A 52,428-nucleotide genomic window follows, 5' to 3' on the forward strand; every position below is an offset into this window, starting at 1 on the left:
CATTTGACCCGGGTCGGGCCGGTGGTCGCGCATCCTGAAACAAATAAAAGAAGCGCTATCGTTGATAAAACAAGAACTTTTTTCATCTGGCACCTCACTCTATGGTTATTGTCACAAAATGACAGTGGAATAATTCAGGTTATTTTCACATTATATAACAAGATCGGCAATTGAAAACAGTCTGAAAGTCAGCAGCAAGCGATTACGGTTTAAATCGATCGTCGGTTATTTCTTTTAAACACCCAACAATAGGGCGTAGCCGCTTAAATATTGATTGTACTATATAGCCGGTGTAAACTTTCGGGCCGAGCAAAAAAACGGAAGCAAGGTGATATGTTCGAAAAAATAGCCGCCCTGCTGCGGATGATCAAATTCTCGCACACTATTTTTGCTTTTCCCTTTGCCCTGATGGGCGTCGTACTGGCAAGTCTGGCGTCGCGATCGATCCCCGAAATAAACCAGATTCTCTGGATCTGTGTTGCCATGGTCGGAGCCCGCAGTGCGGCAATGGGTCTGAACCGAATTATTGATGCCAGAATCGATGCGGCCAACCCGCGTACGGCTGCCAGGGAAATTCCGGCCGGCAAGGTTTCGATCAAAGAAGCAGTGGCTTTCGTAGTCGTTGCTCTTGCTCTTCTGCTTTTTGCCGCATGGATGTTGAACCCGCTCTGCCTGTACCTGTCACCGGTGGCGATATTCTTCCTTTTTCTTTATTCCTACTGCAAGCGATTCACCTCCCTCGCTCATCTGGTTCTCGGAATCTGCCTGGCGGCGGCACCGCTCGGAGCCTGGATTGCCCTGCGTGGAGATATCGGATGGCCGGCGGTTGTCCTGGCGCTGGCGGTCCTGCTCTGGGTCGCCGGATTCTATATCTTCTATGCGTTGCAGGATATAGAATTCGATCGGCAGCAAGGCCTGCACTCGATCCCGGTTCATCTCGGGCCCGGGAAATCGATAATTCTTGTCCGGTATCTGCATGTCGGTATGATCATCCTGTTGTTGGCTCTGGGTATGGTCGATGGATTGGGACTGATCTACCTGGTCGGTGTTGGTGTGATTTCATTGATGCTGATCTACGAACACATGCTGGTCAAGGCCGACGATCTGAGCCGTCTCGACGCTGCTTTTTTCAATATGAATGGCTACATAAGTGTTACGATTTTTCTGTTTGCCCTGCTCGATGCAGTGATCTGAACCTTTTCCGGAGAGGATGGTTGGAAAGATGAAGAAGCATATCGTTGTAGTCATCACCGGCGCTTCCGGTGCTTGTTATGGTCTGGGATTGATCCGCGAGTTGCTTGCCGCCGGCTGCCGGGTCTCATTGCTGGTGAGTGATGCCGGGCGGCAGGTGGTCGCCTATGAAACCGGCCTCGATCTCGCGACAACTCCCGGGCAGACCATTCTCCAGATCAGGAATTATCTCGGGGTTGATGGAGAACTCGAATGTTATGCCGTCAATGACTTTTTCGCCCCGGTCGCAAGCGGCACTGCGGCTCCCGATGCCGTCGTTATCGTCCCCTGCTCAATGGGCACGGCCGGACGAATCGCTTCCGGTTTGAGCGAAAACCTGATCGAGCGGGTCGCCGATGTTGCACTGAAGGAACGGCGGGAGCTGATTCTGGTGCCGCGCGAGACGCCGTTCAACCAGATCCACCTTGAAAATCTTCTCAGCTTGTCAAAAGCCGGGGCTGTGATCCTCCCGGCGATGCCGGCATTTTATCAGAACCCTGAGTCGATTGATGATATGGTCAATTTCGTGGTCGGCAAGATCCTCGATGCCCTTCGGGTTAACCACCAACTTTTCACGCGCTGGGGTTCAGAAGGGAAATCGGAGTAGTGAGAGTTGATTTCAAACAGTTGAAAGAACAGCTCGAAGCGGGACAGCGGATCAGTGCTGCTGATGCAGTGGCCCTGTTCGAGAGCAATGACCTGCTGGCTATCGGCGAGCTTGCGGCGATGGCAAATCGGCGCCAGAATGGCGAGACGGTTTATTTCAATGTCAATCGCCACATCAATTACACCAATTTATGCGTCAATCGTTGTACCTTCTGCGCGTTCAGCAAGGGGGTTGAGGATGAAGGATGCTACACGCTGGCCCTGAACGATATCCTCGAAAAAGCGGCTGAAGCGAATGCCGCCGGTGCGACCGAGATCCACATGGTCGGCGGGTTGCACCCAGACCTGCCTTTCGATTTTTACATCGAGATGCTGGCCAGCCTCAAGGCCGACAACCCGGCCCTTCATATCAAGGCGTTTACGGCGGTAGAAATTGATTACTTTGCCCGGATAACCGGTCAGTCTGTTGACCAGGTGCTGCTCGAATTGAAAGCGGCCGGACTCGAATCGATGCCTGGCGGCGGCGCCGAAATCCTCGGGAAAAGGGTTCGCGATATCATCTGTCCGGAAAAGATCAGCGGCGAGCGCTGGCTCGAGATTATCGAAAAGGTCCATCGGGCCGGTTTGAAAAGTAACGCGACCATGCTGTTCGGCCATGTCGAGAAGTATGAAGACCGGGTTGACCATCTCGCAAAGCTGCGAGATCTTCAAGATAAAACCGGCGGTTTTCAGGCCTTTATCCCCCTCGCATTTCAACCCGACAATACCCGGGTTCCGGGGGCAAAAGGGGTCAGCGGCGTTGATGCCCTCAAAACCCTTGCGATCAGCCGGATTTACCTTGATAATTTTCAGCATATCAAGGCCTACTGGGTCATGCTCGGCCTGAAGACGGCACAGGTTGCACTCGCATTCGGAGTCAACGATCTTGATGGTACGGTCATCGAGGAGAAAATCGGCCACGATGCCGGCGCCGAATCGCCACAGGCCCTGAGCAAGGATCAACTTCTTGATCTGATCAGAATTGCCGGGAAAAAACCGGTTGAACGCAACACCCTTTACGAGGAATTGCGGAGCTACGCGGTATGAATATTGCGGCCACTGAAAATTCTCCAATCACGGCTGAAGAAGCACTGCATCTGCTGTTGACGGAAGACTTGCTGGTCGTTGGCAAGACCGCAGATGCCGTGCGCCGCAAGAAACATCCTGCTAACCAGGTCAGTTTTGTCGTTGACCGGAATGTCAACTACACTAATATTTGCGAATCAAAATGCCGTTTTTGCGCTTTCTACCGCAATGCCGGAGATGCCGACGCCTACGTTCTTGACCATCGGACGATCTATGCAAAAATCGAGGAGCTGGTTGCCCGTAGCGGGACGCAACTGTTGATGCAGGGTGGTCTTCACCCTGAACTTAAGATCGACTGGTTTGAGGAGTTGTTCCGTCAGATCAAGCAGCGTTTCCCGACGGTTCAGATTCACTCACTTTCGCCGGCCGAGATCATCCATATTGCCGAAATATCGGGTCTGACTATGCCGGAGTGCCTGGCGCGGCTGCATCAGGCCGGTCTCGATTCGTTGCCCGGTGGCGGAGCTGAAATCCTCGTCGATGATGTACGGCAGGAGGTTTCGCCGAACAAGATCGGCTGGCAGGAATGGGCCGCAGTGATGATTGAAGCGCATCGACTAAGAATGCCGACAACAGCGACAATGATGTTCGGCTCGAAGGAGCGGCCCGAAGACATTATCGAACACCTGTTCCGGATCCGCGAGATTCAGCAGAGAACAGGCGGCTTTACCGCATTTATCCCCTGGACCTTCCAGCCTTACAACACCGAACTTGGTGGTGAAACAGCGAGTGGTGTCGAGTACCTCAAGGTCCTTGCACTCTCCCGGATCATTCTCGATAATATCGACAACATCCAGGCAAGCTGGGTCACCCAGGGAGACAAGATGGCGCAGATCGCACTCTTTTTCGGGGCCAATGATCTCGGCGGGACGATGCTCGAGGAGAACGTTGTTGCCGCCGCCGGGGTTTCATTCCGGTTGTCGCAGTCGCAGATCATCGATCTTGCCCGCAGCGCCGGATTTGTACCGGTTCGGCGAACGACGACATACGATACCCTTGAAATTTATGATTGATATTCGGTAGGGAGATGCCGCAAATGCGAAAAAATATTGCCAATATGACCGGGTACGTCCCCGGGTTTCAACCGCCTGACGACGAAGACTGGATCAAACTCAACACCAATGAAAATCCTTATCCACCGTCACCCCGTGTCGTCGAGGCCATTACAGCCGAACTCGATGCCGGTGAATCGTTGCGCCGCTATCCGGATCCCCCGAGCAGGAGCGGACGTCAGGCAGCGTCCGATCTTTATGGATTCGATCCCTCCTGGGTGATCATGGCTAACGGCTCGGATGAGCTGCTCAACAACCTGATCCGGGCTTACGTGAGTGAAGATGAGGAATTGGCATTTATTCAGCCCTCCTACTCCTACTATGCGACCCTCGCCAAAATCCAGGGAGCTTCGATCCGAACCTTCGCCCTTGATGAAAATTGGCAGATTGCTGATTTCCCACGGCGTTATGATGGCAAACTTTTTTTTCTGACCTCGCCGAATGCGCCGCTCGGGATCACTTTCAGCAATGAATATATTGCTGATATTGCCGACCGCTGTGACGGCATATTGGTCGTTGATGAAGCTTATGCCGACTTCGCTGATGAAAATGCCCTTGATCTGGTCAGGCAGCATGACAATATCATCGTGACCCGTACTTTCTCGAAAAGCTATGCCCTGGCCGGAATGCGGCTCGGCCTCGCCATCGCCCGCCCGGAAGTGATTGCCGCGCTCGACAAGATCCGCGATCATTACAACCTGGATCGACTCGCTCAGGTCGCGGCGGTCGCGGCATTGAAAGACCAGGATTATTTTCAGCAGACGATTACAAAAATCAGGCAGACGCGCACGTGGTTTGTGGCCGAACTCGAGAGCCTGCAATACACTGTCCTGCCATCTCAGGCCAATTATGTGTTTGCCATCCCGCCTGATCGCGACGGCAAGCGGATTTATGAGGCCCTGTTCGAAAAAAAGATCCTCGTTCGATTCTTCCCGGATGTCTTGCTGGCCCACGGTTTAAGAATCAGCATCGGAACTCCGGAGGAGATGGCGGCGACGGTCGAAGCACTGAAGGAAATTGAGTGATCCATTATTTCTGCTTTAGGAAGATCAGGGGTCGGATCCGTTATTGAATGCGGAGCTGACCCCTTTTCGTTTGCAAACCTGACGATGAATCTGCCCTTCAAAACAGAAGATGTTTCGGAACGACTGCTTGCCTGGTATACCCGGCATGGCCGTGACCTGCCGTGGCGGCAGACCCGTGACCCGTACCGGATCTGGCTCTCCGAAGTCATGCTACAGCAGACCACGGTGGCGGCGGTTATTCCATATTATGAAAAATTCCTCGCCCGGTTTCCCGATGTCGTTTCGCTGGCAGCTGCTGAACTTGAAGCAGTCCTTGAGCTCTGGTCCGGGCTCGGATATTATTCACGCGCCCGCAACCTGCACCGGGCGGCGCAAATGGTCGCCGGGGAATACAACGGGCGCTTTCCGAATGATGTCGAAGGCTTGATGGGCCTGCCCGGAATCGGTCGTTCGACAGCCGGGGCTATCTGTTCAATTGCCTACGACCGACCGGCGCCGATCCTCGACGGCAATGTTCGCCGGGTCCTGGCACGGCTGATGGCTCTGCGTGAGCCCGCGCGGGATCGGCAAGCCGAGAAAAAACTCTGGCGCTGGGCCGAAGCCTTGACACCGTTGGACCGACCGCATGATTATGCTCAGGCGATCATGGATCTTGGCGCGACCCTCTGTACGCCCCGACAGCCGGAATGTTGCCGCTGTCCCCTGGCCGAAATTTGCCAGGCGCGAAGTCAGGGGCTCGAAAACGAGCTGCCGAAGACCGGAAAAAAAGAGAAAGTCGGAGAGCGGCTGCAAGTTGTCCTGATCGTTGAGAAAGAGGGCCAGCTGTTGCTCAACCGGCGGCCGCCGAGCGGTCTGCTCGGCGGCATGTGGGAGTTTCCCTGTGCCGACCTTGAACCGGGAGAAGAACCGGCGCAGCGGGCCCGGGCACTCGCCCGGAATTATTCCATAGAGACTGAACTGCACTGTATCGGCCGGATCAGGCATGTCTACAGCCATTTCCGCCTTGAGGCGATCGTCTTCCGGACCGGAATTGCCGAACAGACCGGAATTGCCGAAACCGGTACATTCTGGCATGATGCGGAGAAATTGGCCGAAAGCCCGTTGCACGGAGCGCATCAGAAAGCCCTGAACCTGACAATGAAGGAACGGAAACCATGACTGATATTGAAATTCTGACGACCGAAGATGAGGTTGAAAAACTGGCGCATTCCCTGCGTCATGAATCCTCGGTTGCAGTCGACCTTGAAATGGATGCGATGCATAATTATCGTGAAAAAATATGCCTGGCCCAGATTTCAACAACGCAACATACGGTTCTGGCCGACCCGCTTGTCGGCGGCAACCTTGCGCCGCTGGCAGGAGTTTTTGCCGAGACCGGTATCCGCAAAATCTTTCACGCCGTCGATTATGACCTGCGCAGCCTCAAACGGGATTACGGATTTGCCGTGCACAACCTGTTCGATACCATGATTGCCGCCCAGTTCTGTGGCGAAGAGAAAATAGGGCTGGCCGACCTTCTGGGAAAATACTTCGGTGTTAAGCTCGACAAGAAGTACCAGCGTGCCGACTGGTCGCATCGCCCGCTGAAAAAGGAAATGATTGCTTACGCGGCCGAGGATACGCGTCATCTGCATCGACTGGTCGCTATCCTCGAGGAGAAGCTCCGGGAGCTCGGTCGTCTCGACTGGCTGCACGAGGAGTGCAAACTTCTCGAAGAGATTTGCTTTGATGAAAACAGCGGGCCTCTGTTCCTACGGTTCAAAGGGGCGGGAAAGCTTGAAAGACGCCAGCTGGCGCAACTCGAAGAGTTGCTGCAATGGCGTGATAAAGAGGCTGAACGCCGCAACTGTCCTCACTTCAAGGTCGTCGGCAACAAGTCTCTGTTGGCGCTCATTCTGACCCGGCCTGAGGGTGTTGATGCACTCTCCTCGCTCGAAGGGATGTCCTCCCGACAGGTTGAGCGATACGGCCAGCAGCTGCTCAACTGTCTCGATAAGGCCAATCAGATTGACGAAGAAGATCTCCCTCTATTCCCGCGGGCGCCGCGGATTAAAAGAGATCCGCAGGTCGATCAGCTGCTGGCCAAACTGAAGGTTTGGCGGACAAAAAAGGCGGCCGATCTTGCCATTGACCCCGGGGTTCTGGTCAACAACAGTCTGCTTGAGGCGGTTGCCCGGCAACGACCGAAGCGACCGGAAGACCTTCATCAGGTTCGCGGACTGAGGTCATGGCAGATCGGTGAGATCGGCGAAGATATTGTTGCGATTGTACGATAAGCCGGATTGCCTGAAGTTCGCTAGCGGCTGCCGGGGTGCCCTCTGCCGTATACGACGATGCCATGAAAAAGCTTTACACATTTGATCTCACCGAACGGGCCCTTGCCGGGATGTTTCACGAGCTGTTATTGCAAGAGGGGATTGAATGCCTGCTCCGCAATGAACAGCTTTTCTCCGGCCTCGGCGAAATTCCTTTTGTCGAATGTTATCCCGAGCTCTGGGTTGTCGATGCCGAAATGTTCCCGCGGGCGCAATCCCTGTTGCGTCAGTATATGGCCGATGCACCCGAAAAGTTGCCGGAATGGCATTGTCCCGGGTGCGGTGAACAGATCGAGGGCCATTTTAATGCCTGCTGGAACTGCGGTTGCAGTCCGTCAGACGATTAACGGGTTTTCCCCGGAATCCCCGGTTCGGTCATCGGCTGGGGATCGAGAACCCGATCAAGTTCATCCTCCGGCAAAACTTTCTTTTCGATAGCGACCGCACGGACGGTCTTGCCGCTGGCAAAAGCCTGCTTGGCAATATCGGCGGCCTGATCGTAGCCGATAACCGGGGCCAGGGCGGTGCACATTGCCAGGCTCTCTTCGACCAGCGATTCGCAGCGCTCGCGATCAGCCTCAAGACCCTTGAGGCACTGTTCGCCGAACTGTTCGATCCCCCTGGAGAGCAGGGCGATCGACTGCAGCATGTTGTGCGCCATGACCGGCATCATCACGTTCAGTTCAAAGTTTCCGGAAAGACCGCCCAGCGAAATTGTCGCATCATTGCCGATGACCTGGCTGCAGACCTGCATCAGGCTTTCGGCCATAACCGGATTGACCTTGCCCGGCATGATCGAGCTTCCCGGCTGCACCGCCGGCAGCTTCAACTCGCCAAGGCCGCACCGTGGACCGCTTCCGAGATGCCTGATGTCATTGGCGATTTTAAAGAGAGCGACCGCGGTTGTTTTCAAGGCGCCGCTGGCAGCAACAACCTGCTCCTTGCCGGCCTGGGCGGCAAAGTGGTCACTTGCTTCGCGTAACGGCAGTCCGGAAACGTTGGCCATCCGTTCAATCACCCGGCCGGCAAAATTCGGATGGGTGTTAATGCCGGTTCCGACTGCGGTTCCCCCGAGCGGCAGCTCACACAAACCTTCAAGACTTTTTTTCAGTTCGGAAATCACCAGCTCAAGTTGTTGTGAATAGCCGCCGAAAACCTGGCCGAGCCGGATCGGCGTTGCGTCCTGCAGGTGAGTGCGGCCGATCTTGATGATATCGTCGAAGGCGGTCGCCTTGTCGAGCAGAAGCTGCTGCATCTGCTGCAGAGCCGGAATCAGGGAGTCATTGATCTCGGTCGCCGCGGCGAGGTGGATTGCTGTTGGAATGACATCGTTGCTCGACTGCCCGTAATTGACATGATCGTTCGGATGTACCGACTTGCTGCCGATCTCTTCGTCGAGCAGCTGGGCCGCCCGGTTGGCGATAACCTCGTTGGCGTTCATGTTGCTGCTGGTGCCGGAGCCGGTCTGGAAGATATCGACCGGGAAATGTTCATCGAGGCGGCCCTCGACAACTTCGCCGGCCGCATCCATAATCGCCAGGGCGAGTTTACTGTCAAGCAGGCCGAGCTCCTTGTTGACAAAGGCAGCGTGTTCCTTGACCAGGCCGATGGCGCGCAAAAAAGGTCGGGGGAAGGGAATGCCTGAAATCGGAAAATTGATCAGGGCTCGCGCCGTCTGGGCTCCATAAAGCGCATCTTCCGGTACTTCCATTTCTCCCATGGAATCTTGTTCAACCCGTTTCGCCATATTTTTTCTCCTTGAAAGTGGTAATTGAAGTTTTAATTTCGCTAAAAAATGAACTCGCTAACTCTTTTGACATCAGTTAGAATGCAGCGCATGTCCGCGCTCGCCTTCACGCTTATCGTTTTCTCAGCATTCATGCACGCCCTATGGAATCTGTTGGTCAAGCGGAGCGTCCACAAAACCGTTTTCGTCTGGTGGATGTTCCTGATGTCCGGCGGCATGTTGAATATTTATATTCTGCTCCGGCCGGAAGCGGTCCCGCTACCCGGAATGAAGGTTTTGTTGTTTGCTTTCGGCGGTTCCGTCTGTTTTGTATTGTACCATCTTTTCAACGGTCGGGCCTATCGGACCGGAGATCTGTCGATCTCCTACCCGCTGTCGCAGACAGCGATGCTCTATGTTCCGATCTGGGGCGCCTGGGTCTTAAGTGAAAGCCTGACCCCGGTCGGGATTGCCGGGATCCTCCTGGTCCTGTGCGGAGCCTATGTCGTACAGCTCCCCTCGCTCAGCTCGGCCGACATCCTCAGACCGTTTCGCAACCTCTGCAATCACTCGGTCCAGTTTGCCCTGGCCGCCGGCTTTGTCTATTCAATCGGCGCCATTCTCGACAAGCTGGGGGTGATGGCTTATTCACCGCTTTATTTTACCCACTTGATGGTCTGCTTCATGTTCCTGATCATGACCGTCAACCTGCTGCGGCCGGGCTACCGCGGCAAGGTCAGGGAGGAGTGGCGGCAGAGTCGTCGCCTGATCCTGCTCTCCGGGCCGGTCATGATGTGCTCCTTCCTCGCCTTTCGCTACGGCCTGCAGCTGGCACCGGTCAGTTATGCGGTTCCGGTTCGCCAGGTCAGCCTGCTGATTGCGGTTATCATCGGTGTCTTTTTTCTCAACGAGACCTGCGGCCGCATCCGCTTTACCGCATCGATATTGATCCTGGCCGGTGTTTCGTTGATTCGCCTCGGGTGATCGGGGGGGGGCTCGATCACCTTTTACGTTATTTCCGTTCACCTCCATGGAAAACGAACTTTCCGTAATTATATTGGTTTGCAGGATGTAATCGTCCTTTCCTTATGGCATAGTAGTCAGCATCAAAACTGTTGTGAGGAGACCAATGAAGAATCTGGCCAATTTCCTGTTTGAAGTCGGCATGCTCAAACGCACCCCGAGGACCGGCTTCCAGTTTCTCGGCTCCGGCGCCGAATCGGTTGCCGAACATAGTTTCCGGACGGCGATGATCGGCTACACGCTGGCCCGCCTTGATGATGAGGCCGACGTCGGCCGGGTCGTTCAGATCTGCCTGTTTCATGATGTTCCCGAAGCCCGGATGGGCGATCTCAACTACATGAACAAAAAGTACGTCAAGGCTGATGAAGCGAAGGCGGTCGAAGATCTCGCCAGAACCCTGCCGTTCGGTGACGACTATCGTGAACTGCTCGAAGAGTATACCGTTGGCGAGTCGCGCGAAGCGGAGATTGCTCATGATGCCGATCAGCTTGAGATGATCCTGGCGCTCAAGGAATATCGTGACCTCGGCAACCGCAATGCCGACGAATGGTACCCGTTTGCCGTCCGGCGACTCAGGACCGACGCTGCGAAAAATCTGGCGGAAACGATCTGGGAAACCGATTCTTCGAAGTGGTGGTTTGATGATGACGAAGAATGGTGGGTTAAAGGTAAATAGGCTGGTGAAAAGCCATCATCTGCGGCGTTGTCCTTGATCTCGTCATTGCGACGTAGCTGCCGCTACGATTCACTCCTCAATCCGCGTCCGCCTTGTATCTAATAACTTTTGACCAGCCCTGCCATCGGAGGGTTGAAAAGAAAGGCCGGTAATCCTCCCGGCCTTTTAAAGTCCTGTCATTCCTGACCTGATCAGGAATCCATTCTGGTTCTTTCCGCCTTGGCGTCAAGACTTGTCTCTTCACCTCTCCGTTAAAAAGGTTTTTCGCCTTTCCGGGGGGGCTGATTATCCGAAGCTTCCAGTCCCCGGGCAAGAAGTTCTTCTGCCTCCTGTACACTGTCTTCGGAATTCTGCTCTTTTACAATCCCCCAGAACGGACCCGGCTGTCGCTGCAGCCTGGTATTAAACGCCTCCGAGTAACCGTTGAAGTCCCGGGCGAATGCATAGGCCGGTCCGTTCAGCAGCGGCTTTGGCTGGAAATGGACATCGATGTTGAAGACGTTGAGCGGCAGGATTTCGGCTTTGACCAGTTTGCCATTGTCGAACCAGACCCGGGCCATACCGGCGGTGACCGAGCTCTGGCTGTAGGAGCCGAAGGCGAAGTTGCCGAGGCTGTAGTAGATGACGCCTCCCTTGTAGCGTTCGGCTCCCTGCAGAACATGCGGGTGGTGGCCAATCACGACATCGGCGCCGTTATCAATTGCCAGACGGCCGAGCTCCATCTGGTAGTCTTTCGGCTCGTTCATCCGCTCGCCACCCCAGTGAAACGAGACAATTACGTGATCATAAAGCTTACGCGCCTTGCGGATGTCGGCGGCGACATCGTCGAAATAGCCCGGCGCCGTTCCCGGTTTATCTTTTTTGGCGTAGAACGATTTCGGAAAGGTGTTCGAATACGAAAGGAAGGCGATTCTGACCTGGTCGATTTCGACAACATGCGGAGCCCGGGCCGCCACGATATTGCGACCGGCTCCGGAGATGCCGAGGCCTGCCTTTTCGAGCGCGTCGAGGGTGTCGAGGATTCCCGGTTCACCATAGTCACCGATGTGGTTGTTGGCCAGGGTCATCAGGTCAAACCCGGCCGCCTTGATCGCCGCCACGGCTGCCGTCGGAACTCTGAAGGTCCAGGTTTTGTCCGGATGTTTTTCGCCCCGGGCCGTCAATGGCGCCTCAAGATTGGCCAGGGCAATATCGGCCTGCTTGATGTAGCGCTCGGTTGTTCTGAACGGGTAAGCGAAACCGCTGCGCTTGACGACAGGAGCGGCGCTGCCGCCGAGCAGCAGATCGCCGACGGCAACGACGCTGATCGGTTCGGCCGGAGCTGACTGCAGCGGGCCGATCAGGACGATAGCGAGAAAAAGAACCGTTTTTTTTCGGATCGATCGGATCAATGGAGCTCACACCGTTACGGGGTTGACGAGTATTTCACAAGGTGCTAATAATAGCGGGCTTTATTCCTTTAAGACAAGAGGTTTTGTCATGCTCGACAGCAAATTGCTGCGTGAAAATATCGATTCGGTTAGCGAACGTCTGAAAACCCGGGGCGAGGCTGTCGATCTCTCATGGTTCGGTGAAATCGATATCCGCCGGCGTGGTCTGCTCGGCGAGGGCGAATCTCTCAAGGCCGAACGGAACAAGGTTTCGGCGCTGATTGGCAAGACGAAGGACAAGAGCACGGTTCAGGATGAGATTATCCGGATGAAGGATGTATCGGCCCGCATCAAGGAGATTGACGAGGAGCTGCGGCAGCTTGAAGAGAGTCTTAGGGCGCGACTGCTGACCATCCCGAATCTGCCCGATGCGGATTGCCCGGTCGGGGTCGGCGAGGACGAGAACGTCGAGATTCGCACCTGGGGTGAGGCTCCAAAATTCGACTTCGAAGCAAAAGCCCATTGGGACATCGGCACCGATCTCGATATCATTGATTTTGAGCGGGCCGGCAAGATTGCCGGTGCCCGGTTTTCCCTGCTCAAGGGGCCCGGCGCGCGCCTCGAGCGGGCATTGATCAACTTCATGCTCGACCTGCACACAACCGAGCATAAATACGTTGAAACGCTTCCGCCGTTTATGGTAAACAGGGACTCCATGACGGGGACCGGACAGCTCCCGAAGTTTGAAGATGATCTTTTCCATACCGAAGATGTCGATTATTTCCTGATTCCGACGGCAGAAGTTCCGGTGACCAATATCTACCGGGACGAAATCCTGGCCGAAGCTGACCTGCCGATCTGCTACACCGCCTATACGCCCTGCTTCCGCAAGGAGGCCGGGTCGCACGGCAAGGATACGCGCGGGCTGATTCGCCAGCATCAGTTCAACAAGGTTGAACTGGTCAAATTTACCCGGCCGGAAGAATCGGATGCCGAACTGGAGAAACTGCTCGACAACGCCGAAGAGGTGTTGCGGCGGCTCAGGTTGCCGTACCGCGTGGTTGATCTCTGTACCGGTGATATCGGCTTTTCGGCGGCACGGACTTTCGATATAGAAGTCTGGCTGCCGGGCCAGGATACCTATCGCGAGATTTCTTCCTGCTCGAATTTCCGCGATTTTCAGGCGCGGCGGGCGGCAATCCGCTACCGGCCGGATGGAGGCGGCAAGCCGGCTTTTGTTCATACCCTGAACGGTTCCGGATTGGCGGTCGGCAGAACTCTGCTGGCAATTCTCGAGAACTACCAGCAGGAAGACGGCTCTGTGGTGATCCCGGAAGCCCTTCGCCCTTATATGGGCGGGTTGGAAAAGATTGAGAAGCAGTAACGAGTAATGGGTAACGAGTGAAGAGACTCTTTACTCCTAACTCATTACTGAGCACTGAAGTAATTAACGGAGGAGTGGCCGAGAGGCTTAAGGCGGCGGTCTTGAAAACCGTTGAACGAAAGTTCCGTGGGTTCGAATCCTACCTCCTCCGCCATTTAAATTTAATTCTACTATTGATAGTAGGATTCGAAGCGGAGCGAACGCTGACTAAATGTCAGATGAGCAGGCCGGGAGGCCTGCGGAAGTGAGCGCAGGGGAGCCGACGCAGGAGACAACGAGAGTTGTCGACGTAGTGGGCGAATCCTACCTCCTCCGCCATTTAAAATTGAGTGTTGACCTGATTGCAGGATTGACAGAATATAGTAAGTTGTACGCGGAGAGGTGACCGAGAGGCCGATGGTGGCGCCCTGCTAAGGCGTTGTGCGGGCAACCGTACCGAGGGTTCGAATCCCTCCCTCTCCGCCATTTTACATACGGTCGCGGCTATCCCTTAATGTTAGAGGATATACAAAAATGACCCGCTTCGGTTTATCCATTTTGCTGTTGCTCGTACTGTCTCTGTCTTTTGTCGGTTGTAGTCGTGAAGAAGTCGAGACGAAACCTCCGGTTGCCGACGCCGAGAATATTCTGTCCCGTGTTGTTGTTCCCAAAGGCGTCGAAGGGCAGTGGAAAGCTGTTCGCATCACTGTTCTGGACAATGAAACCAACGAAGAGGTCACTTATACGGTTGATATCGGGCAGGAGTTCACCCTCTCCAGCTCCGACGTCAGGCTCAAGGTTAATACGTTTCTTCCCTCCTTTGTTATGAAGGGTAAGAACCTGACCTCCAACTCTAATAATCCGGATAATCCGGCCGCATTGATCAGCCTGCGCGAAGGGGGCGAGGCTATCTTCAACGGCTGGTTGTTCAGCCGGTTCCCGGGGACCCATGTTTTTCAGCATCCCCGCTACAGCTTTACCCTGGTCGATTTTATTCCTGCGCCAAAAAAAGGTTGACAGGGAACCGGATATAGGCGATATACATACCCCTTTAATGCGCCGCTAGCTCAGCTGGATAGAGCGTCTGGCTACGGACCAGAAGGTCGGGAGTTCGAATCTTCCGCGGCGCGCCATTTAAAGCAAGGTCTCAGCACACTTCAGTGCTGAGACCTTTTTTGTTTTGTTCGACAAGGTGGTCCCTGCGTGTTACGGCGCTGACCACAGTCTTGAATCCCCCAACTAGCTATGGTTCTTTCGGACCACCTTGCCTCTGGTGCAACCAAAGTTTCCGAGAAACTGCAAAAGATGAAACCCTGGTTGCTCCCCGCCAATGTGTAATTTTAGTCCTGGCAATCAATTATTCTTATAAAACAGTAGGTTAAGGGTACTGTCTAAAGTTGGCGCAGAACCTGCTATTGAAGCGCTTTAAGATAATTCGATTCTTGGAATTGTTTGTTGCGAACTTCCTCCGTCCAACCAGGATGTTCGCGGGCCGCGGGGAAGTGTGACCCCCTGCGGACATTTAGAGGTTGGCTGCTGTATCTAGTTCGTGTCGAAATCTAATTACCGAACGGGTTGTTTGTTGTCATACGTTTCCTTATTTGTTCCAGATTTACTAACTTTTCAAGGTATAGAGTGGGAGGAAAGAAATGTTCGAGCATTGGAAATTCAGAACGAAACTGTTTGCCGGTAACGGTGTGGTCCTGGCCCTGATGGTGGTCCTGTCGATTCTGGTCTACACTAGTGTCAATTCCCTGTTAAACACCTTCTCTTGGGTTGACCACACACACGTCGTTCTCGAAGAAGCGGAAGAAGTATTGGCGGCTGCGGCCGATATGGAGACCGGCATGCGCGGCTTCCTGCTCGCCGGCAAGGAAGAGTTCCTCGATCCTTACAAGGGCGGGTCGCGTCTATTCGATGAAAAGATCGCCGAGCTCACGGAGACGGTCAACGACAACCCGGCCCAGGTGGCACTGCTGCGCGAAACCAAGGCAACCATCGACGAGTGGCGGCAGAATGTCACCGAGCCGATGATTGCCCTGCGGCGTCAGGTCGGTGTCAGCAAGACCATGGACGATATCGCCAACGAGGTTGGCAAGGCCAGGGGGAAAACCTATTTTGACAAGTTTCGCGGTCAGCTTGCGACCTTTGAAGACCGCGAGCGGAAGCTCATGGAGGAGCGCAAGGAGTCGATGGAATCAACCGCCGACACAGCCACCAGCGGGACGATATTCGGCACCTTGATCGCGCTGGCGTTCGGACTCGGTGTGGTGGTCTTTCTGACGCGTAGCCTGATGAAGCAGCTCGGCGGTGAGCCGGCCTACATCGCGGAAATCGCAGAAAGTGTCGCCAAGGGCGATATGAGCATCAAGATGAAGAGCGAAGGCGAGGACCAGGGCGTGTTCGCAGCGATAAAGAAGATGATGGCAGCCCTGCAGGAGAAGGAACGTCTTTCCCAGCAGATTGCCGATGGCGACCTGACTGTGGTTGTCAACCTGGCCTCCGACAAAGACCAGCTCGGCCTCGCTCTGCAACGGATGGTCGAAAAGCTCAAGGAGGTGATCGCCCAGGTCACCGGTTCGGTCGAAAATGTTGCCTCCGGATCGCAGGCGATGAGCTCATCCAGCGAAGAGATGTCGCAGGGGGCCAGCGAGCAGGCGGCGGCGGCGGAAGAGGCGTCATCGAGCATCGAACAGATGACCGCCAACATCCGGCAGAATACCGACAACGCCATGGAGACCGAAAAGATCGCGACCCAGACCTCCGATGAGGCCAGAGCCGGCGGCGAGTCGGTGGCACAGACGGTCGTCGCGATGCGCGACATCGCTGACAAAATCAACATTATCGAGGAGATCGCGCGTCAGACCAACCTGCTGGCTCTCAACGCGGCGATCGAAGCGGCCCGCGCCGGTGAACATGGCAAGGGTTTTGCGGTTGTTGCCGCCGAGGTGCGCAAGTTGGCCGAACGGAGCCAGGTGGCCGCCGCCGAGATCAGCGAACTGTCGGTGAGCAGCGTCGAGGTTGCCGAGACCGCCGGCAAGGCGCTCGAATCTATCGTGCCGAGCATCCAGAAGACGGCCGAGCTGGTGCAGGAGATTTCAGCGGCGAGCCGCGAGCAGGATGCCGGCGCCGATCAGATCAACAAGAGTATTCAGCAGCTCGATACAATCATCCAGCAGAACGCATCGAGCGCCGAGGAGATGGCGAGCACCGCCGAAGAGCTCACCAGCCAGGCCGATCAGCTCGGCGACATGATCGCCTTCTTCAAGGTCGGCAGTGACATGCGGCAGAAAAACCGGAAAATGGCAACGGCCAATTCCGCGCAGAAGTCACAACGGGTGCTGACGGCGACAACGCGTTCCGGAACCGCCGACACTCTTGATGATGAATTCGATCGGTATTGATCGAATCATCCGAAAAGGAGAAATATCATGAGTGAAGCCGCAGCTGAATTAAGCCAGCAATACCTGACCTTCGGCCTGGGCGACGAATCGTTTGCCGTCGATGTCGCCAAGGCGCGCGAAGTGCTTGACAGCAGCAATATTACCAAGGTGCCGCAGACCCCCGATTATATGCTCGGGGTGATCAACCTGCGCGGTTCGGTGGTGCCGGTGATCGACATGCGTCTGAAGTTCGGTATGGAAGCGGCCGAGCGGACGATCGACACCTGCATCATTGTTCTGGAGATCCATGCCGATGACGGCGAGCCGCTGACCATCAGCGTGCAGGCCGATTCGGTGCAGGAGGTCCTCGATATCACCGAAAGCCAGATCGAGCCGCCACCGCGTCTCGGCACCAAGCTCGACACCGACTTTATCAAGGGCATGGGGAACTGTAACGACGAGTTCGTCATCATCCTCGACATCGACAAGGTCTTTACCACCGAAGAGCTGGTGTTGCTCGAAGGCGCTTACAAAAAGGAGTCGGAAAAAGAGTAGGTTTTTCGTGCCGGTGTCAGGGGTTACCTCCCCCCAACCAGGTCCCCTGGCGCCGGTTTTTTACATCCCGGGAGGTAAGGCACTGTCGGCAGATCCTCTTTTGCCGGAACGTTTTAAACCGGGCAGGTCGTTAGAAGATGATAGTGAATATCCTCCTCCCGACTGTTTTATGCTCTTTCAGGGCGATCTCTTTGCATATCATCTTTGTTGTCCTTGAGCCGGGATTGGCCCGGCTCTAAATTCAAAGCAAATGCGGGAGAACAAGCGACGATCAGGAAGGGATTGCTATTCTGGAGCGAGACAGGATGAAAAAAACCATTGAAAAAGTCTCCCGCGATGGCATGTTTCTGGCCCTTCTCGACAAAAGCAAATGGGCGATCTACCCGGTTGACTCGGCCATTGTCTGTTCCTGGAAATCGGGGCAACAGGTCAGGGTTTCTGGAAAACAGGCCGGCAGGACCTTCAGCCATTCCATTGAAAATCTCGACTTTGCGCAAAAGGTTTATGCTTTGAAATTGTAAGCCCGTAAAATTGTTCTTCTTCAAGAGGGATGCCATGTCAGAAAATTTGCGACACAAAACAATCATTCCGGTCGCCGGCGGTAAAGGGGGCGTTGGCAAGAGCCTGTTTACGGCAAGCCTGGCCCGAGCTTTGGCCGCTTCGGGAAAAGAAACGATAGCGGTGGATCTCGACCTCGGCGGTTCGAATCTTTATTCGTACTTTGGGCTCGAAAACAGACACCTCGGAATCGGGGATTATTTGATCACCAAGGGGACCAGGCTCGATGAAATAACCGTGAAGCTGGAGCTTGACCGCCTCGGTTTTATCCCTGGTGATGGTGTTACCCCGTTTCTGGCCAACATCAATTATGGACAAAAGCAGAAACTGCTGCGCGATCTGGAGCGGCTCGATGCCGATTTTCTTCTGCTTGATCTCGGTTCCGGGACGTCGTTTAACATTCTTGATTTTTTCCGGCTTTCGAACCGTGGGGTTCTTGTCACGACCCCTGATTACCCGGCGATTATGAACATGATGGCCTTTCTGAAAAACATGATTTTTCGTGTTGTTGCAAAGGGGGTCGGTACGAACAACTTCCTGCGTGATGTCCTGGTCAAGGCTTGTCACCGGACCGGCTCGGACGAAATGATCCCGGTTAAAGACATCATCTATGAACTCTCGGCGGTGAATCCACAGAAGGCGGTTGAGATCCAGAAACAGATTCAAGCGTTTGACTTGAATATCGTCGTCAACAAGACGCGAGCGTCAGATGACCTTGGTTTTGTTGAAAAGGTCGTGAAAAGCCTGCAGGAACGACTCGGGATCGAGGTCGGCTTTCTTGCCAGCTTCCCTTTCAGTGACGCCGGCTGCTGGCGGATGGCGTCGCAACAGGGGCTGTTGCCGTTTCTTGCCGACGTGGATGGCGTGATCCCTGCACTGCACAACAGGGCATTCGGCACCGCTGCAACTTTCCCGCAGGCTGCGGCACGCACCTGCCAGACCTGGCCGGACCTCTCGTAGCAAGCTTGCTGTTGCCCCAGTCGTGCTCCTTCGGATTGTCACAGGTTTATCTTCGTTACTCCCCCATGCGATCTCGCCGGGCGTATGAAAGTCCACAGCTTGCAAAGGCTTAGTCAGGCTTTCTCCTGGAAGGTCTTGGGGAAATGAAGATTGTGGATATTGGTGTTAGCTGTTGATGCGAAATAAAAGTAAGGACTTTGGGAGATTTGGCTGATTTTCCACGGACCAGAAGGTCGGGAGTATGCTCTTCCGCGGCGCGCCATTTAAGATCAGGGAGACAGGCAACTAGTCTGGCTCCCTTTTTATTTCTGAAGTCCCGATCAGGCAATCCTGTTTAGCGGTGTGTAATTTAGAGCAAGAGGTTGCCGATGTCGGCGTGATCTTTTTTGTCTTTATGCTCTCCTGCGTTCTCAGGGCTAGCTTTACCGAAACTTTATCTGCCCATTATTCGCACTTTACAGCATTGATTTATCCTGAAAATAAGCGACACCTCAATTCGGAGGGTCCATCAAGAAAAGGAAAAAATCGATGAAAAGGAATTTAAAGGTTGCTTCGGTTGTATTGTTCCTGTTCTCGGCCGTTGCCATGACAGGCTGCGCCACCACCGGTGACAAGATGATGCACGACTCCATGTCCGATACCGGCGGCAGTATGCAGAAAGAGATGAAGAACGACGGCATGATGGACAAGGATATGAAGGGCTCGGAAATGAACGATACAATGAAATAACAAAACCCGGCTTGATAAGTCTGATTGATTCATGTCAAAAGAGGTTACGGATCCTGTCCGCAACCTCTTTTGACTTTCCCTTGGCAATGGTTGTGCGCCCCGGTTATGGTTTTCGTTCAGTGGCCGGCCTTGTCACCCCAGATCTCCTGGAGCCGCCGATCGCGGCCGCATCCCCAGCGGTAGTACTTGTAGCGGACCGGACTTTTCTTGTAAAAATCCTGGTGGTAGCTCTCATCACCCTGAATCGGGTAGAAGGTCGAGGCATCGAAGATCGGCGTCACCACTTTCTGCTTCGGGAACATCTGCTCGACTTTACGCTTTGACGCCTCGGCGCTTTTCCTTTCGGTGTCATTGGCGACGAAAATAGCGGCCAGGTAGCTGTGTCCCCGATCACAGAATTGTCCGCCATCATCGAAGGGGTCGATATTGACCCAGTAGTGGTCGAGGAGCTGTTCATAGCTCACCTGTGTCGGGTCGTAGATCACTTTGACGGCCTCGTAGTGGCCGTCATGATTGCCGTTGTAGGTCGGATTTTCAAGGGTTCCGCCGGTAAAGCCGGAGACGACTTCACTGACGCCGTCCAGTTTTTCGAAATCGGACTCCATGCACCAGAAACATCCGCCGGCAAAAATAGCTTTTGCTGTCATTGCTTTTTCTTGATCCATCATTCCGTGTTCTTTCTCCATGGTTGCCGCCGCGACAACGCCGGTGACCGCAATCAGGCTGAGGATAATGCCAATCAGGGTTTTCATCGCGAAACTCCTTTTACTTGTCGGCGATAAATTTCAGTGACGCCGAGTTAATGCAATGGCGTTTTCCGGTCGGGGCGGGGCCGTCGTCGAAGACGTGCCCGAGGTGGCCGTCGCAGCGAGAACAGAGCAGTTCGGTGCGGCGCATGAAGAAACTGTTGTCGCTTTTTGTCGCAACGTTTTCTTCGGCGACCGGTCGCGTAAAGCTCGGCCAACCGGTCCCGGAATTGAACTTGTCTTTGGACGCGTAGAGGTCGAGGCCGCATCCGGCGCACTGGTAAACGCCGTTTTTATAGTGCTTGTCGTACTGGCCGGTGAAGGCGCGCTCGGTCCCCTGTTCGCGGAGAATGTGGAACTGCTCTTGGGTCAGGAGCTGCTGCCAATCTTCGCGGGATTTCAGAACTTTTTCGCTCATCACGAATCTCCCTTCGGCTACGGAATAGATCCTGATCGATTCGGCCGCGTTAGCCACTCCTGTGCCCATGGGCGTGAGCCGCTTCGTTGTTATCAGGCCGAGGGTCGGTAACGCCACAGACGCTCCGGCCAGGCCCCAAAAAGTTTTTTTCAGAAAATTGCGTCGGTTCATTGTTTCGTCTCCTTTTTCGGTTCGTTTGGCCGCGAATGTTTCAACGTGCCGATGTAGGTGTCGGTCTTTTTCAGCCAGCTCTCGAGTTGGTCAAGCGAAACCGCTTCCGGGTCGTAGACGACCCGGTCGACCTCGCGGGCGCCGCTCCATCCACGCTGGTCCGATGCAACGCCCGGTTTGCCCTCAAGGGCGCTGGCACCGACATCGTAGCAGTGGACGGCGAAGGTGGCCCTGGCCAGCCCGGAAGGAACTTCGGCCGTGGCCATACAGACGAGCAACAGCGTGCTGGCGAGTAATGCGGTTATCAAAATAACGGTTAGCATGGCAGTGTCCTTTCGCTCGGTTCTTCGTTTGAAAGAAGCGTAGCAAAAGGATGTAAATGGGCCAGAAAGGTTGTGTAAAGATTTGGTAAAGTTTGCGCCGGGAAGGCGCCTATAGGGGGAGGGTGAAACCGATCCGGGTCGTCCCGTCGACGCTGGTGGCGTCGATTTTACCGCCATGGGCTTCGATCAACTGCCGGGTGATGGCCAGGCCGATGCCGGCGCCGCCGACATCGCGGGAACGCGAGGGGTCGGAGCGGAAGAAGCGTTCGAAGATAAACGGCAGGTCTTTTTCCGGGATGCCCGGGCCGCTGTTGACAAACTCGGCGTAGGCAGCTCCCTGGAGAAGGTTGCAGGAAATACTGACCTGCCCGCCGCGGGGAGTGTATTTCCAGCAGTTCTCCATGAGATTCCGGATCGCCTGCAAGAGCTTGTCGCGATCGGCGTACACTATCACCTGGTTGTCGAGGCGGGTGGTAACGGTGATTCCTTTCTCGGCGAAGTTCATTTTATAGAGCGTCAGGATTTCGGTCACGCACTCCTTCAGGTCGACCGGCCGGCGTTCCAGATAAGCCCGCGCGGCATCGGCCTTGGCCAGTTGACTGAGCCCTTCAACCAGGCTGACCAGCCGCAGTATCTCCTGCTGCAGCATCTGCAGGGTCTCCGGGTCGGCCGGGATAACCCCGTCGCTCAGCCCCTCGAGGTAGCCGCGCAGGTTGGTCAGCGGCGTGCGCAGCTCGTGAGCGACATCGGCGACCATGGTCTTGCGCAGCCGCTCCAGTTTGTCGAGGCTGTCGGCCATGCTGTTGAAGGCGGTACCGAGTTCACCGACTTCGTCACTCCGGACGCTGTCGACCCGCGCCGAAAAATTTCCGGCGGCGATCTGGCGGCTGGCGTCACTCATCTCGACCAGTGGCCGGAGCACCCGACGGGTCAGGATATAGCTGAGCAGGAATGCGAGCCCGAGTGCCACCAGGCAGGCCCAGAGCAGGTAGCGATGCACCGCGTCGAGAAACGCCCGGTGGGTCTCGGTCGGCGAGACCATGTACTTGTCCATCAGCACCATGAAATAATCAGCGGCGAGCTGGTCGAAGGCCAGCCAGATAATGCCGACGGTCACGGCGATGACCGGCACGGTTGTGGCAAGCATCAGTTTCCAGTGCAGGCGCATTTTCATGGTTCGTCCCGATCAGCGAAGCGATAGCCGAAGCCGCGGACGGTTTCGATGAAGCGCGGAGCGGCCGGGTCGTCGGCAAGCTTCTGCCGCAGATGTCCGATATGTACGTCGACCACCCGGTCAACCACTGTTTCACCCCGGTCGTAGATATGATTGAGAAGTTCATCCCGGGAAAAAGCCTTGCCCGGGGCGCTCATCAGCGCCAGCAGCAGTTTGTATTCGACGGATGTCAGCTCAACCGGTCTCTCCTCGAGCAAAACCCGGCGCTTTTCGAGATCGAGACACAGCCCCTTGTGCTCCATGACGGCAACCGGGTGCGGCCGCTGCCGGGTGCGGCGCAGGATCGCCTTGACCCGCTCGACCAGCTCGCGCGGGCTGAATGGCTTGATGACGTAATCATCGGCTCCGAGGGAAAGGCCGAGAACCCGGTCAATCTCCTCCTCGCGCGCCGTCAGCATCAGGATCGGAACGTCGGAGATTTTGCGCAGCTCCCGGCAGATTTCCCAGCCATCGACCTGCGGCAGCATCACATCGAGGATGACAAAGCCGGGGTTTTCCCGGCGGGCCAATTCCAGCGCCGCGCCGCCATCGTGAACCATACAGGTGGTAAATCCCTCCCTTTCAAGATAGGTGGAAATCAGGGAAGCCGTGTTGTGGTCATCTTCGATGATCAGGACCGGGGCATTTTTTTTAGTTGCGATCATTGGGAGCCTTTGTTCTCATTATCGGACGATGTAAATCGGGGTCGTGGTCAGAATATCCATCGGTCACCTTCAAAGTTTACACGGAAAAGTGCCATCTCGCCAACGTGCCAGTCACCAGTCTGCATGTCAGGCATTCTCAAGTTGCTTGTTTTTGGCAGGTTTTTTACAACTGAGACGGTGGTTTGTTGACCGGGGCGAAAAAAGGTCCTGGACTGCAAGGTTTGATTGCCGATCTGGTTGCAGGATCAAAGCTGTCAAATGTGAAGATCTGACCCCAATGGCATTGAACTCATCCCCCTGGATGACGTACTATATCATTCAGGAGCGGTGTCTGGTATTATTAATGTTTTACCTAGCCTCACAATTGAGTGCTAACGACCGGGTATGAGTGAATGGCTGAGATCTTCCCTGCTCGAGCGACTCGTTATTGTGAAATAATCGAACAGGAAGTAAAGTCGGGAAAAATGACTGAAAAAAGCGGCCCCAATTGATCCTCCGGGGTGGGATGTCATTGGCCGGAGCCTGACCGTTATGCAATGCCGATTCACAGGTGCTGCCTCCGCTTTCGATTGAAGGATACAGATTTGACCCCGCAAAGTGTGTCAAAAAGGCGCTCGACCCCGACGACAGTGTGTCATTGGCACAATGGGATTCAAGAAAACCGGCAAATAACATCAATTTTCATTGGCATCAAGTTTGCTCTGAAAATGGTGCTGTGTTATATGACCCCTGCGTTCCGGAAGGTGCAATACGTCCCTGTTTTCAGCGGCGAGGTCTGATCGAAGTTGCCGCCGAGTTGGAGTCCGCTCGCCAGCTTGTTGGTTCAAGCCTGACGAAGGTAACACCGAATGGCTGATTAACAGGAATTCTTATGGATATTTTCAGGGCAGAAAAAGCCGGTTTTTGTATGGGCGTTGAACTGGCCCTCGCTAAACTTGATACGTTGATTCGCAAGGAACCAGGCCACACAGTCTACACCCTCGGGGCAATTATTCATAACCCGCAAGTGGTCAAGATGTATGCTGACAGGGGTGTGGTCACACTGCAAACGGCAGACCAGGCCCCGTCCGGGTCGACCGTGGTGGTTCGGGCGCATGGTATCGCGAGGAAGGTCCGAGAGGATCTGTGCCGGCGCCGGATCAAAATCGTTGATGCGACCTGTCCGAAAGTGATGTCGGCCTGCCATTTGATCGAGCAGCATACAGTTGGTGAGCGCATCCTGTTGCTTTATGGCGAGGCAGCTCATCCGGAGGTTAAGAGTCTGCTGAGTTATGCGGGTGGTGAGTCGGTGGTGTTCGATGGCATGGCGCATTGTGCACAATTGAACCTCGATCCGGATAAAAAATATTGCCTGGCGGCTCAGACGACGAAGGATAAGGAACGGTTCCGGGAGATCAGCGATTATTTACAAAAGCGGCAGCAACTCGATCTGTTGATTTTGGAGACGATTTGCGATGCCACCAGGCAACGGCAGCAAGAGGCGGTCCGCATTGCCGGGCAGGTCGATTTCGTTATTGTTGCCGGTGGTTATGAGAGCAGCAATACCCGCTGCCTCGTTGCGATCGTCCGGGCCCACGGAACCAGGGCGCTGCACGTTGAAACGGCTGAAGAGCTGCCCCTTGAGAAATTGCGAAATTACCGGCGCATCGGGCTGACGGCCGGTGCCTCGACACCCAAAGAGGTGATCGATCAAATTGAAAGGGTTTTGGCCTCGATGGAGGAGATAACAGTTGAATAACTCGGCACAGCAGAGCGCTTCGTCGCTCGGTTCATTCCAGGCGGCAACAGGGGTTGACGGGTTGTCCGAACAGAACTGTCTCGAGATGTTGCGCCAGATTAAGCGGCCGCTCTATCTGGTGGCGCAGAATGGTGCTACCAGGATCATGCCCGGGATCTGCAACCCCGCCGGGGAGACCGGGGATCGCCACAACTTCAACGGACTGGTGCCGGCCTGTTCACTTGAAGCGCTGGGGGATGCCGGTTTTTGCCGCAGCCATGATATTAAATTTCCTTACGTTGGCGGCTCTATGGCCAAGGGGATCAGTTCGGTCGCGATGGTTGCGGCGCTGGCCAAGGCCGGGATGCTCGGCTTTTTCGGTGCTGCCGGACTGGCGCTGGGCGAGGTCGAGGCGGCCATTGATCAGTTGGCGCAGCTTGCTCCGGGTCTGCCGTATGGGTTCAACCTTATTCACAGTCCGAACGAGCCGGAGCTGGAAAACGCCCTGGTTGATCTTTATCTGCGGCGCGGCATCGACCTGATTGAGGCTTCGGCGTTTCTCGACCTGACCCCGGCTCTGGTCCGTTACCGGACCCATGGGCTTTACCGCGATAGTGCCGGCCGGGTTGTTGCGCCGAACCGGGTCATTGCCAAGGTTTCGCGCGAGGAAGTTGCGGCGAAATTTTTTGCACCGCCGCGGGAGCGCTTTTTGCGTGAGTTGGTTGCTTCAGGGCAGCTGACCGAAGAACAGGCGCGGTTGGCCGCCGAGATTCCAATGGCTCGGGATGTCACTGTCGAAGCTGATTCGGGCGTGCATACTGACAACCGGCCTGCCCTGGCGCTCTTCCCGACGATCCAGGCGCAGAAGAGTACTGCTCAGAAGGAATATGGTTACAGGACGCCTCTGCGGGTTGGCCTCGGTGGCGGTATCGCGACACCGGCCGCGGCGGCCGCCGCTTTTGCCCTGGGTGCAGCCTACCTGGTGACCGGAACGGTTAACCAGGCGTGTATCGAATCCGGCACCTGTGATGAGGTTCGCCAGATGCTGGCCGAGACCCGGCAGGCGGATGTCACCATGGCACCTTCCGGCGATATGTTCGAGATGGGTGTCAATGTACAGGTGATCAAGCGCGGCACCATGTTTTCAATGCGCGCGGCGAAGCTTTATGAACTCTACCGGGCGCATAGCAGCCTCGACGATCTGCCTGTTACGGAACGGCAGAAGCTCGAGAAGACGATTTTTCGCAAAGAGCTCAACCAGGTCTGGGCAGAAACACGCAGCTATTTTGCCGAGCGCGACCCGCGCCAGTTGGCGAAGGCGGAAGCCGATCCGAAATACAAGATGGCGCTGGTGTTTCGCTGGTATCTCGGCCAGTCGCCGGTCTGGGCCAATAAGGGCATGACCGACCGCAAGCTTGATTACCAGGTCTGGTGTGGTCCGGCGATGGGAGCTTTTAACGAGTGGAGCAAGGGGACGTTTCTCGAGGCAACCGGTCAGCGCAAGGTTGCCACCGTAGCAATGAATATCTTGTTTGGTGCGGCCGTGTTAATTCGTGCCAGCCAACTTAAACTGCAAGGGGTTGGCCTCGAAGACGAGGCGGCTTTGACCACCCCCCTTGAGATTGAACAGATCAAGGAGTTTCTCAGTTGAAGAACAACAACTTGGAACAAAAAGCCGTAGCAATGAAGCCACTGGCGATAGTCGGAATTGGCAGTATCTTCCCCATGGCTAATGATACGGGAACGTTCTGGAGCAACATCAAGCAGGGTGTCGATGCGATCACCGAGGTTCCGGAGACCCATTGGCGTTCTGACGATTATTTTGACGCCGACCCAAAATCGCCGGACAAGGTGTATGCCAAGTGCGGCGGCTTCCTCTCGCCGGTCGATTTCAACCCGATGGAATACGGGGTGTTGCCCAATGCGCTCGAGGCGATCGACACCTCGCAGCTGCTTGGCCTGGTTGCCGTGGAACAAGCGCTGCAGGATGCCGGCTACGCGACCGGCAAGGAATTTGATCGCGACAAGGTCAGTGTCATTCTCGGAATTACCGGTACCCTCGAGCTGGTGGTGCCGCTCGGCGCCCGACTCGGTCATCCCCGCTGGCGTGAGGCGCTCAAGGATGCCGGTATCGCCGATGCGATCGCTGAAGACGTCATGCAGCGCATCAGCGATTCTTACGTTCCCTGGCAGGAAAACTCCTTCCCCGGGCTACTGGGTAACGTGGTCGCCGGCCGGATCAGCAAGCACTTTGATTTCGGTGGGACCAACTGTGTTGTTGACGCCGCTTGTGGCAGTTCGCTGAGCGCGTTGAATCTGGCGGCGCTCGAACTCGCGGCCGGTAAGGCCGACATGGTTGTCTCGGGCGGGATCGATACCTTTAACGATATCTTTATGTACACCTGCTTCAGCAAGACGCCGGCTTTGTCACCGTCCGGCCATTCGCGGCCCTTTGCTGCTGATGGTGATGGCACGACGCTTGGCGAAGGCCTGGGGATCGTCGTTATCAAGCGCCTGGAAGATGCTGAACGCGATGGCGACAAGATCTACGCCGTGATCAAAGGTCTCGGCGCCTCGAGTGACGGGCGTGGTGCCGCAATCTACGAGCCGAGCGCCGCCGGTCAGCAAAAAGCTTTACGCCGTGCTTATGAACAGGGTGGCATTGATCCGAAGACTGTCGAATTGATTGAGGCGCACGGTACGGGCACCAAGGTCGGTGACGCGGTTGAAGTTTCGGCACTGAAAGAGGTCTTTGGCGAAGCGGCAGAGCCGTGGTGCGCGATCGGCTCTATCAAGTCACAGATCGGCCACACCAAGGCTGCGGCCGGTTCGGCAGGTTTGATCAAGGCTGCGATGGCGCTCTACAACAAAACATTGCCGCCGACAATCAAGGTCAAAAAACCGCAGGACACGGTGACTGCAAGTGGTTCGCCTTTCTACGTCAATACAGAGCTTCGTCCCTGGATTCCACGCGGCGATCATCCGCGCCGGGCAGGGGTCAGTGCACTCGGTTTCGGCGGCAGCAACTTCCACTGCCTGCTCGAGGAATACCAGTCTGCCAAGGCGACGGTTGATTGGCAGGGCGATGTCCAGCTGGCACCATTCAGCGCCGCTGATATCGCGGGGCTGGAGTCAGCTCTGCAGGCGTTTCCGGCGGATGGTTCATGGAAAGATATCCGCCTGGCCGCTGCGGAGGCCCGTGCTGTTTTTAATGCCCGGGCCGCCTGTCGTCTCGCCCTGGTCTTTGACCGGTCAAGTGACAAGAGTGCAGCTCAGGTGCAGACAGCCTTGAGTATGCTGCGCAGCAAAGGTGAAGAGTCTTTCTGGAGTACCCCCGACGGGACCTTTTTTGCCCGTGGTGAGAATGCGGGTAAACTGGCGATGCTCTTTCCCGGGCAGGGCGCACAGTATACCGGGATGCTCAAGGATCTGGCGGTCCACTTCCCACAGTTCCTCGAATCATTTCGGGCCTCTGACCAGGCCTTTATTGCCAACACCGGCGGTGAGCAAGGGCGCCTGACGGAACTGGTTTACCCGCGGCCGGTTTTTGATCAACAGGCCCACGACGAAAACGAGATGAAGCTGCGTGCTACCGAGGTGGCGCAACCGGCGCTTGGCGCTGTCAGCCTCGGGGCGCGTGATGTGCTTGCCGCATTCGGCATCAGGGGTGAAGCTTTTGCCGGGCATAGCTATGGCGAACTGACCGCACTTTGCTCCGGCGGCTTCTTCGATACGAGTGCCCTCAGTGCATTATCACGCCTGCGCGGAGAGTTGATGGCTTCCGGTGAAGGCGACCTCGGTTCGATGCTGGCGGTTTCCGCACCGCTCAACCAGGTTGAAAGCTTTCTCGAGGAATCCGGGTTGCAACTGGTTCTGGCGAATCGCAATACGCCTGAGCAGGGCGTCCTTTCCGGTGCGACCGACGAAATTGAAAAAGCGGCAAAGCTGCTTGATGAACAGGGTCTGCGTTACAAGCAGCTGTCTGTTGCAGCGGCGTTCCACAGTGAACTGGTCGCTGCTGCCAGCGGCCCCTTCGGCGAGCGGCTGAAACAGATAGATTTCAAGCAGCCGACAGCCGATGTTTACGCCAATACCACCGGTGCTGCTTATCCGGTCTCTGCCGCTGAAGCGCGGGAACTGCTGGCGACTCAGCTTGCCAGCCCTGTCGATTTTGTGGCCGAGATTGAGGCGATGTATGCTGCCGGTATGCGGACCTTTGTCGAGGTTGGTCCCGGCGCCCGCCTGGCCGGCATGGTCAAGGCGATTCTCGGTGAGCGTGAGCATCAGGCGATTGCCATCGACGCATCTAACGGCAAGCGTTCCGGAATCAATGATCTGGCGCGCGCCCTGGCACAGCTGACCGCTCTCGGTTACCCGGTTGATTTGTCTCTCTGGGATGAAGGGTATGCCGAAGCCTGTAAAGCAACCCCGAGCAAAAAAGGGATGACCGTTCAGTTGACTGGCGCCAACTATTTCCAACGACCGGCAAAGCGGCCACCAGTGCCACAACAGCCGGCAGCAGCCGCGCCGACTCCACCGCCGCAGAATGGTTCTCAATCAGCTCCTTCGACCGCTCCGGTGGCTGCCGGTGCCGGCTCTTTACAGGAGGCATTGCAGATTACCCGGCAGAGCATGCAGGCGCTACAGGGATTGCAGGAACAGACGGCACGTTTGCATCAGCAGTTTCTGGCCGGACAGGAATCGACCACCAGGACTTTCCTCAATCTGGTTGAACAGCAGAATCGATTATTGCAGGGCCAGCCGGTTGCGGCTGTCGCTGCCCCGGTTGCGGCTCCTGCTGCGGCTTCGCCTCCGGTAGAGCCTGCGCCAGTTGCCACTCCGCCGGTTGCCCCGGCCGCGGCCGTTTCCGCGGATGCTGTCGCCCGACCGGAAGCCCCGGCCATAGACAGTGGCCAGGTTTCTTCAACCCTGCTTGCCGTTATTGCCGAGAAGACCGGCTACCCGGAAGAGATGCTTGAGCTCGAGATGTCCCTTGACACCGATCTCGGGATCGATTCGATCAAGCGGGTAGAGATTCTTTCTGCATTACAGGAACAGCTTCCGGAAGCTCCGGCGGTGAAGCCGGAAGACCTCGGCACCTTGCAGACTCTTGGTCAGATCATCGACCACCTGAGCGCCGGTATGGTCCCGGCAGCAGACCCCGCCGCGATTCCTGCTGCTGCTTCCGCACCTGCGGTTGATGCCGGCCGCATTACAAATGTGTTACTGGAAGTCATCGCTGAAAAGACCGGTTATCCGCAAGAGATGCTCGAGATGGAGATGGCGCTTGATACCGATCTCGGAATCGATTCGATCAAGCGTGTGGAAATCCTCTCGGCCTTGCAGGGACAGCTGCCGGAGGCACCGGCGGTAAAGCCGGAGGACCTCGGCGTGCTGCAGACCCTTGGCCAGATCGTCGAACATTTAAGCGCCGGTATTGCCGTTGGCGCGCCTGCGGTGCAACCCGAAACTGCTGCGGGCCCGACTGTCGATAGCGACCGTGTTGCTGCAGTGCTGCTGGAAGTCATCGCCGAAAAGACCGGTTATCCGCAAGAGATGCTCGAGATGGAGATGGCGCTTGATACCGATCTCGGAATCGATTCGATCAAGCGCGTTGAAATCCTCTCGGCCTTGCAGGGACAGCTGCCGGAGGCACCGGCGGTAAAGCCGGAGGACCTCGGTGTGCTGCAGACCCTTGGCCAGATCGTTGACCACCTCGCAGTTGTCGGTAGTACGGATCCTCCGCCGGTTGTTGCTACGCCGCAGGCAGCGCCTGCTGACCGCGATCTTGTCGCGGCGACCCTGTTGACTGTGATCGCTGACAAGACCGGCTATCCGCAAGAGATGCTTGAACTGGAGATGGCACTTGACACCGACCTCGGCATCGATTCGATCAAGCGTGTGGAAATCCTTTCTGCATTGCAGGAAAAGTTGCCCGGCGCACCGGCGATCAAGCCGGAGCATCTTGGTACGCTCCAGACAGTCGGCCAGATTGTCGATTTTCTGGCGAGTGTTTCCGGCGTCGCCCAGCCGGCCGCAAAGGTTGAAGCCCCCTTTGAGCTTCCTTCCGTAGGCAGTGGTGTCGAGCGTAAGGTGCTGAAAGCCGTTCCGTTGCCGGCCGGTGGCGAGCGCATGGCTCTCAAACTGCCGCAAGGGTCGAAGGTGTGGGTCACTGACGATGGCTCGACCCTGGTTGACGCGCTTTGTGCCGAGCTCGATTCCAGGCAGCTGGTCGCTGAAAAAGTCGCGGTTGCTGCTTCGGCTGAGTTGACTGCTCCGGCTGATCTGGCGGGGGTCATTGTTGTTGCCCCGCACACCGGAGCCGATGATGCTTTTGTGCGGAACGCGTTTACCCTGATTCAGAAATCGGGTGATGTGCTTAATGCCAATGCTGCTAAAGGTGGAGCTTTTCTGACCACCGTATCCCGGCTCAACGGTCAGTTTGGCCTGGCGTCTGCAGGCCCTGTTGCCGATGCTCTTTCCGGGGGGCTGGCCGGTATCAGCAAGACCGCCAGTCATGAGTGGGCGGAAGTCTCCTGCCGGGCCTTTGACCTGGCCGAAGACCTTCCGGACGATGCACAAATCGCTGAAATGCTGGTTGCCGAAATGCTGCTTGACGGCGCGCCGGAAACAGGTCTCAGCAAAGACGGTCTGTTCACGCTCAAACTGGTCGAGGAAGTTCTTTCCGGGGAGACGATCGATGCTCCCGTCAGTTACGGTGACGTGGTCGCGATCAGCGGTGGTGCCCGTGGCGTCACGGCAGAGGTTGCCGTCTCCCTGGCGGCCGCCAGTCGTGCCACCCTGTTGCTGCTCGGTCGTAGTGAAGCGCCCCAGGCTGAACCGGCCTGGCTCGAGGGATTGAACAGCGAAGCCGAGATCAAGAAGGCCGTGATCGCCAATTCAGAGGAGCCGCTCAAGCCGAAGGATGTCGGGCGTAAATGCCAGGAGATTCTCGGCAACCGCGAGATCCGCAATACCCTGCATCGCATCAAGACCGCTGGCGGTCAGGCAATTTACCGTTCGGTCGATTTGCGTGACAGTGCTGCCGTTGCCGCGGTTGTTAATGATGTTCGTGCGGAGTATGGTCCGATCAGGGGGTTGATCCATGGTGCCGGAGTTCTGGCTGATCGTTTGATCAAGGACAAGACCGCCGAACAGTTTGAGCAGGTTTACTCGACCAAGGTTGATGGCCTGAGAAGTTTGCTTAATGCGATTGCCGAAGATGACCTTAAATTCATGGTGATGTTCTCTTCCTCAACTGGCCGCTATGGACGGACCGGGCAGGTCGATTATGCCGTAGCCAACGAGATTCTTAACAAGACGGCTCAACAGGAAGCCGCGGCGCGTCCAAGTTGTCGGGTTCTGTCCCTGAACTGGGGCCCGTGGGATGGTGGTATGGTGACACCGGAGCTGAAGAAAATCTTTGCTGCGGAAGGGGTGGCGGTAATCGACCTCAAGGCCGGTGCCGACTATCTGGTCGAGGAGATTGCGACGCCACCCGGTGGCCCGGTCGAACTGGTGATCCTGGGCGGACGCGAAGAGGCCGCAACCGAAAGGCCGGCGACCGAGAATATCTATATCTCCAGAGCCTTTGATCTCGACGTTTCGATTGAGCAATACCCGTTTTTGGCCTCACACGTTATTGACGGCAAAGCGGTTCTGCCGATGGCGGTTATGATCGAATGGATGGCGCATGCGGCAATTCATAATAACCCGGGATTGCTTTTCCATGGTTTTAATGACCTGCGTGTGCTCAAGGGAGTGACCCTTGAGCAGGGGGAGGTGCACTCGCTGCAGGTGATGACCGGCAAAGCGATCAAGAGTGCCGGAGTACACGTGGTGCCGGTCGAGTTGTCGGGTGTTGCAGCGAATGGACAGCAGTTCGTTCATTCCCGGGCCCGGATTGTCCTGGCGGCAAAACTGCCGGAAGGCAAGCGGGCTATGGAACGGGTTGAGCTCCAGCAATACAGCCGTCCGATTGAAGAGATATACAACCCGGATCGACTCTTCCATGGTCCGGATTTTCACGGTATCCGCGAAGTGATCGGTTGCTCCGGCGAAGGTATTGCGACGATGGTAAAACCGGCGCCAAAACCTGATGAGTGGATCAAGCAGCCGCTGCGGAACTCGTGGCTCTCGGATCCCCTGGCCCTGGACAGCAGCTTTCAGATGATGATCCTCTGGAGCTTCGAACGCTACAATTCGGCTTCGCTGCCGGTTTTCGCCGGGCGCTATCGCCAGTACCGGGATAACTTCCCCGGCACGGGCGTGGAGATCCGGGTTCAGGTAACCAGCCAGAGCGACAGTAAGGCGGCCGCCGATATTGATTTCGTAGATCCCGACAGCGGGGTACTGGTTGCGCGAATCGAAGGTTACGAATGTGTTATTGATGCTTCGCTGAATGCGAGCTTCCAGCGGAACAAGCTGCAGGGAGCTGCCTGAGGATGAAACACGGACAATCGGTTGCAATCGTCGGGGTCGGCGGCATTTTCCCAATGTCACCGACCCTGGACCGTTTCTGGGAAACAATCGTCGGGAATGTTGACACCTCGCGTCAGCCGCCGAAAGGGCGCTGGCTGCTCGATGTTGAAGATGCCTACGATGCCAGGGTCGGCGTCCCGGACAAGGTTTATTCGAAAAAAGCCTGCTTCCTTGACGACGAAACCGAGACAAGGTCAATCCCCGGACTCGATATCGATGCCGATTTCCTCACCAAGCTTGACCCGATGTTTCGCCTGTTACTGCGTGCCGGACATCAGGCTTTCAGTGATGGTCGGATTGATCAGCTGAATCGCGAGCGGGTCGGTGTGATTATTGGCAACCTGGCCTTGCCAAGTGAACTCTCCTCGACCATGGCCCGTGATTACCTCGGGCATGCTTTCGCAGAAAAATTGCTTGGCCCCGAGCAGGTCCCGGAACTCCCTTCAGTTGATCCCCTGAATCGCTATGTTGCCGGATTGCCCGCCGGAATCCTTGCCAAAGCGCTCAGCCTGGGCGGGACCTGCTATACGCTTGATGCCGCTTGCGCCTCATCGCTTTACGCGATAAAGCTGGCGGTTGATGAACTCGTTTCCGGACGAGCCGATGCGATGCTGACCGGCGGCCTGGCTCGCCCCGATTCGCTTTATACCCAGATGGGTTTTTCTCAGCTGCATGCGCTCTCTCCGACGGGCACCTGTTCTCCTTTTGATGCCAATGGCAACGGCCTGGTGGTCGGTGAGGGCAGCGGCATGTTTCTCCTCAAGCGGACCGAGGATGCCGTGCACGCCGGTGATCACATCTATGGGGTGATCCGCGGTATCGGCCTCTCCAATGATCTTGGCGGCAGCCTGCTGGCCCCTGCTTCCGAAGGACAGCTGAGGGCGATGCGCTCTGCTTACCAGCAGGCCGGATGGTCGCCCTCTGATATCGATATGATCGAATGCCATGCGACCGGTACTCCGGTCGGAGACGTGGTCGAATTTTCCAGCCTGAGGACTCTTTGGGGTGATGACGGCTGGCAGCCCGGTCAGTGTGTGATCGGTTCGGTCAAATCAAACATTGGCCACCTGCTAACCGCAGCCGGTTCGGCAGCCCTGATGAAAACCTTGCTGGCGCTCAAGGAACGAACCTTGCCGCCGACCGCTAATTTTTCCAACCCGGCAAAGGGGGTTGACCTCGATTCCAGCCCTTTCCGTGTACTGCAAGAGGCGAAACCCTGGAAAGCGCGCAAACAGGGGCAGCCACGCCGTGCGGCGATCAGCGCCTTTGGCTTCGGCGGTATCAACGCGCACCTGTTGATCGAGGAGTGGATTCCGAAGAAGCCCGTCAAGAGTTCGGTCACATATCTGCCAACCTCGAAGAAGAAGGCGACTCCGATTGCGATCGTTGGTATGGGGGCGCATTTTGGCCATTGGGGATCTCTGGACGAGTTGCGCAGTCGACTTTTGGGCGGAGGGCCCGATGTCGACCCGCAGCCACCGAAACACTGGTGGGGAGTGGAACAGAGTCGCTGGTTCCGGGAAAACGGTCTGCATCAGGATTCTTTCAAGGGGTTCTTTGTTTCTGAAGTTGCGGTTGCTCCGGGCGCTTTCCGGATTCCACCCAGGGAGGTGGAAGAGATGTTGCCGCGGCAGCTGTTGATGCTCAAAGTCGCTGCTGAAGCGCTAAAAGACGCCGGGCTTGAAAAAGATGACCTGCTCTTTACCGGCGTCTTTATCGGGACCGGTCTGGATCTGAATGCAACCAACTTCAGCTTCCGGTGGGGAATCGAAAAATATGCCCGAGCGTGGGCGCAGCAGTTGGGCCGGGAGCTCTCTGACCATGAGCTGCAGCAGTGGATTGCCTAATTGCGAGAATCAGCTGGCCCGGCCTTAAGCGCCAACCGGGTGATGGGGGCCCTTGGCAGCATTGTTGCCAGTCGCATCGCCAAGGAGTTCCGCGTTGGCGGCCCGAGCTTTACCCTCTCCAGTGAAGAGAATTCCGGTCTACGCGCCCTCGAAGTCGGGGTCCGCGAATTACAGGAAGGTTCAATCAACCGCGCTATTGTTGGTGCTGCCGATATGGCCGGTGATTTACGATCTGTGCTCGGCCGTCACGCTTCCCATCCGTTCTCTGCCAAGGGGGCAGCTTCACCTTTCGATCAGAATGCCGATGGTGCTCTGGTCGGTGAAGGCGCCGCGGCGGTTATCCTGAAGCGCCTCGATGATGCCCGGCAGGATGGTGATCACATCTATGCCGTGATCAAGGGCCTCGGGACCTCAACCGGTGGCCCGGTCGAAGAGAGCCATACCGATAGCGACACTTACACGCGCTCTGTTGAGAGAGCCAGCCATGAGGCGGGGGCCTCTCCCGAAACCGTCAGCTACCTGGCAGCCAATGGTAGTGGTTTGCCCGATGAAGATGAGTTGGAGGCGAAGGCGCTCAGTACGTTTTTCGGTAACCAGAAAGCCGAGAACCCTTGCTATATCGGAAGTGCCATAGCCGATATCGGGCACGCCGGTGCCGCCGCCGGACTTGCCTCTCTGGTTAAGGCTGCGACCTGCCTCGATCAGCAGATCCTTCCGCCGCTGCGCAACCTCGAATCACTGCGTTTCGATTGGGTACGTGGCATGCGCAGCTTTATCGCTCCTGACTCGGCCCGCTACTGGTTGCGCAACCGGGCTGAGGGTCGGCGGCGGGCGCTGGTAAGCGGTGTCGGCGCAGACGGCACCTGCTCACATGCCATTCTCGAAGGAGTTGACGCCAAGGCTGCCCCGGGTCATTTTGTCGATCGTCCACTGGGAGCCATGGATGAAGGGCTGTTCGCACTGGATGGTGATAATGCGAACGACCTCGTGACACGGATTTCTCAATTGCGGGATTTTGTCGCCATGGCTCCTGATGGCGATATTGAGCAGTTTGCCGCCCAATGGTTTCTTGATGCAAAGCTGAACAGCCAGCATAAGCTCTGTGTTGCCATGGTTGCGTCGAGTCGTGCAGAACTGCTGGCGCAACTGGAGCATGCCGAGCAGTCATTGAGCCGCGACCCGGAACAAGCGCTTGGCTATCATGGCAGCTCTCTTTCAACGGCCATTCGTGATCGGCTCTTCTACTCCCCCGATCCTCTGGCCCGTCAAGGCAAGGTGGCCTTTATCTTTCCCGGCTCCGGCAACCATTTTGCGGGGATGGGTGCTGAACTGTCTGCCCGCTGGCCGGCTATCTACAACGCTCAGGACGCCGACAGTAAATTTTTAGCCCGGCAGTATTTGCCCGGACACTTCTGGAAACCGGAGTTGGCAGAGGCTCTACACGAGAACCATAATGCCCTGGTTATTGCCCAGGTGGCTCTCGGTACCGCGGTGAGTGACCTGGTCCGCAGCTTCGGTGTTGAGCCCGACGTGGTCAGTGGCTACAGCCTAGGTGAGTCGGCGGGTCTGTTCTCGCTCAAGGCCTGGCGAGATCGCGACGGCATGGCGCAGAGGTTGGCAGAATCAACGCTCTTTACCGAGGATCTGGCGGGTGAATGCAAGGCTGCGCGCAAGGTCTGGGGATTAAAGAAAAATGAACAGGTTGACTGGATCCTCGGTCTCGTCGGGGCGCCGGCCGCGCAGGTCAAGAAAGCTCTCAAAGGCAAGGATAAAGCCTACCTGCTGATCATTAACACCCACAATGAGTGCGTGATCGGTGGTGATCGCAGCCAGGTTGAAGCCCTGGCCAGTGAAGTCGATGGGCATTTCTTCCCGCTGCGCGGCGTCACGACAGTTCACTGCGAGGTTGCCGAACCGGTCAGGAAGGCCTACCGTGATCTGCACCTTTTCCCGGTGACCGCTCCCGAAGGGATCTCCTTCTACAGCTGTCACCGTGGTGAACGCTACGCGGTGACGACTGACAGTGCCGCTGACGTCATCCTCGGCCAGGCTCTGCAGACGGTCGACTATACCAGGGTTGTTGAACAGGCTTATGCTGATGGCGTCCGCATCTTCCTCGAGATGGCACCGGGCAACTCCTGCAGCAGAATGATCAGCAGTATCCTGGACGGCCAGCCGCATATGTCCAGGGCGGCCTGTTATCCCGGGCAGAAACCGACTTCGTTGCTTCTGCGTCTGCTGGCAAACTGTCTTGCGGAACGTGTGCCGCTGGATCTCTCTGTGCTTTATCCGGAGAGTATCGTGGCGCCGGAAAAGAGTGCAGGTTCGCGCATTGCAACGGTGATCGGGGGCGAGGCTTTTTCCCCGGCGCCACTACCGCCGGAAATTGCGACGGCAAGCGCTGTTGACGAACAGCCGACAGACGGGCCGCAAGACACGGAACACCTCAATCAGGAGCCAGGGGCCAGTCCCCGGCCAGTCCCCGGCCAGCCCAGGGATCTCAGTCAGGATCCGCTGGTGGCGCAAATGGCTGAGACGGCGGAGATGCAGGCCCGGGCGCATGAGGGCTACCTGCAGTTTGCCAGCACCATGGAGAAGACGCTGACCGAGAACATCAATCTGCAGATGTCGATTCTGCAGAAGATGGCCGCGAACGGAGAGAGAATAGAGGCTGGAGACTGGGAACCGGGGTATGGAGATACTTCCTCGCCTCATTCGCAGATGGTGGTGAACCAACCCCCGGCTTCCAGCCCCCAGCCCCCGGTATTAGATCGTGACATGTGCATGGAGTTCGCCATCGGCTCGATCGCCAAGGTCCTCGGGCCTGAGTTCGCCGAGGTTGACACTTATCCGACCCGGGTACGCCTGCCGTATGAACCGTTGATGCTGGTTGACCGGATTATGACGATCGAAGGCGAGCCGCGCTCCATGACAGGCGGCCGCGTCGTCACCGAGCATGATGTCACGGCAGATCGCTGGTACCTCGATGGTGGCCGGATCCCGACCTGTATCGCCGTCGAAGCGGGGCAGGCTGACCTCTTCCTTTCCGGTTACCTGGGCATTGACTTTGTCGGCAAAGGAAAAGCGGTTTATCGGCTGCTCGACGCCGTGGTCACCTTTCATCGTGGCCTGCCGGTGCCCGGCGATGTGATTCGTTACGATATCAGGATTGATCATTTCTTCCGCCAGGATCAGACCTATCTGTTCCGCTTTAATTTTGAAGGCACGGTCAACGGAGAGCCTTTGCTGTCGATGCAGAATGGCTGTGCCGGTTTCTTTACCGAACAGGAACTGGCGGCCGGGCAGGGGATCGTCCATACCAGGCTCGACCTGCTGCCGCAACCGGGTATCAAGCCGGACGACTGGCGAGACCTGGTGCCGTTAAAGGTCGAATCGTACGATGCGGCAGAGGTGAATGCGATCTACGCCGGCGACCTCGGCCGGGCCTTCGGTGCGCCCTTTGAAAACCTTGCCTTGACCAAACCCTATACCCTGCCCGGTGGCTACCTGAAGTTGGTTGACCGGGTCATCGAACTTGATCCGCAGGGCGGACGCTATGGCCTCGGCCAGATTCGCGCCGAGATGGACATCCGTCCGGACGACTGGTTTCTGACCTGTCATTTCTGCGACGATAATGTCATGCCCGGCACCCTGATGTACGAGTGCTGCATGCACACCCTGCGCATCTACCTGCTGCGCATGGGCTGGATCGGGGAGGATGGCAGCACCTGGTGCGAGCCGGTGCCCGGTGTTGACAGCGGCCTGAAATGTCGCGGCCAGGTGGTCGAGACGACCAGGACCGTCACATACCAGGTCAGTATCAAGGAGCTTGGTTACGGCCCGGAACCGTTTGCCATTGGTGACGCCCTGATGTTTGCCGACGGCAAGCCGATCGTCGAGATCCCGAATATGTCGATCCGCCTGGCCGGGTTGAATCGTGCCAAGGTCGAAAGTTTGTGGGGACAGTCTCAGTCCGGTTCCCGGCCCCCGGCCCCCGCTCCGCGGGTTCTCTATGATTACGACAAGATCCTGGCGTTCTCGGCGGGTAACCCCTCGGAAGCATTTGGTGAGCCGTACCGGATCTTTGACCAGCAGCGCAAGATCGCCCGTCTGCCGCGCCCGCCGTTCCAGTTTCTCGACCGCATCGTCGGCGTCACCGGTGAACCGTTCAAGTTGGTCGAAGGAGCGACCTGCGTCGCCGAGTACGATGTGCCGGAAGATGCCTGGTACTTCGCGGCCGGGCGCCAACCGCAGATGCCGTTCAGCGTTCTGCTCGAGACCGGGCTGCAGCCGTGCGGCTGGCTGGCGGCCTATCTCGGGTCGGCCCTGACCAGCGAGACCGACCTCAAATTCCGCAACATCGATGGCGATGCCGTGCAGCACCGGGCGGTTACGCCGGAGTCAGGTCTGTTGACGACCCGGGTCAAGATCACCCGCATTGCCAGCAGCGGCGGCATGATTATCCAGAATTACGATTTTGAAATCAGTGATCAAATCGGGCCGGTCTATACCGGCACGACCGTGTTCGGCTTTTTCTCGGGCGAGTCGCTTGCACAGCAGGTTGGCGTGCGTGAAGCGCAGCTGTACACCCCGACCGCGGAAGAGCTCGCCCGTTCCGAGTCCTTTGCCTATCCGGCTACGGCCCCTTACCCCGAAAAGCAGCTGCGCATGCTCGACCGGATTGAGCTGTTTGTTGCCGATGGCGGGCCGGAACGGCTTGGCCTGATTCGCGGCAGCAAGAGGGTCGATCCTGAAGAGTGGTTCTTTAAGGCCCACTTCTATCAGGACCCGGTCTGCCCCGGGTCCCTCGGGCTCGAATCTTTGCTGCAGCTGCTCAAGGTTGCGGCGATGAAACGATGGGGCGGGCGTGAGCAAAGTCTGTTTGAGACCATGGTTCTCGGCGCCCGGCACAGCTGGAACTACCGCGGCCAGATTATCCCGAGCAACGATCAGGTTGTGGTCGATGCGGTGATTACGGCGGTCGATGACGATCAGCAAATACTGAAGGCAAACGGCTTCCTCTCGGTTGATGGCAAGGTCATCTATCAGATGACCGACTTTACGATCAAGTTGCGCGAAACGTCGGCCAGTCAGCAAGGACTTGCCTGAGCCGGCTGTGGCAGGTAGTATGGGCAAGGTTGTGTACCTACAGATATTAACAGCTGCGATGGTGGTGTGAATGAAGTACTCACGTGTCTATGTTGAATCGGTCGGTTATGAACTGGCACCGATTGTCGTAACCTCGACCGAGCTCGAAAACCGGTTGAAGCCGATGTATGAGACCTTGCATATTTCGCTCGGTCAGCTTGAAGCCTTGACCGGCATTCGCGAGCGGCGCTGGTGGCAGCCTAACGCTCTGATCTCGGAAGGGGCGATTGACGCCGCCAAAAAGGCGTTGCGTGAGCGCAATATTGCCCCGGAGGATATCGGGGCCGTTGTTTATGCCGGCGTCTGTCGTGAGCATTTCGAGCCGGCGACCGCCTGTCAGGTGGCGGCAGCGCTGGGGGTGCGGGGCGACGCCGCCATCTACGATACGTCCAATGCCTGCCTCGGAGTCCTCAACGGAGTCCTCGATATCGCCAATCGCATTGAGTTGGGCCAGATTCGGGCCGGCCTGGTCGTTGCCTGCGAGAGCTCCCGGGAGATCAACGAGATCATGATTCAGCAGATGCTCGATACCCCGACCATGGAGAACTTCACCAAATCGCTGGCGACATTGACCGGCGGCTCCGGCGCGGCGGCAGTCCTGCTTACCGACGGGTCTTTTACTCCGGCCCGGCGACCACGCCTGCTCGGCGGGGTCAACCTGGCCGAGCCGCAGCACCACGCCCTCTGCCGCTGGGGGGTCTCGTCCGACGATCCGGAAAATCATGTTCCCTATATGCAGACCGATGCGGTCGCCGTGATGAAGCATGGGGTGGAACTCGGGAAAAAGACCTGGGACGCTTTTCTCAAGGAACTCGATCTCAGCACGGAGCGGGTTGACAAGGTGATCTGTCACCAGGTCGGTGAGGCGCACCAGGCCCTGATTCTGCAGGCCATCGGGATCAGCCCGGAAAAGGATTTTTCGACCTACGGCTATCTCGGCAATATGGGCACGGTCTCCCTGCCGGTGACCGCGGCCATTGCCAAGGAGCGTGACAACCTGTTGCCGGGCGATATCGTCGGTTTCCTCGGCATCGGCAGTGGTCTGAATTGTCTGATGTTGGGTATCCAGTGGTAATGAGTAGACCCTATCCTTTTGCCAGTCATTTTCTCGACCTGAACGGTCTGCAATACCATTATCTCGATGAGGGTCAGGGTGACCCGGTGGTGATGGTGCATGGTAATCCGAGCTGGTCGTTCTATTACCGCAATCTGGTCGATGCCCTGCGACAGAAGTACCGCGTCATCGTACCTGACCATATCGGCTGCGGTCTGTCGCAGAAGCCGGCTGTTGCCGATTATGCCTATACCCTGGAACAGCGGATCGACGACCTTGAAGCGCTGCTTGCGCATCTCGGAGTCGACCAGAGGATTACCCTGGTGGTGCATGACTGGGGCGGGATGATCGGTATGGGTTACGCCACGCGGCACCCTGAGCAGATTGCCCGCCTGGTCATTCTCAATACCGCCGCATTCCACCTGCCGGCCGCTAAAAAGTTTCCGCCGGCGTTGAAAATCTGTCGCGATACCGCGCTCGGCAGATTTCTGGTCCTGCGGCTGAACATGTTTGCCGTCATGGCGGCGCGGGTCGGCTGCAAGCGCAATCCGATGCCGAAAGCTTTGCGGCAAGCCTATTGTGCGCCGTACGATACGCCGGCCAATCGCATCGCCACCCTGCAGTTTGTTCGGGATATCCCCCTGGCGCCGGCCGACCCCGGTTATGCTCTGGTCAGCACTATCGGAGCGGGCCTGGAGCGGTTCGCCGCAGTGCCGATGACGATCTGTTGGGGACTCAGGGATTTCGTGTTCGACCGGCACTTTCTCGAGGAATGGCAGCGCCGTTTTCCGCTGGCCGAAGTGCACACGTTTGCCGATTGCGGCCACTACATTCTCGAGGATGCCAAGGACGAAGTCATTCCGCTGATCGAACGGTTCCTGGAGGAACACCCATTGACCAAGAGGGCATGATGAGCCAGTCCGTTTTTGCCAATGTTGCAGCCCATCTTCCGGAGATGGCCCGTCTCCAGCCGGACTCCCCGGCGATCCATATCCCGCAGGGTTGTGACGCGCAACAGCAAACCGTCTACCGCCAATACAGTTTTTCCGAGCTCGACCGGGAAAGTAACCGGATGGCACAGGCGCTTGAGTCGATCGGCATCCGGCGCGGTGTGCGCACGGTTCTGATGGTGCCGCCCGGGTTCGAGTTCTTTGCTCTGACCTTCGCGCTGTTCAAGACCGGCGCCGTCCCGGTGCTGGTTGATCCGGGGATGGGGATCAAGAATCTGAAAACCTGTCTGGCCGAGGCTGAACCCGCCGCCTTTATCGGTATCCCCAAAGCGCACCTGGCCCGCTTGTTGTTCGGCTGGGGCCGGCCGACCGTCCGGATTCTGCTGACTGTCGGTCGGCGTTTTTGGGGAGGGACGACCCTGGAAAAGTTGCTGCAGACCGTTGCCCCCGACCAGCCCTATCAGACCGTTGAGACCGAAACCGATGATACGGCGGCAATCCTGTTCACCAGTGGCAGTACCGGTGTGCCGAAAGGGGCCCTGTACAGTCATGGCAATTTCTCGGCCCAGGTCGAAACCCTGCGCCGGGTTTACGATATCCGGCCGGGCGAAGTTGATTTGCCGACCTTTCCGCTTTTTGCCCTTTTTGCGCCGGCGCTCGGCATGACCTCGGTGGTTCCGGAGATGGATTTTACCCGCCCGGCCGACGTTGATCCGGTCCGGATCGTCGCCGCCATCGAGCGCTTTCAGATTACCACCATGTTCGGCTCTCCGGCTCTGATTAACCGGGTCGGCCGCCATGGTGCAGCGCAAAAGATCAAACTGCCAAGCCTGAAGCGGGCCATCTCGGCCGGGGCGCCGGTCCCGGCGCCGGTGCTGGAGCGGTTTGCCGGGATGCTGTCCGACGAGGCCGAGGTTTTTACTCCGTACGGTGCCACCGAGGCCCTGCCGGTCTGCTCGATCGGCAGCCGGGAAATCCTCGGGGAAACGCGCGCGGCGACCGATCGGGGACAGGGGGTCTGTGTCGGCCGGCCGGTTCCGGGCCTGGAGCTGGAAATCATTGCGATCACCGATGCACCGATTGCCGAGTGGGATGCCGCCCTCAAGCTCGGCACCGGTGAGATCGGTGAGATCATCGTCAAGGGACCGCAGGTGACGCGCAGTTATTACAACCGGGCCGAATCGACCCGTCTTGCCAAAATCGCCGACCCCGAAGATGGCGGCGTTTATCATCGAATGGGCGATCTCGGATACCGCGACGGGCAGGGCCGGATCTGGTTTTGCGGGCGCAAGGCGCACCGGGTGGTGACCGCCGACCAGACCCTGTTTACGATTCCGTGCGAAGCGATTTTCAATACCCACCAGGCCGTCTTCCGCTCGGCTCTGGTCGGTGTCGGGCCGGCGCCGCCGCAGCGCCCGGTCCTCTGCGTCGAACTCGAGAAAGAGACCGGGGCTGTCGCCTCCGAAGAGCTGCGCCAGGAGCTGCTCCGCCTCGGCGCCGGGCAGGAACTCACCCGCTCGATCAAAACCATCCTGTTTCACCCCTCATTCCCGGTCGATATTCGACACAATGCCAAGATCTTCCGCGAAAAGCTGGCGATCTGGGCGACGGAGCAGCTGTCATGAAGGCATTGGTCACCGGCGGCGGCGGATTCCTCGGCAAGGCGGTTGTCCAGCTGCTGTGCCAGCGGGGTGATGAAGTTCGCTCTTTCTCCCGCCATCAACATCCGGCCCTGACGGACCTGGGGATTGAGCATTGTCGGGGGGATTTGAATGATGCCGATGCGGTCAGTCGTGCCGTTGCCGGATGTGATATCGTTTTTCATGTGGCGGCCAAGGCGGGTGTCTGGGGGCCGTATCAGGAGTATTACCAGGCGAACGTGGTCGGCACCCGCAACGTCATTGCCGCCTGTCGCCAGCATGGCATCGAGCGTCTGGTTTACACCAGCTCACCGAGTGTCGTGTTTGATGGCAGCGATATGGAGGGGGTCGACGAATCGGTGCCTTACCCGGAACATTTCGAGGCCTTTTATCCGCAGACCAAGGCGGAAGCCGAACAACTGGTGCTGCAGGCCAACGATGCGCAGCTGGCAACGGTCGCCTTACGGCCGCATCTGATCTGGGGGCCGGACGATAATCACCTGGTCCCGCGGATTCTCGAGCGCGGGCGCAAGGGGGCTTTGCGCAAGCTCGGCCGGCGCCCTTGCCTCGCTGACACCATTTACATCGACAATGCCGCCCAGGCCCATCTGCAGGCGTCTGATCATCTCAAGATCGGCTCTGCCGTTGCCGGACAGGTTTATTTCCTGGCCCAGGGGGAGCCGCTGCCGATCTGGGACATCGTCAATCGCATTCTCGACGCCGGCGGTATCCCGCCGGTGACCCGTACGATCTCTCCCGTTTTCGCCTATGGAATCGGCGCCATCCTCGAAGTGATCTATCGCCTGTTCCGGCTGCCGGGGGAGCCGCGCATGACCCGTTTTGTCGCCCGTGAATTGTCGACCGCACACTGGTTTAATCTCGATGCGGCGCGGCGTGATTTCGGTTTCCGGCCGGCCGTCTCCTTCGATGAGGGGATCGAGCGTTTACGCCAGTGGTTGGCTGCCAACCGTTCCGGATGAGGCACTATGTCCGCTGTCACACTTTCTCCCTGGCAGACCCCGCCCGATCGGCCGGAGCTTGATCGGCGACAGGTTCATCTCTGGCGCTTTCGGCTGACCCTTGCCGGCGCCGAGCGAACCCGGCTGAAATCGTTGCTGAGTGCGGCTGAACTGGCGCGGGCCGACCGGCTCCTCGATGCGGCCAAGGCGGATCAGTTTATTGTGGCCCGTATCCGGCTGCGGCAGATCCTCGGCCGTTACCTCGATCTGCCTCCTGCGGAGATTCTGTTTGATTACGGCAAGCACGGAAAGCCCGGGTTGGCGGCCGGGATCACGGCTGAACTTGAGTTCAACCTGGCCCACGCCGGCAGTCGGGGACTGCTGGCCGTCAGTGCCGCAGCTGCTCTCGGTGTCGATATCGAATGGATCGATCCGCAGCTTGAATACGGGAAGATTGCGGCGCAGTTTTTCACTCCGGACGAAGTCGAAGCCTTGAAACTGACCGCCGCCGGCCGGCAGCGGCGCGCCTTCTATCGCACCTGGACCCGGAAAGAAGCCTGGTTGAAGGGACAGGGTGGTGGTTTTTCGTCGCCGCAGTTTCAGCAGCCGGGAGCTGGCTGGTCGATCAGGTCATTTACGGTCGGTCGGGATTACCTTGGCGCGGTGGCCTGTGCCGGTTCGCCGTCCGGAATTCTGCGTTGGGATTTCGACTGGCCGCAAACATAGGTCATGCTTCAATCAGATGGATCGGAAGTGACGATGAGTTTGCCTGAACAAGATAAAAGATTTATGAAAGAGGCCCTGGTCGAGGCGAGCAAGGCACAGGGCAAGGATGAAGTACCGATCGGTGCGGTGCTCGTGCACGCCGGCGAGATTATCGGGCGCGGGCACAACCTGCGCGAAACTTCGAATGACCCGACCACCCACGCCGAGATGGTCGCTATCCGCGAGGCGGCCGAAAGACTTGATTCCTGGCGCCTGCTCGAAACAACCCTCTACGTGACCCTCGAGCCCTGCGTGATGTGCATGGGGGCGATCATCCTGGCCCGGATTCCCCGCCTCGTTTACGCCTGCCGTGACCCGCGGGCCGGCGCCGTCGGTTCGATCTACGACTTATCGTCTGACCGACGCTTCAATCATGCGGTCGATGTCACCGAAGGGGTGCTGGCTGAAGAGTGCAGCGAAATGCTCAGCGGTTTTTTTCGTCAACTTAGGGCTGGAAAAAAATCGCAAAAAGATTTATAACAGAGACCCTTCCTGTAAAATTGTTTTGCTAGGGAGAAATCAATACACCCAGTTAGAAAGAGCGAAAATTTTTATATTGAACAAGGAAGGTGAGTGAGAGCGCGCGAGGCATAGCATGATGTCTATGTCGAGTGGGGTCGATCGAGTCTGACGCCGTGCAACATAAAAAGGTTCGCTCTCATAGATTGGGAGGGGTGTCCGAGAGGCCGAAGGTGACAGACTCGAAATCTGTTGTGGCGCAAGCCACCGGGAGTTCGAATCTCCCCCCCTCCGCCATTAAAATCAGGTGCTTACGGGGTTTTTCCGGAAGAGTTTCCTGGGAAGAGCCATCTGGAGATATCCAGGTGGCTCTTTTTTTTTGTGATTTGAACGAATATTGATTTCAACCCTCTCGGTAAAGGCTGAGGCGCTTTCCTCTTTCATCAGCCTCGTTCGGATCTAAAAACGCATTTGTTGCGGTCAGTTGTCGTTTCGCCTCTTCAAAATCTTCCCAGTCTATGCTCCGCGTGTATTTTTGTGCAAAATCCAGGGTTCGGATGAGTGGCTCGGTCAGGTTGTTATGTGTCAATGCTTTCAGGGCAGCTAAATAGTTATTCCTATAAACCGTTGGAATAATGATTTTTTGCTCGTCTGTGGCGAAAAGCTCTGCGTTCATCATGATCCGTGCTACTCGTCCATTTCCGTCTGTGAACGGGTGGACTTCACTTATCAAAAACATCATGAAAATAGATCGATAAAGAGGCGGGCCCAGGGATTGATAAATCTCAAATCCTTTTTCCAGGGTTCCTTCGACTAATTCAGGAGCTACAAACAGGCTGCTTCCGGCCTGATTGTTTTTTTCTTTGAAAGAGCCGGGGTTCTTGTCCGGGCGCAGTTCCATTAAAACAGCGTGTCTGGATCTTGTTAATTCTTTTAATTCTTTGAAGCTGTCCGGTAGTCTTGCCATTTCCGAACCATCAGAGACAATTCTAAATGTTCCTAAAACATCATGAGCGTCTTCAGGTCTGTCCATGGGGATACGACCGTTAAAAACGATCTCTACAGCTTCTTCAATTTCGAATGTTGTTCCCTCAATGAAATTTGAAAAATATGCCTCAAAGAAAGCTAAATTTGTTTTGGCTCCAGGGGAAGTTTCCCGGGCGCTCCTATGAACCGGGGCAGTTGCTCTTAAACTCTCAAAAAGGTTTAGAAATTTCTCTACTCGATCAGGGTCGTAAGGCGTTCCAGCTTTGCGTGCTTTGCCAGCATCGCTTTGTAGTTCAGCATCCCGCGTCCCTAGCAAAGAGCCAATCAGCTCGTCGAGTTGTTTGTATTCCTTTTCTGCGCCGATTTTTCCAGCCAAGTCCCTGGCTTCATCCCTAATACTATTAAGGGCATTTTCTCCACGCTGTCTTAAAAACTTCTCTAAACGCTCATCCATTTCCTTTCGAGAAAGTGTTCTTGGCACACTTCCTTTTCGTGCCCGAGAAAGATGCATGTTTTCCAGATACGCTCTTGCGAAAGATGATAAATGGCATCCTCCCAAGAATGGGCTGTCAGATTCAAGTGCACCTACACCAGGTCTGGGTTTAAATGTGATGCCGGGAAGGATGGTTTCTCTTTTTTTGGAGGAAATGATAAAAACCGATCCATCTGTTGCAGGTTTGTTTTCAATTGCCGTGCGGTCAGCAATCAATGCATCTGGGTAGTAGTCTTTCAAAAGGAAATACCAGTTTCTTCTTACGATATCTTCAGGGGGAGATGTCAGGTTTTTTGTGTAAAGGCGAGAGCCGATCTTCCTGAGCCTTCCGGCTTTAACAGCTTGATTGACCAATGCCGATATCTTGCTATTGGAGACAAAAATTTCTGGCTGATTATCTAAAAAATTGGACATAAGGACTCCTTTTAAGATCACTATATTAAACAATTGGGCCTTATGGAAGTCTTTGTTTTAATTTTTGGCGTTTAAGGTTAGCTTTGGTCGGGGTGGTTTCATCCAAAAAATGAGAGATAAGAGTCCATTTGTTTTTGTTTTTTTATATTTTTTGGGGTTTAGGGATGGAATCCTTTAAACTTTTGATTGTTAAGAGCGGTTCTGGGTCTTGTGAGTAGGGATATCCGCTCTAGTCGCAGAAATAGATGATGATAAATGGGACCACCCCGTATTTGAACATACGGGGTGGTCAAAACTATGGTGTCGTTCCGTTACGAATAGTGGTGACCATCAATCACGAGGGCGCTTCCAGTTCCAGAAATCCTCGCCGGAGTATGCCTTGATGCCCACAAGATCATTTTCCAGCCCGAATGACAAAAAGAGTGCGAAGGGGAGTGGCGAGTCGCTTGAGGTGGTGGCTCAACGTCGTCTGGGGGCATCTCAATATTCCGTTCAGCTAGCGGGGCGGGGTTTTCTGAACAGTTTATTGATTCTTGCATGGCAATAAATTCCTTTCTGTGGCATGTTTCAAAAGTGATAATATATAGTAAGGAGATTTTCACTTATGAAATCTGGGAAGTCAAATAAGAGAATCGAACGGAAGCTTTTTGACAAAGAGTCTTTTGCGGCGCGGTTTAAAAAGTTGAGGACTGATCGAAACCAAAAACAGTCAGATTATGCAGCAGCTATTAACACAAGTGTCGCGTCTGTCTCACGGATGGAGCAGGTGGTTGCTGCGCCGGATGCAGAAACTCTATTGTGGCTAAACGACAAATATGAACGAGATATTTACTGGCTGCTAACAGGCAAAAGGCAGGGTGGCCAGTCTAATGATTCTGAAAGCGAAGGGGTGGTGCGTGATCAGAATATTTACAATCTATTAAAAATACAACGTGAGGGTATTCAGCAAATCGTGGATGTCGCTTCGGAGAAAAAGGGTCGAGAGAGCAAGAGAGTCAAGTTGTTACGTGATAAGCTAGCTTACCTGGATGTCCTGCTTGAGGTCGGACATGATCCAGACAAGTGATTGCTTTTGATTTTTTGCTGAAAAACCTGTATTTTTAGCATGTTTTGCTTTTGCTTAGGGAGTGGTGATGTATTTGATTTGGGGGCCCTGTAAATCGTAATATTCCGCTGAAATCGGTCAATTCCGGTTCGGCGGTTTTTTATTTTGGACTTGATTGGGTAGATAGGAATGTCGTCAAAGAAACTAACACTGTCACAACTTGAACAATATTTGTCGAAGGCCGCTTGGATTCTCAAGGGGCCGGTCGATGCTTCCGACTTCAAGGTCTATATCTTCCCGCTACTATTCTTCAAGCGGATCTCCGATGTCTACGATGAAGAGTATCGACTTGCACTTGAGGAGTCCGGCGGTGATGTCGAATACGCTTCTCTTCCCGAAATGCATCGTTTCGAGATCCCAGAGAGGTGTCACTGGAAAGATGTGCGGGAGCAAACCGTCAACGTCGGTCAGGCGATTGAGCACGCATTGCGTGGCATTGAGCAGGCCAATCAGGAATATCTCTACGGAATCTTCGGTGACGCGCAGTGGAGCAACAAGAACAAACTCTCGGATCGGTTACTGATCGATCTGATTGAACACTTCTCGCAATACACGCTGGGTAACGAGAATGTCGACCCCGATATGCTTGGGAACGCCTACGAGTACCTCATCAAGCATTTCGCCGACTTGACCAATAAGAAGGCGGGTGAGTTCTACACACCGCGCTCGGTCGTTCACCTGCTCGGCCTGATTCTCGATCCGCATGAAGGTGAAACGATTTATGACCCGGCGTGCGGCACCGGCGGCATGCTGCTGGAGAGTGTCGACCACCTCAAGGACAACAAAGAGGACTACCGGACGCTCAAGCTGTTCGGCCAGGAGAAGAACCTGACCTCCAGCGCCATTGCCAGGATGAATATGTTCCTCCATGGCATCGAGGACTTTCAGATTGTTCGTGGCGATACCCTGCGCGACCCGGCCTTCTTTGAAGCGGACGGTCTGAAGACCTTCGATTGTGTCATTGCCAATCCGCCGTTCTCACTGAAAAACTGGGGAGCAGGTCACTGGGCGAATGATCCCTATGGTCGGAACATTGCCGGTGTGCCTCCCCAGGGGAATGGCGACATGGCCTGGGTGCAACACATGGTTAAGTCGATGAACAGTACGGGCCGGATGGCGGTCGTTTTGCCGCACGGAGCGCTGTTCCGCAAGGGAGCCGAAGGAAAGATCAGGCAAGCGCTGCTGGAGATGGATCTGCTGGAAGCAGTCATCGGTCTGGGACCGAACGTCTTCTACGGAACTCAGCTTGCCGCCTGCGTCATGGTCTTCAAGCAAAACAAGGAGCCGGAGAAGAAGCAGAAGGTTCTCTTCATCGATGCTTCAGAGCAGATCCGAGTGGGACGGGCGCAGAACTATCTCGAACCGGAGCACGTGCAGCAGATCTTCACTTGGTACCGGAACTACGCTGATGTTGAGAATTACGTCAAGGTCGCCAGCAGGGATGACCTGAAGGAGAACGACTTCAATCTCAATATCCCGCTTTACGTTGAGAAGATTATCGAGGATGACCTACCGAGTGTCGAAGATGCCATGGCTGATCTGAAGCGGGCATGGCAGGAAAGCCTAGCGGCGGAAGAGAAGTTCAAAAAAGTGCTTGAGAGGTTTATGTGATGAGCAAAAAAGATTTAACTGTATCGGCTGTAGACCGGCAGAATATTCTCAACAACCCTTACGCTCTTCAAGAAATTGAAAAAGCCGCGCATATCAAGGGAATTCCTTTTGAGGGCCGATCCGTTGTGCTCAAGGAACAGGTGGCGGAATTCTTTGAGGTTACGTCGCGTACAATCGATAATTACATCGAGAAAAATGGGGAAGAACTGCGCCAAAACGGTTATGAGGTTTTGCGCGGTAAGCGCTTGAAAGAACTGAAGTTATCCATTTCAGAACATTTTGGTGGCGAAATAGATTTCGTTACCAAAACGACTGTGCTGGGCGTATTTGATTTTAGGGCGTTTTTAAATCTGGCGATGCTGATGACGGAGAGTGAGCAGGCGCGTTTGATGCGCCAGGCAATTTTAGACATAGTCCTCGACACCATCAACCAGCGCACCGGCGGTGGAACCAAGTATATCAACCAGCGCGATGAAGAATTTCTGGTCTCCTATTTTGAAGAGGAAAACTACCGCAAGGAATTTACCGATGCCCTGCGCGACTGCGTCGATATGGGCAATTTCAAATATCCGCGCTACACGGATAAGATTTATGTAAGCATCTTCAACGAAAACGCACAGGAATATCGAAAGATACTTCGACTGCACGAAAAAGAAAAAGTACGCGATACCTTCTATTCAGAGATTCTCGATCTGGTGTCATCTTACGAATATGGATTCGGACAGGAAATTCGCGCTGCGTTCGAAAAGAAAGGTCGCAAACTGAGTTCATGGGAAGTGGATGCTTTGTTTGATGCGTTTGAGAAGCTGCCGCTTTGGAGGCCGATGGTTGAAAAAGCCCGCAATAAGATGGCCAGCCGGGACCTCGCCTTTCGGGATGCTCTGCACCATCAATTAAAGGAATATATAACCCCCGTTCAGCGAGAAGAGTTTGAACGATTCCTTGGAGAAAAGAGTAAGGAACTTGCCGAACGGCTAGAAGATGCAAAGGATGTGATGAAACGCTTGAAGGAGCGCTCGTAGTGCCTGAACTGGTTTACATTACGCTGGACCAAGCCATTGAAATCCACCGCAAAACAGTGGAGGTGAGTGGTGGCGGCGCCCTGGGTGCTTTGAATCTGGGACAACTAGAAAGCGTTTTGGAAAACATTCAAAATGACCTCTATTACCCGACCTTCGAAGACAAGCTGACGCACCTGTTTTTCAGTGCGAATAAATTTCACTGTTTTGAAGATGGAAACAAGCGTATCGCGTTATCGCTGGGCGCCCAGTTTCTGTTGCTGAACGGTTATGTGTTTGTTGCCACACGATTCATGCGCGAGATGGAAAACATCAGCTACCATGTTGCGGCGGGCCGGATCTCCAAAGAGCTACTGAGAACAATTCTGGATGAAGTGCTCAACGAGGCAGAACTAAGTGAGGCTACGAAACTCGCTATTTTCAACGCGCTCACCGCTGGAGAAGACGCGGAATGACACAACAAGAACTCGAAAAATACCTCTGGGGTGCAGCCACGGCTTTGCGCGGCACGATCGATGCCGGGGACTACAAGCAGTACATCTTCCCG

At 56.0% G+C, this 52,428-nt stretch carries 38 protein-coding genes, 4 tRNA genes and 1 pseudogene; 35 read left to right on the forward strand and 8 right to left on the reverse strand.

The genetic code is table 11. The features are described from left to right. Positions 1 to 333: 333 nt before the first annotated feature. The 8 genes from C0623_02745 (at position 334) to C0623_02780 (ending at position 7,700) form a co-directional block, all read left to right on the forward strand. Positions 334 to 1,194, forward strand: a complete 861-nt coding sequence (locus tag C0623_02745) for a 4-hydroxybenzoate octaprenyltransferase (protein ID PLY02979.1) — start codon at positions 334 to 336, stop codon at positions 1,192 to 1,194. A gap of 28 nt (positions 1,195 to 1,222) precedes the next feature. Then, positions 1,223 to 1,837: an aromatic acid decarboxylase gene (locus C0623_02750; protein ID PLY03012.1), complete on the forward strand. Its 615-nt coding sequence runs from the start codon at positions 1,223 to 1,225 to the stop codon at positions 1,835 to 1,837. Continuing rightward, entirely contained in the window at positions 1,837 to 2,922 is a 1,086-nt protein-coding gene (locus tag C0623_02755; protein PLY02980.1) for an aminofutalosine synthase MqnE, read from the forward strand. Before C0623_02750 ends, C0623_02755 begins: the two co-directional genes overlap by 1 nt. Beyond that, positions 2,919 to 3,974, forward strand: coding sequence for a dehypoxanthine futalosine cyclase (mqnC, locus tag C0623_02760; GenBank protein ID PLY02981.1), 1,056 nt, complete (start codon positions 2,919 to 2,921; stop codon positions 3,972 to 3,974). Before C0623_02755 ends, mqnC begins: the two co-directional genes overlap by 4 nt. Before the next feature lie 14 nt (positions 3,975 to 3,988). Continuing rightward, positions 3,989 to 5,038 (forward strand): histidinol-phosphate transaminase, encoded by a 1,050-nt coding sequence (hisC, locus tag C0623_02765; protein ID PLY02982.1) that lies wholly within the window; start codon positions 3,989 to 3,991, stop codon positions 5,036 to 5,038. An 84-nt stretch (positions 5,039 to 5,122) separates the two neighbouring features. Continuing rightward, the gene (mutY, locus tag C0623_02770; protein ID PLY02983.1) at positions 5,123 to 6,196 is read left to right on the forward strand and encodes an A/G-specific adenine glycosylase; all 1,074 of its coding nucleotides are present in this window, start codon (positions 5,123 to 5,125) and stop codon (positions 6,194 to 6,196) included. Continuing rightward, complete coding sequence (locus C0623_02775) at positions 6,193 to 7,314, forward strand: ribonuclease D (protein PLY02984.1); 1,122 nt, start codon at positions 6,193 to 6,195, stop codon at positions 7,312 to 7,314. The genes mutY and C0623_02775 overlap by 4 nt, the downstream gene beginning before the upstream one ends. Before the next feature lie 62 nt (positions 7,315 to 7,376). Beyond that, a complete protein-coding gene (locus C0623_02780; GenBank protein PLY02985.1) occupies positions 7,377 to 7,700 on the forward strand; it encodes a DUF2007 domain-containing protein in 324 nt (107 codons plus the stop codon). Here the strand turns inward: C0623_02780 and aspA are convergent. Further along, the gene (gene aspA, locus C0623_02785) at positions 7,697 to 9,100 is read right to left on the reverse strand and encodes an aspartate ammonia-lyase (protein ID PLY02986.1); all 1,404 of its coding nucleotides are present in this window, start codon (positions 9,098 to 9,100) and stop codon (positions 7,697 to 7,699) included. The two genes, C0623_02780 and aspA, sit on opposite strands and share 4 nt — an antisense overlap. A gap of 90 nt (positions 9,101 to 9,190) precedes the next feature. Here aspA and C0623_02790 point away from each other — a divergent pair, with 90 nt between their 5' ends. Both C0623_02790 and C0623_02795 read left to right on the forward strand, forming a co-directional pair. Next, complete coding sequence (locus C0623_02790) at positions 9,191 to 10,063, forward strand: EamA family transporter (GenBank protein PLY03013.1); 873 nt, start codon at positions 9,191 to 9,193, stop codon at positions 10,061 to 10,063. A 145-nt stretch (positions 10,064 to 10,208) separates the two neighbouring features. Beyond that, complete coding sequence (locus C0623_02795; GenBank protein ID PLY02987.1) at positions 10,209 to 10,778, forward strand: phosphohydrolase; 570 nt, start codon at positions 10,209 to 10,211, stop codon at positions 10,776 to 10,778. A gap of 251 nt (positions 10,779 to 11,029) precedes the next feature. Here the strand turns inward: C0623_02795 and C0623_02800 are convergent, their stop codons facing one another. Continuing rightward, positions 11,030 to 12,169, reverse strand: coding sequence for a capsular biosynthesis protein (locus C0623_02800; GenBank protein ID PLY02988.1), 1,140 nt, complete (start codon positions 12,167 to 12,169; stop codon positions 11,030 to 11,032). 88 nt (positions 12,170 to 12,257) lie between these two features. Here C0623_02800 and C0623_02805 point away from each other — a divergent pair, with 88 nt between their 5' ends. The 10 genes from C0623_02805 (at position 12,258) to C0623_02850 (ending at position 19,696) form a co-directional block, all read left to right on the forward strand. Further along, a complete protein-coding gene (locus tag C0623_02805) occupies positions 12,258 to 13,532 on the forward strand; it encodes a serine--tRNA ligase (protein PLY02989.1) in 1,275 nt (424 codons plus the stop codon). A gap of 68 nt (positions 13,533 to 13,600) precedes the next feature. Next, positions 13,601 to 13,686, forward strand: a tRNA-Ser gene (locus C0623_02810). A 221-nt stretch (positions 13,687 to 13,907) separates the two neighbouring features. Next, a tRNA-Ser gene (locus C0623_02815) sits at positions 13,908 to 13,997 on the forward strand. Positions 13,998 to 14,045: 48 nt separating this feature from the next. Next, on the forward strand, positions 14,046 to 14,528 hold the full coding sequence (locus tag C0623_02820) for a DUF2155 domain-containing protein (GenBank protein ID PLY02990.1): 483 nt from the start codon (positions 14,046 to 14,048) through the stop codon (positions 14,526 to 14,528). Positions 14,529 to 14,567: 39 nt separating this feature from the next. Next, positions 14,568 to 14,644 (forward strand) — tRNA-Arg (locus tag C0623_02825). A 516-nt stretch (positions 14,645 to 15,160) separates the two neighbouring features. Continuing rightward, on the forward strand, positions 15,161 to 16,915 hold the full coding sequence (locus tag C0623_02830) for a chemotaxis protein (protein PLY02991.1): 1,755 nt from the start codon (positions 15,161 to 15,163) through the stop codon (positions 16,913 to 16,915). Positions 16,916 to 16,942: 27 nt separating this feature from the next. Then, positions 16,943 to 17,449, forward strand: coding sequence for a chemotaxis protein CheW (locus C0623_02835; GenBank protein ID PLY02992.1), 507 nt, complete (start codon positions 16,943 to 16,945; stop codon positions 17,447 to 17,449). A gap of 305 nt (positions 17,450 to 17,754) precedes the next feature. Beyond that, positions 17,755 to 17,970 carry a hypothetical protein gene (locus C0623_02840; GenBank protein PLY02993.1) on the forward strand — a complete coding sequence of 72 codons (216 nt, stop codon included), beginning with the start codon at positions 17,755 to 17,757 and terminating at the stop codon, positions 17,968 to 17,970. A gap of 34 nt (positions 17,971 to 18,004) precedes the next feature. Further along, entirely contained in the window at positions 18,005 to 18,967 is a 963-nt protein-coding gene (locus C0623_02845; GenBank protein ID PLY02994.1) for a MinD/ParA family protein, read from the forward strand. 528 nt (positions 18,968 to 19,495) lie between these two features. After that, positions 19,496 to 19,696: a hypothetical protein gene (locus tag C0623_02850; GenBank protein PLY02995.1), complete on the forward strand. Its 201-nt coding sequence runs from the start codon at positions 19,496 to 19,498 to the stop codon at positions 19,694 to 19,696. Between the two features lie 116 nt (positions 19,697 to 19,812). Here the strand turns inward: C0623_02850 and msrA are convergent, their stop codons facing one another. The 5 genes from msrA to C0623_02875 form a co-directional block, all read right to left on the reverse strand. After that, positions 19,813 to 20,448 carry a peptide-methionine (S)-S-oxide reductase gene (gene msrA / locus C0623_02855; protein PLY02996.1) on the reverse strand — a complete coding sequence of 212 codons (636 nt, stop codon included), beginning with the start codon at positions 20,446 to 20,448 and terminating at the stop codon, positions 19,813 to 19,815. 13 nt (positions 20,449 to 20,461) lie between these two features. Further along, positions 20,462 to 20,860, reverse strand: a complete 399-nt coding sequence (msrB, locus tag C0623_02860) for a peptide-methionine (R)-S-oxide reductase (GenBank protein PLY03014.1) — start codon at positions 20,858 to 20,860, stop codon at positions 20,462 to 20,464. Positions 20,861 to 21,027: 167 nt separating this feature from the next. Continuing rightward, complete coding sequence (locus C0623_02865) at positions 21,028 to 21,354, reverse strand: hypothetical protein (GenBank protein ID PLY02997.1); 327 nt, start codon at positions 21,352 to 21,354, stop codon at positions 21,028 to 21,030. 109 nt (positions 21,355 to 21,463) lie between these two features. After that, a complete protein-coding gene (locus tag C0623_02870; protein PLY02998.1) occupies positions 21,464 to 22,528 on the reverse strand; it encodes a hypothetical protein in 1,065 nt (354 codons plus the stop codon). Then, entirely contained in the window at positions 22,525 to 23,232 is a 708-nt protein-coding gene (locus C0623_02875; protein ID PLY02999.1) for a DNA-binding response regulator, read from the reverse strand. The genes C0623_02870 and C0623_02875 overlap by 4 nt, the downstream gene beginning before the upstream one ends. An 871-nt stretch (positions 23,233 to 24,103) precedes the next feature. Between C0623_02875 and ispH the strand changes: the two genes are divergently transcribed. From ispH to C0623_02930, 11 genes and pseudogenes are all read left to right on the forward strand, one after another. Further along, positions 24,104 to 24,970 (forward strand): 4-hydroxy-3-methylbut-2-enyl diphosphate reductase, encoded by an 867-nt coding sequence (gene ispH / locus C0623_02880; GenBank protein PLY03000.1) that lies wholly within the window; start codon positions 24,104 to 24,106, stop codon positions 24,968 to 24,970. Positions 24,971 to 25,055: 85 nt separating this feature from the next. Then, the gene (locus tag C0623_02885) at positions 25,056 to 26,600 is read left to right on the forward strand and encodes a 2-nitropropane dioxygenase (GenBank protein ID PLY03015.1); all 1,545 of its coding nucleotides are present in this window, start codon (positions 25,056 to 25,058) and stop codon (positions 26,598 to 26,600) included. 32 nt (positions 26,601 to 26,632) lie between these two features. Next, the gene (locus C0623_02890) at positions 26,633 to 33,391 is read left to right on the forward strand and encodes a beta-ketoacyl synthase (protein PLY03016.1); all 6,759 of its coding nucleotides are present in this window, start codon (positions 26,633 to 26,635) and stop codon (positions 33,389 to 33,391) included. Positions 33,392 to 33,393: 2 nt separating this feature from the next. After that, a pseudogene (locus C0623_02895) lies at positions 33,394 to 40,386 on the forward strand (type I polyketide synthase). A 70-nt stretch (positions 40,387 to 40,456) separates the two neighbouring features. Then, a complete protein-coding gene (locus C0623_02900) occupies positions 40,457 to 41,500 on the forward strand; it encodes a 3-oxoacyl-ACP synthase III (protein PLY03001.1) in 1,044 nt (347 codons plus the stop codon). Next, a complete protein-coding gene (locus C0623_02905) occupies positions 41,500 to 42,390 on the forward strand; it encodes an alpha/beta hydrolase (protein ID PLY03002.1) in 891 nt (296 codons plus the stop codon). The genes C0623_02900 and C0623_02905 overlap by 1 nt, the downstream gene beginning before the upstream one ends. Beyond that, complete coding sequence (locus tag C0623_02910; protein PLY03003.1) at positions 42,390 to 44,054, forward strand: peptide synthase; 1,665 nt, start codon at positions 42,390 to 42,392, stop codon at positions 44,052 to 44,054. The genes C0623_02905 and C0623_02910 overlap by 1 nt, the downstream gene beginning before the upstream one ends. Next, entirely contained in the window at positions 44,051 to 45,049 is a 999-nt protein-coding gene (locus C0623_02915; protein ID PLY03004.1) for a 3-beta hydroxysteroid dehydrogenase, read from the forward strand. Before C0623_02910 ends, C0623_02915 begins: the two co-directional genes overlap by 4 nt. A gap of 6 nt (positions 45,050 to 45,055) precedes the next feature. Next, entirely contained in the window at positions 45,056 to 45,754 is a 699-nt protein-coding gene (locus C0623_02920) for a hypothetical protein (GenBank protein ID PLY03005.1), read from the forward strand. A 33-nt stretch (positions 45,755 to 45,787) separates the two neighbouring features. Continuing rightward, entirely contained in the window at positions 45,788 to 46,273 is a 486-nt protein-coding gene (locus tag C0623_02925) for a tRNA adenosine(34) deaminase TadA (protein ID PLY03006.1), read from the forward strand. 188 nt (positions 46,274 to 46,461) lie between these two features. Next, positions 46,462 to 46,549, forward strand: a tRNA-Ser gene (locus C0623_02930). A gap of 106 nt (positions 46,550 to 46,655) precedes the next feature. Here C0623_02930 and C0623_02935 read toward each other — a convergent pair. Then, positions 46,656 to 48,146 (reverse strand): cell filamentation protein Fic, encoded by a 1,491-nt coding sequence (locus C0623_02935; GenBank protein PLY03007.1) that lies wholly within the window; start codon positions 48,144 to 48,146, stop codon positions 46,656 to 46,658. A 604-nt stretch (positions 48,147 to 48,750) separates the two neighbouring features. On the opposite strand from C0623_02935, the gene C0623_02940 reads away from it, so the two are divergent. The 4 genes from C0623_02940 to C0623_02955 all read left to right on the forward strand — a co-directional run bounded on the left by C0623_02940 (position 48,751) and on the right by C0623_02955 (position 52,336). Beyond that, complete coding sequence (locus C0623_02940; GenBank protein ID PLY03008.1) at positions 48,751 to 49,212, forward strand: hypothetical protein; 462 nt, start codon at positions 48,751 to 48,753, stop codon at positions 49,210 to 49,212. A gap of 168 nt (positions 49,213 to 49,380) precedes the next feature. Then, positions 49,381 to 50,862 carry a DNA methylase gene (locus C0623_02945; GenBank protein PLY03009.1) on the forward strand — a complete coding sequence of 494 codons (1,482 nt, stop codon included), beginning with the start codon at positions 49,381 to 49,383 and terminating at the stop codon, positions 50,860 to 50,862. Next, complete coding sequence (locus C0623_02950) at positions 50,862 to 51,884, forward strand: DNA-binding protein (GenBank protein PLY03010.1); 1,023 nt, start codon at positions 50,862 to 50,864, stop codon at positions 51,882 to 51,884. The genes C0623_02945 and C0623_02950 overlap by 1 nt, the downstream gene beginning before the upstream one ends. Continuing rightward, positions 51,884 to 52,336, forward strand: coding sequence for a type II toxin-antitoxin system death-on-curing family toxin (locus C0623_02955; GenBank protein PLY03011.1), 453 nt, complete (start codon positions 51,884 to 51,886; stop codon positions 52,334 to 52,336). Before C0623_02950 ends, C0623_02955 begins: the two co-directional genes overlap by 1 nt. Positions 52,337 to 52,428: the final 92 nt, after the last annotated feature.

The organism is Desulfuromonas sp. (assembly GCA_002869615.1).
Classification (GTDB): Bacteria; Desulfobacterota; Desulfuromonadia; order Desulfuromonadales; family UBA2294; genus BM707.

Excerpts from the sequence above, each read along its gene's own strand:
- C0623_02745 (PLY02979.1), top strand. The coding sequence starts at position 334 with ATGTTCGAAAAAATAGCCGCCCTGCTGCGGATGATCAAATTCTCGCAC.
- C0623_02750 (PLY03012.1), top strand. The coding sequence starts at position 1,223 with ATGAAGAAGCATATCGTTGTAGTCATCACCGGCGCTTCCGGTGCTTGT.
- mqnC (PLY02981.1), top strand. The coding sequence starts at position 2,919 with ATGAATATTGCGGCCACTGAAAATTCTCCAATCACGGCTGAAGAAGCA.
- hisC (PLY02982.1), top strand. The coding sequence starts at position 3,989 with ATGCCGCAAATGCGAAAAAATATTGCCAATATGACCGGGTACGTCCCC.
- mutY (PLY02983.1), top strand. The coding sequence starts at position 5,123 with ATGAATCTGCCCTTCAAAACAGAAGATGTTTCGGAACGACTGCTTGCC.
- C0623_02775 (PLY02984.1), top strand. The coding sequence starts at position 6,193 with ATGACTGATATTGAAATTCTGACGACCGAAGATGAGGTTGAAAAACTG.
- C0623_02780 (PLY02985.1), top strand. The coding sequence starts at position 7,377 with ATGAAAAAGCTTTACACATTTGATCTCACCGAACGGGCCCTTGCCGGG.
- aspA (PLY02986.1), bottom strand. The coding sequence starts at position 9,100 with ATGGCGAAACGGGTTGAACAAGATTCCATGGGAGAAATGGAAGTACCG.
- C0623_02790 (PLY03013.1), top strand. The coding sequence starts at position 9,191 with ATGTCCGCGCTCGCCTTCACGCTTATCGTTTTCTCAGCATTCATGCAC.
- C0623_02795 (PLY02987.1), top strand. The coding sequence starts at position 10,209 with ATGAAGAATCTGGCCAATTTCCTGTTTGAAGTCGGCATGCTCAAACGC.
- C0623_02805 (PLY02989.1), top strand. The coding sequence starts at position 12,258 with ATGCTCGACAGCAAATTGCTGCGTGAAAATATCGATTCGGTTAGCGAA.
- C0623_02820 (PLY02990.1), top strand. The coding sequence starts at position 14,046 with ATGACCCGCTTCGGTTTATCCATTTTGCTGTTGCTCGTACTGTCTCTG.
- C0623_02830 (PLY02991.1), top strand. The coding sequence starts at position 15,161 with ATGTTCGAGCATTGGAAATTCAGAACGAAACTGTTTGCCGGTAACGGT.
- C0623_02835 (PLY02992.1), top strand. The coding sequence starts at position 16,943 with ATGAGTGAAGCCGCAGCTGAATTAAGCCAGCAATACCTGACCTTCGGC.
- C0623_02840 (PLY02993.1), top strand. The coding sequence starts at position 17,755 with ATGAAAAAAACCATTGAAAAAGTCTCCCGCGATGGCATGTTTCTGGCC.
- C0623_02845 (PLY02994.1), top strand. The coding sequence starts at position 18,005 with ATGTCAGAAAATTTGCGACACAAAACAATCATTCCGGTCGCCGGCGGT.
- C0623_02850 (PLY02995.1), top strand. The coding sequence starts at position 19,496 with ATGAAAAGGAATTTAAAGGTTGCTTCGGTTGTATTGTTCCTGTTCTCG.
- msrA (PLY02996.1), bottom strand. The coding sequence starts at position 20,448 with ATGAAAACCCTGATTGGCATTATCCTCAGCCTGATTGCGGTCACCGGC.
- msrB (PLY03014.1), bottom strand. The coding sequence starts at position 20,860 with ATGAGCGAAAAAGTTCTGAAATCCCGCGAAGATTGGCAGCAGCTCCTG.
- C0623_02865 (PLY02997.1), bottom strand. The coding sequence starts at position 21,354 with ATGCTAACCGTTATTTTGATAACCGCATTACTCGCCAGCACGCTGTTG.
- C0623_02870 (PLY02998.1), bottom strand. The coding sequence starts at position 22,528 with ATGAAAATGCGCCTGCACTGGAAACTGATGCTTGCCACAACCGTGCCG.
- C0623_02875 (PLY02999.1), bottom strand. The coding sequence starts at position 23,232 with ATGATCGCAACTAAAAAAAATGCCCCGGTCCTGATCATCGAAGATGAC.
- ispH (PLY03000.1), top strand. The coding sequence starts at position 24,104 with ATGGATATTTTCAGGGCAGAAAAAGCCGGTTTTTGTATGGGCGTTGAA.
- C0623_02885 (PLY03015.1), top strand. The coding sequence starts at position 25,056 with ATGTTGCGCCAGATTAAGCGGCCGCTCTATCTGGTGGCGCAGAATGGT.
- C0623_02890 (PLY03016.1), top strand. The coding sequence starts at position 26,633 with ATGAAGCCACTGGCGATAGTCGGAATTGGCAGTATCTTCCCCATGGCT.
- C0623_02900 (PLY03001.1), top strand. The coding sequence starts at position 40,457 with ATGAAGTACTCACGTGTCTATGTTGAATCGGTCGGTTATGAACTGGCA.
- C0623_02905 (PLY03002.1), top strand. The coding sequence starts at position 41,500 with ATGAGTAGACCCTATCCTTTTGCCAGTCATTTTCTCGACCTGAACGGT.
- C0623_02910 (PLY03003.1), top strand. The coding sequence starts at position 42,390 with ATGAGCCAGTCCGTTTTTGCCAATGTTGCAGCCCATCTTCCGGAGATG.
- C0623_02915 (PLY03004.1), top strand. The coding sequence starts at position 44,051 with ATGAAGGCATTGGTCACCGGCGGCGGCGGATTCCTCGGCAAGGCGGTT.
- C0623_02920 (PLY03005.1), top strand. The coding sequence starts at position 45,056 with ATGTCCGCTGTCACACTTTCTCCCTGGCAGACCCCGCCCGATCGGCCG.
- C0623_02925 (PLY03006.1), top strand. The coding sequence starts at position 45,788 with ATGAGTTTGCCTGAACAAGATAAAAGATTTATGAAAGAGGCCCTGGTC.
- C0623_02935 (PLY03007.1), bottom strand. The coding sequence starts at position 48,146 with ATGTCCAATTTTTTAGATAATCAGCCAGAAATTTTTGTCTCCAATAGC.
- C0623_02940 (PLY03008.1), top strand. The coding sequence starts at position 48,751 with ATGAAATCTGGGAAGTCAAATAAGAGAATCGAACGGAAGCTTTTTGAC.
- C0623_02945 (PLY03009.1), top strand. The coding sequence starts at position 49,381 with ATGTCGTCAAAGAAACTAACACTGTCACAACTTGAACAATATTTGTCG.
- C0623_02950 (PLY03010.1), top strand. The coding sequence starts at position 50,862 with ATGAGCAAAAAAGATTTAACTGTATCGGCTGTAGACCGGCAGAATATT.